The sequence below is a fragment of the Lacticaseibacillus hulanensis genome, from assembly GCF_004010095.1.
Classification (GTDB): domain Bacteria; phylum Bacillota; class Bacilli; order Lactobacillales; family Lactobacillaceae; genus Lacticaseibacillus; species Lacticaseibacillus hulanensis.
Genome location: NZ_RRYD01000009.1, coordinates 1 through 57,105, shown reverse-complemented (window position 1 = coordinate 57,105; position 57,105 = coordinate 1). Strand labels below are relative to the sequence as shown.

Below are 57,105 nucleotides of genomic sequence, written 5' to 3'. Positions count from 1 at the left end.
ATGACGTCGAAGTAGTCGTTCAGGCCAAACCAGGTAAACTCGTTTTCAAGTTCCCGGTTATTCTTGGACGTGATGATACCGAGCTGCACTCCGCGGTGTTGCAAGTGGGCGAGCGTGCGACGCATGGTGGCAAAAACAGTCACTTGCTTCTGGCGCGTTGCCAGAATCTCGGGCCAAAGCTTCTTGACTGCGGCCGTTTGGTCCTCAGGCAAGTTTAACTTGGCCAGAGCCTCAGCGCTTGGAATTCCCAGAATGAAACGCAGCTCGTCGTGTGAATACTCGCGACCAGTAGTCTGGGACAGCGCCTCCTGCAAAGATGAAACAATGACAGATTCCGTATCGATGATGGTGCCATCGATATCAAATAAAATTGTGGAAAACATAGGCGTACCTCCCAGTCTCGGCTATCTTGTAACCGTTTACTTAATGTTACCCCATTGGCCTTGTGAAAGAAAGTGCTTCTTAAAAACTATTTTTATGAGGCGGGCTAATGATTTTCTGCAAACACTCCGGAAATGTGCAATAACATGGTATACTTGGCGAGGTATGGTATTTGGTGGTAATTGTCGGCCAAATTATCTATAATAGTACGGATAAAAGACACGCTAGGAGGTGCCAGTTTGGCACTAGTGACACCAACGTGGATGGTTAAGGCTATCTACAACATTGAACCAAGTACATTAAAAAAACGGGGCATTGCCGCCGTGCTCACCGATTTGGATAACACGCTCATTGCCTGGAATAATCCTGATGGCACACCGCAATTACGCCGGTGGCTTGAACGGATGAACGATGCGGGCATCACGGTCATGGTGGTTTCCAACAATAATCATGAGCGTGTGCAGCGGGCGGTCGGCGCAATGGACCTGCCGTTTACGGCGCGGGCCTTAAAGCCGCTGCCGGTCGGAATCAACCGTGCAGTCAAACAACTTGGCCTGCGCAAGGACGAATGCATCATGGTCGGCGATCAACTGCTGACCGACGTCATTGCCGGCCACCTGGCGGGCGTGCGAACCGTATTAGTCAAGCCACTAATTAAAACTGATCAATGGAACACATTACCTAATCGCTTCATCGAGGGCTTCATCAAGGCCGACATGAAACGCAAAGGAACATTCAAATATCGGGAGGATATTGATGACTGAAGCAACAGCTGATTTGTACTGCATCGGGTGTGGTGCGCGTCTGCAAACTGAAGATGACCAGGCGGCCGGGTTCTTACCCGCAGCCAGGCTTGCAAAAGCGGCGGATGGCGAGGCGGAACTATACTGCCAGCGCTGTTTCCGTTTGCGGCATTACAACGAAATCCAGCCGGTGGGGCTCACGGACGATGACTTTTTACGCTTGCTCAACCTCATTGGGGATGCAGATGCACTCATTGTGAACGTCGTGGATATTTTTGACTTCAACGGGAGCCTCATCCCCGGACTGCATCGCTTCGTTGGGGACAACCCCGTGCTCTTAGTCGGCAACAAGGCGGACGTTTTGCCTAAGTCCCTGAAGCGGCCCCGGCTGCGCAACTGGCTCACCCAGCAGGCGCACGCCAATGGACTGCGCCCAGTTGACACGATTTTGATGAGCGCCAAGAACCGCGATGACGTGGCCGAGCTGCTCGCCAAGATTGAGGAACTGCGTGGCGGCCGCGATGTCTACTTCGTTGGGGTGACCAACACGGGTAAGTCCACGCTGATTAACGCGATTTTGAAGCAGACCAGCGGCATCGAGGACCTCATCACGACTTCCCGGTTCCCGGGGACCACGCTTGACCGGATTCGCCTGGAACTCGACGACGGTGCCGGCATCATCGACACGCCCGGGATTATTCACCGCAACCAGATGGCGCACTACCTTGACGCCAAGGACCTGAAGCTCGCTTCGCCAACGCACGTGATTCGCCCGAAGACCTACCAGCTCAACCCGGGTCAGACCCTGTTTCTGGCGGGCCTTGCGCGGTTTGACTTCATCTCCGGCACGCGCGCTGGCTTCACGGCCTACGTGGACAACCAGCTGCTCGTGCACCGCACGAAGCTGGAGAACGCGGATGAATTTTACGACCGGCAAAAGGGCGATTTACTCCAGCCACCGCGTCCGGATAGCCCAGAGCCACTGCCAGAACTGGCACGGTTTGAGTTTACGACCAAGCAGGACAGCGACCTAGTTTTTGCCGGCCTCGGCTGGATTAACGTGCCGGCTGGCGAAACAATCGCCGGTTACGCACCCAAAGGCGTTGACGTGATCTTGCGCAAGGCCATGATTTAACTTAACGATTGCAGGTAATTAACAAACAGTGTTCACGAGGCGTTTTGCCGAGTTGGGACCGAAAGGAAATAATATGTTAACTGGTAAACAGAAGCGGCTATTGCGGAGCATCGCAATGACGCAAAAAGCACTGATTAATTTTGGCAAGAACGGCCTGTCCGACACGTTTGTGCGTGGCGTGGCCGATGCCCTTGAGGCGCGGGAAATGGTTAAGATTAGCCTGCTGCCAAGTGCCGAAGAAACGGCTAAGGAAGTTGGTGCCTACCTTGAAGACGCAATTCCTGGTCTTGAGGTTGCGCAAACCATCGGCCATTCCCTGGTGGTCTACAAGGAAGCAAGTAACGAGGATAACCGTAAGCTGTCCAAGCAGGTTGCGGCACTGGCTAAGGACTAATGCAGAAGAAGGCGGTACTGACCCATCCGGTGCTGTCGACGGAGCTGCGTACCAAGATTTTGGGCAACAAGCAGCGGCGCCAGCTGGGGATTTTTGGCGGGACCTTTAACCCTGTGCACACGGGGCATTTAGTGATGGCAGATCAGGTGGGCAATCAGCTTGGCTTGGACAAAGTGTGCTTCATGCCTGACGCCACCCCGCCGCACGTTGACAAAAAGGGTGCAATCGATGCGAAATACCGCGTGGAGATGCTGGCCGCAGCCATTGCGGGCAACCCGATGTTCGACCTTGAGCTGTGTGAGATTCAGCGGGGCGGCATCAGCTACAGCTACGACACGATGGTGTACCTGAAAAACAAGCACCCGGACACCGATTATTACTTCATCATCGGGGCCGACATGGTCAATTACCTGCCCAAGTGGCACCGCATCGATGACCTGGTGAAGCTAGTCCAGTTCGTCGGCGTCAAGCGTCCCGGTTACACGCCACGGACCACGTACCCAGTTCTGTGGGTCGACGCGCCAATGCTGGAAATCACCTCGACGGCAATTCGCAAGCGCGTGGCTGCTGGAGAGAGCATTCGGTACCTGGTCCCCGATAGCGTGGCTGCATACATTGAGAAAGAGGGCTTGTACCGTGAATGATTACGAATACCCACTGACAATGACGGGCGGGCACACGCGCCAGCAGATTCTGGCCAAGATGCACGAACGGCTCAGCGACGGGCGGCTGAATCACTGCCTGCGCGTTGAGGAAACCAGCCGCGTCCTGGCTAAGCGCTTCAACGTCAATGTTGACGAGGCCGGACTGACGGGCTTGCTGCACGATTACGCTAAGGAAATTCCGGTACCTGAGTACCAGCAGGTCATTGTCCGTGAAGGTTACGGGCAGGATTTGCTTCAGTACGGCCGCGGCGTTTGGCACGGCATGGTCGGCACGTGGTTCCTGCAGCAGGATTTGGGCATCAGTGACCCAAACGTGATTCGGGCAATTAACCGGCACACAACGGGCCACCCAGACATGACCGATCTGGACATGATTACCTTCGTGGCCGATTTCATTGAGCCGGACCGGACATTGCCGGGCGAAATTGCCGCGCGTAAGGCCGCCGAAACCAGTCTCACCAAGGCGACGATGATTGAGCTGCAAAACACGCTCACGTACCTGGTTGACCGCGGGGCACTGATTCACCCGCTCACGTTCAGCACCTTTAACGCGTTTACCAAGCGGGTTCAAGATTAACCAATATTGATGACAAACACACAGACCGGTGCGGCAAACGCCCGGTTGCACAGGAGGATTATTTAATGACTGTAGCACCAATTGCATTGCTCGAAACGGTGGTTCGCGCCGGAGACGACAAGCGTGCCGAGGACATTGTGGCACTGAACATGGAGGGCGTCAGCCTGCTCGCGGACTACTTTGTGGTGATGAGTGGGAACACCGAACGTCAGGTTCAGGCCATTATTGACGAAATTCACGACAAGGTTGAAGAAGCCGGTGGCACCGTGAAGTCGATTGAAGGCAAGAAGGGCTCCAAGTGGATGCTCATGGACCTCGGCGATGTTGTTGTGCACGTCTTCACCCCTGAAGAACGCGCCAACTACAAGCTGGAACAGTTCTGGCAGGATGCACCAGAAGTCAACGTTAGCGAGTGGATTAACGAATGATTTATTCAACCTTTGCGCAAGTTTATGACCAGTTAATGGATCAGGACTTGTACACCGATTGGCGGGATTACGTATTGCAGCAGGTGCCGGCTAAGGGTCAGCGCCTGCTTGAACTTGCCGCGGGGTCGGGCACGCTTGCCGTGCAGCTGCAGCAGGCCGGCTTTGACGTTACGGCGCTTGATTTGAGTGCCGAAATGCTGTCACTGGCGGCGGCCAAGATTAACAAGGCGGACCTGGATATTCCCCTCGTGCAGGCGGACATGCGGGACTTTGCCCAGCTGGGCCAGTTCGACATCGTCACTTGTTTCGATGATTCCATCTGCTACATGCCCGATCTTGATAACGTGACTGAGGTGTTCAAGGAAGTAAGCACCAGCCTCAAAGCCGGTGGGCGCTTCATGTTTGACGCGCACTCGTTGCACCAAATGGATGATATTTTCCCTGGTTACATGTACAACTACCAGACCGAGGATTACGCCTTCATCTGGAGTAGCTACGAGGGTGAGGTGCCACATTCTGCCGAGCACGACCTGACCTTCTTCGTTTACCACGAGGACATTGATGCCTACAAGCCGCTGATTGAGCAGCACAAGGAGCGCACGTACCCGATTCAAGACTACGTGGACGCACTCACCAAGGCTGGCTTCACGGACATTCAGGTTAGTGCCGACTTTGGGCGCGGCCCGGTCCAGGATGACAGCACGCGGTGGTTCTTCAGCTGCAGCAAGAGTGCGGTAAAACTGTAACGGTTGGCGGGAGGAAAAATGATGCGCAGTGTCGGAATAATTGCAGAATTTAACCCCCTGCACAATGGTCACGTGTACGCCCTCACGCGGGCCCGGCAAAAGGCGCAGGCGGACGTGGTCATCGCGGTCATGTCTGGCAATTACGTCCAGCGCGGCGAACCGGCCATTGTGGATAAATGGGCACGCGCCCAAATGGCCCTATCAGCCGGCGCCGACGTGGTGGTTGAACTGCCAATCAGTGTGGCGCTGCAGTCCAGCGAGCAGTTCGCTGAAGGCGGGGTGGCGGTGCTTGCGGGTCTGCACGTTGACGCCATTGCGTTTGGCACTGAGGACGCCAGCCTCGATTACGCGGCCCTGGCCGCCAAGCGCATGCAGGCGTCAGATACCGAAGTCTTCCGTGATTACACACGCCCCTATGCCAGCCAGCTGGCGGATTTTTACGCCAGTGAGGTGGGGAAAAAGCTGACGGCGCCCAACCAGATGCTGGCTCTAGCGTACGCCGAGGCCAATCTGCGCCTGCACTCGCCGCTGACACTCGTGCCGCTGCAACGCACGGGTGTCCAGCACGACGCGGTTAATCGAGCGGCGGGCTTTTTGTCCGCCAGCGCGATTCGGCAGGCAGTATTTGCCGGTGAGGACGTGACGCAGTATGTGCCCGCGATGACGCGCCAGTTACTGGCCCAGCAAGAGCACGCCTCGTGGGCCGACTTGTGGCCGCTGCTGCGGTACCGCCTGCTGACAGCGACGCTACCGGAATTGCGGCAGGTTGACCAGATGAGTGAGGGACTTGAGTACCGCATGGTGGCGTGTGCACGGACCAGCGAAGACTTTGCCGATTTTTTGCACCAAGTTAAGTCCAAGCGGTACACCTACGCACGGCTAAGACGACTGGCACTGGCCACCGTGCTCAACCTGACGCGCGATGATGTCCGCTTTGACCGGGAACACGTCTTGGCCCACGTTTTGGGCTTTACCGCTGCGGGCCGCGAATTTTTGCACAGTGTTAAAAAGACCGCAACGATTCCGCTGATAACCAAGGTCAGCAGCGATATGCTCGCGCCGGGAGCGCCACTTTACATGACGCACCGCGCTGATAGTCTGTACACGAATATTAACGGTCAGGTACAAAACTTTGGCCGCAAACCCCTAATGCAAGATTCAGAGTTTGGAGGGAAAACATGCTGAACTGGTCGATTAGTAATTTGACCCAATACAATCACGAACCGTTCACGTTCGATGAAGAAGTCGACGTGAAGAAGGAATTGATGGACCGCAACCCAGACATTATTGACATGGGGCGGGTCCGCGCACACGGCAACATCTTGTATTCGCGCGGTGACTTCACCGTGAATGGCGTTGTTTCCGCGCACGTGACGCTGCCGTCCACGCGCAGTTTGGTCCCGGTCGAGGTGCCCGTTCACTTCGAGTTTACCGAAACCTACCTGACGCGCGCCGACCACGTCGATCAATATGAGGAGGACGCGCTGCTCATTCTGCTGAAGGATGACCGGCTCGACCTGATGCCGGCCGTGAAGGACAACTTGCTGCTTGGCCTGCCACTGCGCGTTTTGACGCCCGAAGAGGCGGAGGCAACTGAGCTGCCGCATGGGGATGACTGGGCGCTGATTTCGGAAGAAGAAGCCGCACCGCTGCCACCAGAAGAGCGGAAGGACAATCCGTTTGCCGGGCTTAAGAATCTTTTTCCCGAAAACGGGGACGAAGAGGACAAAAACTAGTGTTCGTCTTTGGCATCGCGGCCTATTTCTGCTAGGATAAAGGGGAATGAGCGGATATAACCGCGCGTCCCACATGAATAGTTATGGAGGAATCACAATAATGGACAAACCAACAATTGGGGTCATCGGGATGGCCGTCATGGGTAAGAACCTGGCCCTCAACATTGAGAGCCGGGGCTACACCGTGGCGATTTACAACCGGACCGGCTCGAAGACCGAAACCGTGGTCAAGGAACACGCTGACAAGAAGCTCGTTCCTAGCTACAAGATTGAGGACTTCGTGAACTCCCTTGAAAAGCCTCGCCGTATCATCATGATGGTTAAGGCTGGTGCCGGGACCGACGCGGTCATTGCACAGCTTCTGCCTCTTCTTGATAAGGGTGATGTGCTCATTGACGGTGGGAACACCTTCTTTGAAGACACCATGCGCCGGAACGCTGAACTGGACAAGTCCGGGATCAACTTCATCGGCATGGGTGTTTCTGGTGGTGAACTTGGTGCCCTCGAAGGCCCATCCATGATGCCAGGTGGTCAGAAGGAAGCGTACGATTTGGTCGCACCAATCCTGAAGCAGATGGCGGCTAAGGCTGAAGACGGCGAACCATGTGTTACCTACATCGGCCCGAACGGTGCAGGTCACTACGTCAAGATGGTCCACAACGGGATCGAATACGGCGACATGGAACTGATTTCCGAAAGCTACAACTTGCTGCGGAACCTCGTTGGCCTGTCCGTCGACGAAATCGCGGGTATCTTTAACGACTGGAAGCAGGGCGAACTTAGCTCTTACCTCATCGACATTACGGCTGATATTTTGACCCGTAAGGACGACCTGGGTTCCGGCAAGCCAATGGTCGACATGATCTTGGATGCTGCCGGCAACAAGGGTACCGGTAAGTGGAGTTCCCAGTCCGCGCTTGAACTGGGTGTGCCTCAGTCCGTAATCACCGAATCCGTCTACGCACGTTACATCAGTGCCATGAAGGACGAACGTGTGGCTGCAAGCAAGGTTCTGCCTAAGCCAGTTGGCAAGGTTGGCTTCGACAAGGACACCGTCGTTGAAATGATTCGCAAGGCACTCTACTTCTCCAAGCTGATGAGTTACGCTCAGGGCTTCGAGCAGATGCGTGTTGCTAGTGAACACTACGACTGGAACCTGCAGTACGGCGAACTGGCTAAGATTTGGCGTGAAGGTTGCATCATCCGCGCTAAGTTCCTCCAGAACATCACCGACGCATTCGAAAAGCAGCCAGATTTGTCCAACCTGCTGCTCGACGACTACTTCAAGGACATCGCCCGCAACTACCAGGAAGCTGTCCGCGACCTGGTTGGCCTGGCAGTTAAGGCTGGTGTGCCAGTTACTGGCTTCTCCGCTGCGATTTCTTACTACGACAGCTACCGCAGCGAAGTTCTGCCCGCTAACCTGATTCAGGCCCAGCGCGACTACTTCGGTGCCCACACCTACGCACGGACGGACCGGGAAGGTATTTTCCACTACAGCTGGTACGACGAACAATAATAAATCAGTTACAAATAAATAGCGCCAATCCGCATAAAACCAGTAATGGTAGTGTGCGGATTGGCGCTATTTTTGTGCTTAAACATGACTAAACATGATGCGGAGTCGGTACATTTGTCGGTACAGAATTATCGGTACCATTTATTGAATCGTTTTGTACCGATTGTGTACCGACTATTTCACTAGTGACCTGCTGGAAACCTTGTGATACTGCCAAGGATGCAGCATCCGTTCCTCTAGTATAGTCGGCCGTCATTTGCAGACTGGTATGGCCAAGATATGCCGAGCACTAGAATTTGCAACTATTTCTAACCAATTGAAAAAGGCTTCAACTCGCAACCAGTAAAAGGGGTTGAGTTGAATCCTTTTAAATCTGTGTAAAGTGATATTAATCAACAGTATGTCGGCACGTTATTCTTGGTTCTTGTTTTGTGTCGATAGCTCGCAATTGTTCTTATAACATTGTGATAACGGCGCTGGATTTAACTATCAGTCCATCCAGTGCTATCAGAAACATTCTTCAGTGATTGTTCTCAACCCTTTTTCAGGTTAGCTTAAGCGAGTGTTTTCAAAGCCAGGTAAAAGACGCATCGATAAAATTAGACCCAGACTTATAACCAATCCGCCTCTGATCGAGAAGGGAATCCTTGCCGGTTGATAACTTGACTTTGAGTGGAAAATGCATTGACTTGAAGGAAGCTATGCATTCATAAGAAATCTGTCTTAGTAATGCAAAAGATATTTCGTCGACGGGCACATTTTTCACGTTTTCATCAGAAACCGTTGCTGAATAAAGCCCACTTAATAGATTGTAGTATCGTTCGGATAAAGCAGTATCAACATGTGCTCCACCATCTTGATTGGTGATGTAGGCAACAATATCTTTTCTAGAAAAAATCTCACCGCCTTGAGCCAAGATTTCTCCATGCCACCAGTCTTCGAAACTTATGAATTTGTAAACACTCGAGTTGATATAGCAGCCAGGATAGTAAGTATAACTTCCCTTATTGGCCGCTGTGTTATCTATAATTAATGGCCCTGTATATATAAAGCTGCTTTTATCAGGCATGGTTGTGTCTACGAATTTATTCCTATCTACTACACTGATTTTGTCAATTAGCGGGTGGCTCGTTTGAGATTTATAAAATAATGATCGTAAATGTGGTGCTGCCATTTTAATACGACTTGTATGGCCTTCATCATAGTTATCTGCTGCCACACTAATGTAATCAAGTTGCTCGACAAAGTCGTTGAATAGTTGTGCTTGTTCTTTGGGGATTCTATTTTCCTTATGCTTAGACAAAATGTTAGGCCTCCATAGAAACCAATCAACCCAGATTTAAAGTTAGTGGTCTGTCTGAATAGTATATTGACGAATGCGTTGTGACTATATTCTTCTAGAGCCCAAGTAATTCTTTTTTCTTGGCATTGAACTCTTCTTCGGTAATGATGCCGTCATCTAGAAGGGACTTAAACTGGCGAATTTCATTTGCAGTTTCATTTTGTGCAACAGACACCGTGTCTGTTGACTCCTGTTCCTGTAGTGCCAATATATTGTCAATAAATGCAGAAATTTGCGCAGCTGTTGTTCGTGCGTTAGTTAAAACTAGTCCCGGTTTGGTCTGTGTTGAGATAATTGATATGGTGTAGCTGTTTTTTGGCCGGTCAGATACGACAACATCAATGTGTAGGTCCGTTACAATTTTTTTAGATTTTTTCTTGCCAGTGACGCCACCAACGATTGCCCCAACTGGGCCAAATAATAGTCCTCCGCCAATTGCTCGGCCGACACCACTTTTAGCAATGATTTGATCACCATCTTCAACGACGTGATAAGAGACAATATTCTTATAGCCAACCTGAACCTGTGGCTTAAATTTAAATAGGCCGGCTCCACCAATTTGAATTTGTTTTGTAGTAGGACTAACGTGAATATAATTGCCAATGCTTGCCTGTTTGTCATACTCGAAAGTGGTATCGAAACCTGACAGACTTGCCACGTACCTGTCACCGTCTAGGCCTTCGTCAATTATTTTTGCAACGTCGTGTTTGTTTAGCAAACTGGAGTATGCACCGGTAAAACCGCTAAAGCCAAGCCTGTCCCAGTGCTTATTACACAGAACACTACCATCTGCAAGTGTGACGCTTCCTACCATCATTCCTATTTTTTCGTTATCATACGCACAATATCTTGCCATTGTAATCCCCCTAATAATATAGTAAATACCGACTTTCAAAACTACGGTACACCATCAGTCATAGCCCAGTCACGATTTAATAATGTTTGTCTATACAGCTCCAGATAAATCTGGAATCGATATAGTTAGCATTATGCTCTATGCTGATTGAGCATGTGGCTAGATAGAATAATTGTTACTCAAGCTACGACTGTACAATAAATTATATTATGACTTGTTTAATTTTACCGTAAAATCAGTTTATTTGAACCAATATATTGAACTAGTGTTAACATTTTGCAAAGCCCCCCTGTAACTTCCAGCCAGTTGGTGAAAACGGCGAGGAAGTTAGAACCCAATGGGGCGGGGATAAGGAAGGTTAAATTGGCAGTTTGGGTTCATAATTGGCAGATTGTCCGTGGACTTTCTCATTCTCATAAAGCGATTGTGGTGCGGGTTAAGTTGGCTAATTATGAGAAAATGTGATATTCTTTTCTGGAACGACTTAGTGCGCGGAATTTAGTGTGCTGAGAGTATGATTAAACGGAAAATTAAAACGGGTACTAAAGGAGAGTAAAACGGCAATGAGTAAGATTTTGATTATTGAAGACGAAAAGAACTTGGCACGTTTTGTTGAATTGGAACTGAAGCATGAAGGCGACGAAACTGCAGTTTACATGAACGGTCGTGCCGGGCTCGATGCCGCACTGAACGAAGACTGGGACGCAATTCTGCTTGACCTGATGCTCCCAGATTTGAACGGTCTTGAAATCTGCCGGCGGGTCCGTCAGGTGAAGAACACGCCAATCATCATGATGACCGCGCGTGATTCCGTCATCGACCGTGTCTCTGGGCTCGACCACGGTGCAGATGACTACATCGTTAAGCCATTTGCCATTGAAGAACTCCTCGCCCGTCTGCGCGCATTGCTCCGGCGTGTGCACTCCATGGACGAAACCAACAAGGCCAAGCAGACAACCATCAAGTACCGTGACCTGGTTATCGAAAAGGAAAACCGGATTGTGCGCCGTGGTGACGACATCATCGAACTCACCAAGCGTGAATACGAACTGTTGCTCACGCTGATGGAAAACATCAACGTTGTTCTGGCCCGCGACGTCCTCCTCAGCAAGGTTTGGGGTTACAATTCTGACGTTGAAACTAACGTCGTTGATGTTTACGTGCGTTATATCCGGAACAAGATTGACCGTCCTGGTGAACAGAGTTACATCCAGACCGTTCGGGGTACGGGCTACGTAATGCGGTCCTAATGGCGGATTCGCAAGAAGAAGTAGCACAACCCAAACCGAAGCGGTTCATTTCGCTTCGGTGGAAGTGGGCGGCAACGGTGGGGGTCGGGATTTTCCTGACCTTTATCGTTTTTTCGCTCGTTATCTATGGCGTGATGCGGCAGACGTTAGCGGAGCGTGAGCGTACCACGGTCGTCGATACCGTGAACGCCGTTGAGTCCCGGCTCACCCCAGTCGCGGACAACCTAACGCCGTCATCCGTTCGGCCACGCCTAGATGCTTCATTAGGCAACACGATTACCCAAGAGAATGCACCCGCGGAGAGCGGCAAGGATTCTATTTTTGCGGATTCGATGATTGAGAAAATTTCGCGTGAGGACATCACCGTGACGGTGTTCAACCGTTCCGGCGAGGTGGTCTTCAACTCGCGCGGCAACCACCAACCACTGCACCGAACCACCCCGATGACCATTAAGAATGAGCGCCGGGGGAAGTTCGACGGCATGGTCGGGCGGGTCGCGGTCATCTCTGACCACACCGGCCGGCGCATTGGCTACATTCAGGTTGCCAACGCCATGACTGATTTCCACGCCACGATGAACCGCATTACGCGGACCATTTACATTGTGGCCCTCGTCGCGTTTGTTATCTCGTTTGCGGTTGGGTTCTGGCTCGCCAGCCGGTTCCTGAAGCCCATCAAGCGGATTACGACAACCATTGACCTGGTCAACAGCGAGCCGCAAAGTGACGTGCGGATTGAACAAATCAACGCGAATGACGAAATGAGTCACTTGATTAATGAGTTCAACGCCATGCTCGACCGAATTCAGCGCTTCATGGATCAGCAGAGCGATTTTGTTGGTGACGTTTCGCACGAATTGCGGACCCCAGTCGCCGTGCTTGAAGGGCACCTGAAGCTGCTCAGTCGGTGGGGGAAGGATGATCCAGAGGTTCTGGATGAATCACTGGCCGCGTCGCTGCAGGAGACTGCGCGGATGAAGAGCCTGATTCAGGAAATGCTTGATCTGACACGTGCCGACCAGGTTGACCTGATGTACGCCGATTCCGTGGTTGAGGTGCAGCAACTCGCCCACCAGGTGGTCAGCGACATGAGCATGATTCACCCCGATTTCAACATTACGCTTGAGGATGAATTCGATGGGCCTTCGTGGGTCCAGATGTACCGCAATCACCTAGAACAAGTGCTGATTATTCTGGTGGACAACGCCGTTAAGTACTCGAAGGACCGCAAAGAAATTCACGTGTCAATCGGTAACAGCGACGCCGAGGTGAACATCGCCGTGCAGGACTTCGGGGAAGGGATTAGCCCCGAGAACATGCACCGCGTGTTCGGCCGGTTCTACCGGGTCGACAAGGCGCGGAGCCGGGAAAAGGGTGGTAATGGGCTCGGTTTAGCCATTGCCAAACAGCTGATTGACGGCTACCACGGTGAAATCAGCGTTGATTCCTCGCTTGGTTACGGTTCGGTCTTCCGCATCAACCTGCCGCGGATTACGGCGGAGCGAGCAGAAGAGCTTGCCGCCAGCCACGGCGATGGTGATGCGGAAGCACTCATTGCGGACGACATTAAGAATTCAAATCTGTAACACCAAATAAAGCTGAATTGTTCAGACCCGCAGTGAAGAGCAGCCGCCTTTCACTGTGGGCCTTTTTTTGCGGTCGCGGCCGTCTGGGACTCAACGTGCGTATTTGCAATTATTACGTTTTTCTTTCATTTAGTAAGGGGATGGGCAAAGCCCCGGATACCTGTTACAATAGTGGCAAATATATGTTTGCGGCACGTGATTGGTTTTGGCCAAGTCGCCGCAGACTTTCCAGGAGGGTAATGAATGGAACTATATCGGCAGTGGGAAGAAGACACGGAATACCGCGCGTTAATTGATGATTTGCTCGCAACCCCAGAAGTGCAACACCTTGCGGACTTCAAGCAGCACCACCACAGTAACCGCTTGGAGCACTCTCTGCGTGTGTCTTACACCAGCTACCTGATTGCCAAGAAGATGCACCTAGATGTGCGTTCAACTGCACGGGCAGGGTTACTTCACGACTTGTTCTATTATGACTGGCGCACAACCAAGTTTGACCTCGGGACGCACGCATACGTGCACCCACGCATCGCTTTGCACAACGCTGAGCACTTGACGGACTTGAACAAGGTCGAACGCGATATCATTATCAAACACATGTGGGGCGCAACGCTCGCGTTCCCACGCTACATCGAAAGCTACATTGTTTCGCTGGTGGATGATTACGCGGCGGTGGCCGAGTTCTCGCACCCATACAAACAGAAGATTCTTGCTGCGATTGAAGCGTAGCAAAAAAGCCAGGCATTTACGCCTGGCTTTTTTTGTGTGCGGGAGCCGTATGTACAATAATGGCCCGCACGCATTTGTGCAGGCCATTGTTTGGTTTCGCTTATTAGCCGAGAAGGTGGAACAAGACAACCCCGGCAGCAACCCCGACGTTCAGGGATTCTGCGCGCCCACGCATGGGGATGTAGACGTTGACGTCAGTCTTGGCCAGCAGTTCTGGCCGCAAGCCGTTACCTTCGTTGCCCATGATGAGGGCGAAACGGTCGGTCTTGGCGATGGCGCCGTATGACTTAGCCCGGTCGTTAAGTTCCGTCCCGTAGACGGGAATGCCCGCGCGCTGGAGCTGGCCGGTGAGTTTAATCAAGTCGCCGCTAACCACGTTGATGTGGAACTGGCTGCCCTGCATTGCCCGCAATACCTTTGGTGAAAAGGCATCAGCGGTCTGCTTGCCCAGCACAACCGTCCCGACACCCGCAGCGTCCGCCGTCCGGACCAGGGTGCCGACGTTGCCGGGATCCTGGATACCATCGAGCAGCAGGAAACTACCACTGAGAGGCTTAGGCAGTTCGTTGTGGGGCAGTGGCAAAACCGCGAACATCCCCTGAGGTGTTGGTGTTGCGCTCAGGTGTTCAGCGACATCTTCAGACACGAGGACGAGCTTGTTGTAGAAAGGCCGCAATTCACGGTCATTCTCGTACTTGTCGGTGATGTAGATGACGTCGGGTTCAACGCCGGCCTTCAGTGCTTCGTGAACCAAGTGTGGCCCTTCGAGCAGGTAGCAGTCGTAGTCTTTTTGGTATTTTTTAACCGTCAACTTTTTGGCCAACTTAATGTGGTCGTTCTTTGGTGACATAATTTTTTCCATAGTTATTGTGTGGGGACGCATCCCCGCCTCCTAATCTGTTTGCGCAACTAATTCCGCACTCAAGTATAGCATACGGGGCGGGCAGAAAGAATTAGTCAGGGCCGCCAGTCGTGAAAACCTTGAGGAATTTTGCGTTATCTAATCGATTGCGCGCCGGCGGTTCTGAAAAAGTAACTGGAAAAGTCGCCGGTTAGGGATTATGGGCGGCCAGTCGACCAGAAATACCCGCCGAAACTGGTCAGTAATTGGCCAATTGCGTTAAGATAGAAGTATTGAGAAAACGCTGACGGGGAAGTGGCACCGCTAGCTGGTAAGGAGTGGCAGAAGATGGCAGAACAAGCATTAACAATTCGCGTCGCTGGCCGGGTCCAGGGCGTTGGTTTTCGCTGGGCAACGAAGATGGTGGCGGATCGGCTGCAGATTCGCGGCGATGTTGCCAATCAGGCTGACGGTTCGGTGATTATTCACGCGGTTGGACAGCGGCCGGCGATGATTGCGTTTGTGCAGGAAATTAAGCAGAGTCCCACTAAGTTCGGGCAGGTATCAACCTACGAGGCCAAGGACCTAGACCCCGTGCCGGCCTATGACGGTTTTGCAGTTGTGGGTTGAAAGCAACCGGCACGTATCGTATAGTTAGAAGCAATCAACTCCAGGGCGTTACGCCAATAATGGGGACTACAGAGGGACGATTTTTTTCATGAAGAAAACGAAACGGCTTCTTACGTTTGGTGGGCTTGGCCTGATGGCAATGCTGCTCACTGCCTGCACGAACAAGAACACATACAAGATTCCACCCCACGGTTTTCCGTTTGGGACAATCTACAAGTACATCGGGGTGCCAATTCAGCACCTGCTGGAATGGATTTCAACCCAGATTGGCGGCAATGGTTACGGTTTTGCCATCCTGCTGATCACGTTGTTCGTCCGGATTGTGCTGATGCCAAGCATGCTCAAGCAGCAGCGCGGTTCCGCAATGCAGCAGGAAAAAGCCAAGGTGCTGAAGCCCCAGCTTGATTTGCTCCAAAAAGCGGCGAAGGTGTCTAGCGGCCAGCAAGAAACCATGCGCATCAACGGGCTGATGCAGGACGTCTACAAGAAGAACGGCAGCAGCATGATGCCATCAACCTCGGGGTGCTTGGTCCTGTTGCTGCAACTGCCAATCTTCTCCGGGTTGTACTACGCTGTCGCGTACTCGCCTGAAATTTCCAAGAGCACGTTCTTCGGCTTTCAGCTGGGGGACCCAAGCTTCTGGCTGACCATCATCGCCTCTGCGCTGTACGCGGTTCAGAGCCTGATGATGTTGTACACGGCTCCTGCCGAACAACGCAAGACGATGAGTACGATGGTTATCTTCTCGCCAATGATGACCTTCTTCATTAGTGTCTCGGCTCCTGCCGGGCTGACCCTCTACTTCTTCGGTACTGGGCTGATTATGGTAATTCAGCAGGCCATCTTGAGTTTCATCATCACACCGGGAATTCGCAAGCGACTGGACGAAGAGTTCACCAAGAAGCCGGTTGTTGAGGTGGTTAAACCAGACATGTTTGACGCGGATGGCAGAATTAATGATCGCGCGCCAATGCCAGACAGCCTTGCCGCAATGGGCATGGCCGCTGGTGCACAACCTGATGGCAATCAGAGCAGCGCCTCCAGCACGGAAACAACCGTGGGGGACGCCGAGGAAGACCTGCGTGCACGTAACGCGGGCAAGCAAAAGCGCGAATAACGCGATAGCCTCGCTTTTAGGCCGAATGGGTGCGGAAATTAACCATTTTCTGCACCCGTTTTGCTTGCAAAGGCGTCAAGTTGCGTTATACTTATATAAAGTAACTATCAAAACGTAAGCAAACGTTGGGGGATATTAGAATGCAAACCGTAGCTAAACCGTGTACGCAGACGAATGATAGGGTGATTTGCCCGCATTTTCAGAAGACATTCACCATTTTGGGTAAGAAGTGGAACGGACTGATTCTGGATGTTCTCCTAGGCGGCCCACGTCGCTTCAAGGACATTGCTAGTGCAGTAACCAAGTGCTCCGACCGTGTGCTGGTTGAACGCCTCAAGGAACTTGAAGGCGAAGGGCTGGTTGAACGTTTGACCCACTCCGATTCTGCGCTCATTGAATACCGCTTGACACCAAAGGGTGAGGCTTTGTCTGACGTACTCGCCAGCGCCCACGCCTGGGGTGATGTTTGGCTTTCCGATGAGGAATGTGTTGACTAGTTGGCCTGACGCGACTATGCTGTTTAGAGTAATGATTTAACAGCGTTGAAGAAAACGCAGGTATTGCGGCACTTTCAGGAAATGGGACCCACCGACTGTAAGGTTCCCAAGTGCTTCGTACCCGTATTCATTTTCTGAGCTGATTCCGTTAGCTAGCGCGGCGGAGTCCGGTTGCGGCCGTTATTCGCCTAATGAAGTGTGCTTTTGCAAACTAGGGTGGTACCGCGGCTATCAGTTCGTCCCTAATCGTCATGTAGATGACGGTTAGGGATTTTTTTGTGTCCAAAAATATTTTGCGGATATCGCGAAGCTGTACGCGCCAAATGGTGCAGAAAGGAATAGCAATGAGTTTACAAGATCGCCTGCTTGCGCTAAAGCAGGAAAATCAAAAGCGCATTGAAGAGTCAAAAGAACTGGGGGACCTCGATAAGATTCGGGTCAACCTGCTCGGTAAGAAGGGCCCCATCACCGAAGTACTGCGCGGGATGCGTGACCTTGAAGCCAGTGAGCGGCCTAAGGTTGGGGCCTTCGCCAATGCGGTGCGCGATGAACTGAAGGAAGCAATTGAGCAGCAGAAAAAAGTGCTCGAGCAGCAGGAGATTGCCGCAAAGTTGGCCAAGGAAACTGTCGACGTTACCTTACCCGGTAGTCCAGTCCGCACGGGGACGCCACACATTCTGCAGCAGACCATTGATGATCTCGAAGACTTCTTCATGGGCATGGGTTACCAGGTGGTTGACGGCTACGAAGTTGAAGAAGACCACTACAACTTCGAAATGCTGAACATTCCGGCTGACCACCCAGCACGGGACATGCAGGACACGTTCTACATCGACCAGCAGTTGCTCATGCGGACCCAAACCTCCGCTAGCCAGGCGCGGACGCTGGAACACCACGACTTCGCCAAGGGCCCACTCAAGATGGTCAGCCCCGGGCGCGTTTACCGGCGCGACACCGATGACGCGACGCACAGTCACCAGTTCCACCAGATGGAAGGCCTTGTGATTGACAAGCACATCACCATGGCGGACCTCAAGGGGACGCTGCTGGCAATGGCCAAGCACGTCTTGGGGGCAGAGCGCAAGATTCGCCTGCGTCCATCGTACTTCCCATTCACGGAACCAAGCGTTGAAGTTGATATTTCCTGCTTCAAGTGCGGTGGCGCTGGTTGCAGCGTCTGCAAGTACAGCGGCTGGATTGAAGTGCTTGGTGCCGGCATGGTGCACCCGAACGTGCTCACGGCAGCGGGCGTTGACCCCGAAGTATACGGCGGGTTCGCCTTTGGGGTTGGTCCCGACCGACTGGCAATGCTGAAGTACGGGGTGGATGACATCCGTGCATTCTACACCAATGACGTACGTTTCCTCGAACAATTCCAAACGGAGGGCTAACACACAATGGATGTTTCATATAATTGGTTAAAAGAATTAGTTGATGTGCCGGTTTCCCCAGAGGAATTGGCCGACAAGGTTTCGGTGACCGGGATTGAAGTGCCCGGAATTGTGCGTCCCGATGCTGGACTCAAGAACATCGTGATTGGCCACGTCGAGAGCGTTAAGGCGCACCCCGACTCCGACCACCTGCGTATCTGCCAGGTTGACGTTGGCGAAGAAGAATTGCGCCAGATTATCTGCGGTGCTCCGAACGTGGCTGCCGGCCAGACGGTCATTGTCGCGATGCCAGGTGCCCGGATTAAGGACAACGTCAAGATTAAGAAGGGCAAGATTCGCGGCGAAATCAGTAACGGGATGTTGTGTGCCCTCCAGGAAATTGGTTTCAGTGACAGCATTGCCCCGAAGAAGTACAGTGACGGGATTTATGTCTTCAGTGAAGCCCTGAAGCCCGGTTCCGACGCACTCGAGGCACTTGGGATGCACGACGCCATTCTCGACTTTGACATCACGCCTAACCGTGCCGACACGCTCGGGATGCGCGGTGCCGCTTGGGAAGTCGGTGCTACTTACGGCAACAAGCCGCATTTTGACGATGCCCCAGTTGTTGAGGGCGCAACGCCTGCTGACAGTTTGCTGAGCGTGAGTGTTGACGATGCAAAGGATGCACCAAGTTACAACCTGCGCATTGTGCGCAACGTCAAGATTGGTGACAGTCCCCTCTGGCTGCAAAAGCGCCTCTGGAATGCCGGCATTCGCCCGCTGAACAACATCGTGGACATCACCAACTACATCATGATTTACTTCGGCCAGCCAATGCACGCCTTTGATTACGACAAGGTTGCTGGACACAAGGTGCAGGTGCGCCGTGCGCGCGCCGGCGAGAGCTTGACGACGCTGGATGGCAACGACCACGAATTGGTGCGTGACGACATCGTGATTGCCGATGCAGACAAGGCGATTGGTCTCGCCGGGGTCATGGGCGGACTGAACTCCGAGATTACGAAGGACACGACGACGGTTGTGTTCGAATCTGCACTGTTCAACCACGCGAACGTCCGCAAGACCGCGCAGCGTTACAACCTGCGCAGCCAGGCATCGTCCCGTTTCGAAAAGGGTATTGACCAGTCAAACATTGGCCTGGCCCTCGACACGGCGTCCCGGTTGGCAAGTGAACTTGCTGGTGGGGATGTGGCCAAGGGTGTACTCACGGCCACGAGTGTTAGTGGGGCACCAGTGGTCATCGACATCAAACTTAGCCGCATTAACCACGTGCTGGGTACGGAATTGTCCGCAAAGGCAGTTGCTGATATCTTCGACCGTCTTGGTTTTGGCGTTACGACCAAGGATGAAGATGGCGACACCATTTACACCGTCTCCGTGCCTGCTCGCCGCTGGGACATTAGCATCGTGCCCGACCTGATTGAGGAAGTGGCACGGCTTTACGGCTACGACAAGCTGCCAAGCACATTGCCAGAATCAACACTGACGGTCGGCGTGCTGAACCCAACCCAGTCACGCATTCGGCGCAGTCGCAAGTTGCTCGAAGCAGCCGGTCTGGATCAGGCAATCACCTACGCATTACGCGGCGGCAACGACAACGAGCACTTTGCCCTCGAGACTAGCTCCCGCACCGCACTGGCTTGGCCCATGACCGTTGACCACCAGGACTTGCGCGAAAACCTCGTGATGGGGCTGCTCGATGCGGTTCGCTACAACGGCAAGCGCGGTGAAACCGACGTTGCTCTGTACGAACAGGGCCGCGTCTTCATTCGCAGCACCGACCAGAAGCGGCCAGCGGAGCACGAATACCTTGCCGGCGTTTTGACCGGCAACCTGGTGCCAAGCAACTGGCAGCACGGCGCCAAGAAGGTTGATTTCTTCGTGGCTAAGGGTATTGTTGAACACCTCCTCGAAGACTTTAACCTTGCCGGCACGGTGACGTACGCGGCAAAAGACTTGGATGGGGCAATGCACCCAGGTCAGAGCGCTTCGATTTACCTTGATGGGCAGCGGATTGGTCTTGTCGGCCGGCTGCACCCAGCATACGAGGCGCAAAACGATTTGCCAGAGACGTTCATCTTCGAACTCAATCTTGAACCACTGTTTGTTGCCGCACGCGGCGACAAGACGGCTATTCCGGCACCGAAGTTCCCAAGCATGACGCGCGATATCGCGATTCTGATTTCCGACAAGGTGTCAAACGCTGAAATCCTGGACGTCATCAATTCCGTTGGTGGCAAGTACCTGCAGAACGTCCAGCTCTTCGACGTGTACACCGGCAACAAGCTGCCCGCCCACACGAAGAGTCTTGCGTACACGTTGACGTACCTGAACCCTGAAGCAACACTGACTGAAGAGACGGTTGAGAATGCATTCGGCGAAGTTAAGTCAGCCCTGCAGGCCCAGCTCGACGCGCAGATTCGGTAACTAGTAATTCGCTGAGGTAGGATTAGTGAGGGGGCTCCGCGCTGCGGGGTTTGGCCTCCGGGTCCGGGCTGGGCCTCGGGTGTGCTTCGCCGTGGTCGCTGTGGCGGTCGTCTGGAGCCGGAAAAGCGCCGTCTCCAGACTAAAAATTTAGCTTTGCATCGTCGCGGCTTAAACCTGACTCGTACGATGCTTGGTATGTGATTGAAGCCTCTATCTCGTGCCTAAATCCTCAATGCTCCTCACACAAATCTAAATTTTTCCCTCAAGAAAACACGATGTGCCAACCGCAAAAACCGCGGTCGTCACATCGTGTTTTCTTGTTGCCACAGCTGGGCGGCACACCCGAGACCCCGCCCAGTCGCGGCCCCTAGACCACTACATGCCCAGAACTTCACCAAGGACTCACGCTGCCGGACAGCGAGGGTGTGGGGGAGACCAGGGCGGAGAGAGAGTTGCCCCGTATTTGTTACCTATACTTAACCAAGCGTGCAGCTGATACTATGGTCATTCTCAATGCTGCATGGTAAAATATTAAGGATATGTGACGCAATGGGGGTTTAACGGTGGCAGATAATAAAAATGATGCAAGCGGGCAGGATAAACGGTCCGTACGCGAACTCCAGAGTGCGGTGACTAAGCGCATTGTGTGGTGGATTGTTGGGATAATTTTGACGCTCATTGTCGTGATCGTCTTCATGGGTTTCCGTTACGTGAAGTCCGCGATGGGTCCGGCTAATCCTGACTCCAAGGCGCAGGTGACTGTGACGATTCCGGTTGGTTCAACCAACAAGCAGATTGCCGCAATTTTGGCTGACAAGAAGGTCATTAAGAGTGCGATGGTGTTTAACTACTACATCAAATCGCACAACCTGACCGGGTTCCAGGCTGGTGAATACACGCTCAAGCCGTCCATGACGCTGGCTGCGGTCATTGACACAATGCGGACGGATACGGTGAACGCCAAACCGGTCGCGCACGTGCTCGTGCGTGAAGGGGTGACGATTTCTGACATCGCGAAGTCGATGAAGGATTACACCAAAAAGGATCCGAACCTGACCAGAAAGTCCTTCATGAAGGCAATCAAGAGTGAGAAACTGTTCAAGCAGTTGCTCAAGAAATACCCGAAGTTGTTAACCGATACGTCCAAGGCTAAGGGCGTGCGGTACCGACTTGAAGGTTATTTGTTCCCCGCAACGTACGACGTTTCGAAGAACATGAGTGCTGAGCAGTTGGTCTCCGAAATGGTTGCCAAGACGGACACCACGCTCAGCCCGTACTACAAGACGATGGACGACAAGAACCTGAGCGTTCAGGAAACAATGACGCTTGCGTCGCTTGTTGAACGTGAAGGGGTGACCGCCACCAGTCGGCGCAAGATTGCTGGGGTGTTCTACAACCGAATCGCCATCAACATGCCGCTTCAGTCTGACGTCGCAATTATGTACGCGCTCAACACGCACAAAACGCATTTGACGCTTGACGACCTTAAAGTTAAATCGCCGTACAACCTGTACAAACACCCTGGATTTGGTCCAGGACCGTTTAACCAGCCTAGTTTGGCATCAGTTCAGGCCACGCTCAATCCAGCAGACCGAGACAAGGATTACTTGTACTTCGTTGCAAACCTGAAGACCGGGAAGATTCGCTTCGCCCGGACCTTGTCTGAACACAATGTTAACAAAGCCGCAATCGGCTCTGACAACCAATAGAAAGAGTAACAATCGTGACTGAACTTCAGAAACCAATCGTAATTGGTATTACCGGTGGGTCTGCCTCCGGAAAAACAACGGTTGCACACGCCATCTTCGAACACTTCTCTAAGAACAGTTCCATCATGCTTTTGGAGCAAGATTCCTACTACAAGGCAAGTACGCTGCCATTTGCGGAGCGCAAGTTAATCAACTACGACCACCCACTGGCCTTTGACACCGAGCTACTGGTGAGCGACCTCAAGAAGTTGCTCGCCCGCAAGCCGATTGACAAGCCCGTTTATGATTACACCATTCATAACCGCAGCGAGGAAACGGTGCACGTTGAACCAAAGGACGTCATCATTCTGGAGGGCATCCTCATTCTTGCTGACGAGGAACTGCGGAATTTGATGGACATCAAGGTCTTCGTTGATACGGATGACGACATTCGTGTCATTCGGCGGATTCAGCGGGACATGGTCGAACGTGGCCGGTCGCTGGATAACATTATTCAGCAGTACCGCAGCACCGTTAAACCGATGTACCATGAATTCATTGAACCAACCAAGCGTTACGCAGATCTGATTGTGCCCGAGGGCGGTGAGAATCAGGTTGCGATTGATTTGCTAGCAACAAAGATTCAGGCCATCTTGAACGACCGCGGATTGGCCTAGCATACGGAAGAGCAAACCTGCTGGGTTTGCTCTTCCTGTATTAAATGAACTAAAATCAAATTGTGGGGATTTCCCCGATGAAAGGATTTTTAACAATGGCAGATAAGACGTACCCAATGACTGCAGAAGGCAAAGCAAAGCTTGAAAAGGAACTCGAGGACATGAAGCTCGTTAAGCGTCCTCAGGTAATCGAACGCATTAAGATTGCGCGTTCTTTCGGTGACCTGTCCGAAAACTCCGAATACGAGAGTGCCAAGGATGAACAGTCCACACTCGAAACCCGGATTGGCCAGGTAGAGACCATGCTGCGTTACGCCGAAATCATCGACAGTGATGCTGTGGCTCCCGACGAAATCGCTGTGGGTCGCACCGTTACCTTCCTTGAAGACGGTGAAGACGAACCAGAATCCTACCAGATTGTTGGTGCTGCGGAAGCAGATCCATTTGAGGGTAAGATTAGCAACGAATCACCTATCGCCGCTGGACTGATTGGTAAGCACGTGGGCGACCACGTTTCCATTCAGACCCCAGGTGGCACGATGGACGTGAAGATTACTGAAGTTAAGTAAACAACCAAGGCAATTGCGCAAAATGGGCTGATTGGAAGCTGACCACACGTCAGTTTCTGGCGGTCTTTTTTGTTTTGGCCAGTTAATTTGTGTTTCGGGTAAAAAATCGGCCCCAAGCCCTAAGTAATTTTGCGAAAATCAGGTATGATGTGATGAGGAAGGATGGTGCAACATGTCTGCTAAAGCACGGGTTTTTGTCCTCATCGAAGCTGCACTGGCTTTGCTGTTAGGCTACCAAATCATCAGTAATCCACCAACGCTCGCGTTCAGTATTCTCGGAGCGCTTAGTGTGTGCTGGGCGAATTCGCTGCGGCGTAAGAATTGGCTGCGGACACCACTGTTTGTCTTCGGCATTATTGCGCTGGTTGTGACCATCTTCATCAACCCGACCGTTTGGTGGATGATTTTGATTGGCATCATTGCCGTCCTATCCACCGGGCGGCAGGGCTTCGGCGCCTTAGGGGTGTTCCCCTGGTTCAAGAAACAATTCATCAGCATTCGCAGCGCGGAGGAAAATGCGGACCACAGCACACAGCGCCGCCCTTGGTTTGGCGATTTTGTGGTTGGCCAATCCGTCTACGAGTGGGACGACGTGAACCTGACGCTCATTGCCGGGGACACAATTGTTGACCTTGGTAACACGATTTTGCCCAAGCGGGACAACGTCGTCATGATTCGCAAGGGCTTCGGGAAGACCCGGTTGCTGGTCCCAATCGGGATTGGCATCGAGCTGAACCACTCGGCGCTCATTGGGAACGTTACGTTTGCGGGCCAAACGCACCCGCTGCGCAACGAGACCATTCGGCTATTTTCCGATGATTACGAAAGTGCACCGCGCCACATCCGAATTGTCACCAGTGCCTTCATTGGGGATTTGGAGGTCGTGCCGGTATGAGGAAACGCAGCTTACTCGGAATTTTTAGTTCCGTCATGATTATTACCCTCGGGTTTGAGGCCATCCTGGTGTGGATGACCCAACGGACGCGGGGTTTTGACAGTTTTATCAGCTCCATGACCAACAACATGATTGGCCTCTACGCGTTGCTCGGGGCAATGACCACTGGGCTTCTTGCCGCCATTATCACGTACATCGCGGTGCACCGGGTAGAACGAAACGTGGCGAACCGGCTGTCGGTCATGCTCACGAACCAGCTGGACGTGCCCACATTGACTAACACCCGGCGCAACTCGGTTGAGTTTGGCCGCGAAAGTGCGGTTATGCTTGAGCAATTACGGCGCAAGATGGAGCGGCTGCAGGCCGAAATCGCGCGCTACAGTGCCCAGCCCGTCATGATTGGCGGCGAGGCGAAAGAGGACATCCTGATTCAGGAACGCCACCGCATTGCGCGGGAGCTGCACGACTCGGTTTCCCAGCAGCTTTTTGCCGCAATGATGATGTTGTCCGCGATGCGTAGTACACTTAAGAAAGCGGACGATGACGACCCACTGCTCAAGCAGGTCAAAACCATCGAGCGCGTGGTCAACTCGGCGCAGTCGGAGATGCGGGCGCTGCTTTTGCACTTGCGGCCGACGAGTTTGGCCGGCAAACACCTGCGTGAGGGGATTATTGGTCTACTGAAGGAATTGCAGACCAAGATTAAGATTCGCATCACGTGGGAACTGGAAGACGTGACGTTGGCCCCGGCGGTCGAAGACAATTTGTTCCGCATTGTTCAGGAACTGCTCAGTAACACCCTGCGCCACGCGGAGGCCGAGGAGCTGGAAGTGTACCTGGACGAATCAGCGGGCACCGTTATTCTGCGCGTGGTTGACGATGGGGTTGGTTTTGACACCAGCAAGAGTGAATCCGCGGGCAGTTATGGCTTGGGCAACATCCAGGAACGCGCTGCCGCAATTGGCGGGACCGCGCGGGTTATCAGCTTCCCTAACCAGGGAACTAGTGTTGAGATTCGGGTCCCAATTGCGAAGGAAGGACAAGACGATGATTAAAGTATTGATTGTTGATGATCACGAAATGGTACGTTTGGGGATTTCCTCGTACCTCAACGTGCAGGACGACTTAACGGTGGTTGCCGAAGCGGAAGACGGAGAGCAGGGGCTGGAAAAAGCCCTGGCAATTCGCCCGGACGTGATTTTGATGGACCTCATTATGCCCAACATGAACGGGGTGGATGCGACCAAGAAAATCCTCAAGGCCTGGCCCGAAGCGCGCGTGATCATTCTGACGAGTTTTATCGACGACGAACTGGTTTACCCCGCAATTGAGGCCGGCGCGGCCAGTTACATACTGAAGACCAGCACGGCGGAAGAAATCGCCGACGCCATCCGGCAGACAGCTAAGGGGCAGACGGTGCTTGAACCGGAAGTCACCACCAAAATCATGAACCGCAGCAAGGTCGCCGCCGACATGGCACTGTACGACGATTTGACGACGCGCGAACGCGAGGTCCTGAAGCTCATTGCGCAAGGCAAGAGCAACCAGGAAATCGCCGACGAACTGTTCATCACCCTCAAGACCGTGAAGACGCACGTGTCTAACATTCTGGCCAAGCTGGAAGTCGATGACCGGACCAAGGCTGCAATCTACGCGTTCAAGCACGGCATCGTCAAACCCGCTGGTGGCGAGGCCGACCACATTCCCGCAGTCTAGGGGAAACCTTTTTTTCTGTAAAACGCTGGTGGGTACACAAAAAGGCTCATTGAGGATTTTTCCTCAATGAGCCTTTTTGTGTGCGGTAATGTTGCCTTCGTTGTTAGTTACGCCCTCTGCGCATTTGCAGCCTGAGCCGCCGCGACATGGGGGCCGCGTGGCGGTATTCTCGCCGTTTGTGCAGCCACAGCCAGGCCAGTGCCGCGGCGACCAGTGAGATTGCAAGGCCGACGCCAAGGTACGGCGGGTAGTAGACCATGCTGATGGTGTGCTTGCCCCGACTGAGTTTAAAGGCCATGAAGAGGCCGAGCGTCTTCTTCGGGGTGGCCGTCTTCCCGTCGATTTTGACGTGCCAGCCCTTGGCCCAGGGAATGGTCGTGAACAGAACCTGGCCCGGCTGGTTGATGTTAATTGTGCCGTTCAGCGAATTGCTGTGAAAACTCGTGACGTGCAACTTGCTCTTTGCCAGCTGTTTGATGCTGCGCAGTGCGCTTTGTTCGTTCAATTGGTACAGCGTTACCTGGCCGAAATCAATCTGCTTGCTGAACGTGAACTTCAGTGTCTGAACCGTCTTGGTGTCGGTTGGCGTGACGTTCAGCATCACCTGGTTGCGGAAGGTGTCGTACGTCTTAATCTGCTTGCCGTTTTGCGTGATGGTGACCGCATTATCGGTGAAGTCCCCGCCAACGGTCAAGTATAGCGGCTCGCTGGTTGGCACCGTGAATTGGTATTCGACGCTACCGACCTTGTGTTTGCCGCGCATCTTATAGACCATTGAGCTGCCCTTCACCTCCTGCAGATTAGTGAGGGTGGTGTGGGTGAACGGCACAACGGAGAACATCGATTTGTACCCAGTGCCCTCGAGTCCGGCCAGCATGAGCTCCTGGTTGGCAATCGGGCTACCCGAGTTCAGTTTGGTTTTCAAAATCTGGTCGCTGGCCGCAAAGCCGAAGCCCAGCGCGTTTTGGTTGCGCCGAATCGCCAGCAGGTCGGTGTGGCCGAAGCTGTGGTAGGTGGCCAGGTCGGGCCGGGGACTGAGGGTTGGCAGCAGCTTGCCCTTTAGATCATTGTTGTTTTGCGGCTGCAGGTTAAGCCAGTACTTCGTGTTCAGGATTGCATCGAGCAGGATGGTACCGTTCGCGTATGTGACGAAGCCATCCCCCTCGGGTTGCCCGATTTCACTGAAGAATTTCGGCAGCGCGGGTGGCATCATGGACGTGAATTGGTCCTCGCCGACGTAGCCAACCTGCATGGCGTCGTTTTTGGTCCGCAAAATGGTTTTGCCAATGCGGTAGAAGCCGGTGTCCTGCTTTTGAATCTTGCTGACGCCCGCAGACAGCGTCGTGGTGTAGGAGTGGTAGTCGCTGTGGCTGACGTAGCTAATCTGGTTGAGCGCCAAAACGGAACTGGCGGTTGCATCGATAATTGTGAATGCGAGCACCAGAGCGCGGAATTCGCGCCGCCGCGGCAGGCTGAGCAGAACGACCGCCATGAGCCCAAGCACGATGCTGAAAATGATGGTGCGGCTGGTGAGAAAACTAAACGATTTCTTGTGCAGCCACACGTACGCGCCCGCGCTGGCCACAATGGCGAGCAGTAGTGCCAGCTGGATTAGGTTTGCACCCCGCGGCTCTGCCTGAATGTAGCGCGCCGCCAGCAGGATGAGCCAGAAGCAGACGATAAAGGAGAAGCGGTACGGGTACCAGACCGGGAACTGCATGCCGTGCCACAGCAAATCCAGCGGTTCGAACATCAGGGACATGCCCAGGAACACGGTCCAGATGAGGGCGGCGAGGCGTTCCTGCCAGCGAATTTTGCGGGACGTAAAGTACAGCACCGCCGCCAGCACCGCGATGGCGCCGACGAAAACGTTCGGCAAACCGGATGGCATCTGGTCGAAGTTGAATGTGCCACTGAAGAATTTGCTCAGCAGGTGCAGCGGGTTGTACTCGAACTTCGCGGTGATGTGGGTCACCGTGTACGTCCCCTTGCTCTGGGTCAGCTGAAAGAAGGTGGGTAGCAGGACAACCGCGGCGAGCGCGCCGGCAAGCAGGCTCCCGCCGGCAAAGCGCAGCAGGCTGGTGCGCAGTAAGCGCCAAGTTTGCGTTTGCTCGCACAAGGTGAAGCCGAAGTACCCGATGACAAACAGGCAGAGCATGTAGCCGGTGTAGTAGTTTGTGATGAGGGCAATAGCGAGCCACAGGACGTACGTCTTCGGCCGGGCACCGTGCAGCTGATCGATGCCGAGGCAAATGAGGGGCAGGATAATGGCGCCGTCAAACCAAATTAGGTTGAGCTGGTTGGCAATCATCCAGCCGCTCAGTGCGTACGCCAGCCCGAATGTTGGCAGCAGGCCGCCGTTAACGTTGTGGTGCTTCAGGTAGTAGGCCATCGTCCAGCTGGCACTGCCGTACTTGAGAAGCGTGATGATGGTGATGCCGAGATCCAGTTGCGCTTTTGGCAGGAGGCACAGCACCAGGTTGAAGGGACTAATTAAGTAGTAGGCCCAGGTACCGAACGCATCCCCACCAAGCGCGTTATTCCACGCGTAAAAGAGCTGCCCGGGGTGGCCGAGCAGGGTTTGTCGAAAGTATGCGTAAAAATCTATGTATTGTTGCCCCAAATCAACGGTGAGTAAACTGCCATTGCCGAACGGGTACACGTGCCGCACCGCGAAAAAATAAATGGCCATGATGATGATTGGTAGCAAAAAAGCCACGAGCAAGGGGTGCTTTCGAATTGCTTTGACCAGACGCATATTGGTCTCCTAACCTTTATTTGTTCTTTTTAGCATAACACGCGCCTCGGCCTTGCTCCATGAAAAAAGGTTGAATTTAATGTAGTTTTGCGCAATTGGCCGGGCCGAGTTGATTGACCGGTTGGGCAGGCTGCGGTGACCGCCTCAAAAATACCGCCAGGCCGCCAATTTCGTTAATTCTGGGCGACCAGAAAGCGAATGTATCTTAAAAAAGTGTAAGTTAAGTGGCATGACGCCCGTGTTTGCCACGCGGAGTTTGCGCACTCATGGTATCATGGGGTACATAAGTATGTAAGGAGAATGCCCAATTGAAGTACATTCGTACACCACGGCCTAAGCGCCCAAAATCTGCAATTCCATTTCGGCTGAATTTTTTACTCTTCGTGGCGTTTCTGCTGTTTGCAGGACTAGTGACGCAGCTGGCCTACCTGCAAATCGCAAACGGGGATAGTTTTGCCGCAGAAGTTAACCGTACCGGGACCACCGACGTTTCTGGTAACGTGCCCCGTGGTGAAATCTATGACTCACAGGGCCGGGTCATGGTCGACAATAAGGCCGAACCTGCCATCACGTACACCAAGAACGTCTCTACGCCCGCTAAACAGATGTACCAGGTGGCCAACCGGCTGACCAACTACATCACGGTCGATGCGGGGAAGCTGCAAAAGCGGGATATCCTGGACTACTGGCTCGCCAAGCCGGCCAACACCAAGGCCGTCAACAAGCAGCTCACGAAGAAGCAGCGCGGGTACAAGGACGACAAGCTGTACAAGCTGCAGTTGAAGGTCGCGCGCACCAAGCACGTGACGCTGAATGCGCAGGAGAAACAGGCCGCGGCAATCTACAAGATCATGAACGGTGCCACGCAGCTTTCGACCGTTAACATCAAGGACCAAAACGTTAGCGAAAAGGAAATTGCGGTTGTCAGCGAGCACCTGACCACGCTGCCTGGGGTTAACCTCGGGACGAACTGGGAACGTGAATATCCGAACGGGAAGTCAATGACGACCGTGATCGGGCACGTTAGTTCGGAAAAGGCGGGGCTGCCAAGTGAATCCCTGATGTCATACCTTGAGGCTGGTTACGCGCGGAACGACCGGGTCGGGACCTCGTACCTGGAGAAGCAATACGAAACCGCCCTGCGCGGGAGCAAGTCCCAGACCGAGGTTTCGCTCAGCAGTACCAACCAGATTGCCAAGCAGGTTGAAAAGTACAAGGGGAAGAAGGGGTCCAACCTAACCCTGACCATCGACTCCAAGTTCCAGGCCAAGGTTGAAAACATCGTGAAGACCCAGTTCAACAAGGCACTGGGCGCCGGTAACGCCAGTCTTTCCGATGGGGCCTATGCCGTGGTCATGAACCCGAACACCGGGGCAGTGTTGTCCATGGTTGGGTTTAAGCACAACTTCAAGACTGGCAAGCTTGATGAAGATTCACTTGGGGTGATTAACCGGTCCTTCGTTATGGGGTCGGCGGTTAAGCCCGGCATGGTGCTCGGGGCGCTGCAGGACGGTGTGATTACCCGCACGAACAACACCCAGTCCGAAGATCCTATCTACCTGAAGGGGACCAAGGTGAAGAGTTCTGACTACCCAGTTGGGACTTACAGCTCAATGACCGCGCAACACGCGATTGAAGTTTCCAGTAACATCTACATGATGCGACTGGTCATGAAGGAAGCTGGGGTATCCGGAAACGACTACATTCCAAAGGTCCGGATGCGCATGAACAGTAACATCTTTGACAAGGTCCGGGGGTACTTCAACCAGTTCGGGTTGGGCCTCAAGACCGGAATTGACATGCCGGGGGAAGTCGCGGGGAAGCCCGGGGACATCCTGAACGAATACGGGGTCCTGAACACCGGGGCCGCGCTGAGTATGGGTTTTGGGAACTACGACCCGTACACGTTAATGGAAATGGGCCAGTACGTCTCGACCATCGCCAATGGTGGTTACCGGATGCAGCCATACCTGGTGCAGTCCATTGCGCAAAAGAACAGTGATGACTCGACGCAGGTGGAATCAACCACTCAGCCGAATATTCTGGGCAAGATTGGTAACTCCGCGGCGGACATTGATTTCGTCAAGCAGGGGATGTGGCTGGTTGGTCACGGGACCGACCCGTGGGCAACGGCGAAGGTGCTTGGCACGCTCAATCCTGGGGTTGCGGCCAAGACCGGGACGGCGCAGAGTTTTGCGCACACCGATCCGGAGAACTTGAAGTCGCCAGTGGTCAGCACGCTGAACATCTCACTGGTGGCGATGGCTCCGGCGAAGAACCCGCAGATTACGGTGGCCGTGGTCATGCCGAACGTTTCCCTTAGTTCACACGGGTACACCAAGGACATGACGCACGACATTATTCAGGCGTACTACGACATGTACCACGTCAAGAAGCAATCGGGTTACAGCTCGACTGCCCAAACCTTGCAGTAGTATCCTGGCGAAAATCCGTGCACGGTTAGTTGCGCGGATTTTTTCGACGCGTGGGAAAGGCCACTGGGTTGAACTGAGACATTTTGGTTGAAATGACCCGATTATTGTTGCGTTATTAATTTTAGGGACATTATTGTTGTTTACGATTACGCATTCAAAAATTGGTTAACCAGTGTTATCAAATGGCTGGAAACCGGTAAAGATAGCGTTTTACGTGGCTAATTTTAGCGAAACATGCTAAAATTGTTTATTGGTCTTAGCAATTCGGTGCAGTTAGCGCCGGAAGATTGCGGGGAAGTTGAGGTAATCAATGCGTAGACAAAACTTCTTTGCGGGGCAGTGGGTCACCACGGTGTTGCTCGGCATTTCAGTTTTCATGTTTGTCGTGGAGACGCTCATGGGCGGATCCACCAGTACGGCCGTGCTCTATGATTTGGGCGCGCGGTTTGCACCGTCCGTTGTGCTTGCACACGAGTGGTGGCGGCTGCTCACGCCAATCTTTCTGCACATCGGTATTACCCACCTGGTCGTCAACATGGTTACTTTGTGGATTTTGGGCCGCGTCACAGAGCAAGCATTTGGCCACTGGCGTTTTCTCGTGATATACCTTGTCAGCGGGATTACGGGGAATTTCGCTGGACTCCTGTTTGGTAGTACCAGTGCGGTTGCTGCGGGGGCGTCAACGTCACTATTCGGCTTGTTCGGTGCGTTCCTCATGATTGGGGACTCGTTCCGGGATCGGCCGCAGATTGCGGCGATGACGCGTTCCGTGCTCGCGGTGGTTGCCGTAAACTTGGTGTTTGACCTGTTTGCGGGCAACATCGATATTGCCGGACACTTGGGCGGCCTGATTGGTGGGTTCCTCATCGCTGGCGTCGTCGGGGTGCCCCTGATTGGGGAGCTGAGCAAGACGCGCCGGATTATCATGGGGGTACTGTTAGTCGTAGCGCCCGTGTTACTGGGTGCCATCTACGGAGGCAATTTGTTGTAATGGAAACCTACAATGATGTGCTCAAGCTCCTCAAACGCTACGGGACTTTCGTTCACTTGGGCAAACGACTATACGACATGGAACTAGTTGCCATCGAGCTTGACCGCCTGCACAAAACGGGGCTGCTCGATAATGCAGATTATGCTAGGGCCAAAATCATTTTGAATCACGCGCACGAGGAAGAAGTGCGTAACCCCCTTAAATTAACTAGTCGGAGGAAAAAAACAGATGACAGATAAGAAGCTGATTGGGGTCGACCTTGGTGGTACGACCTGCAAGTTCGCCATTTTAACTACAGAAGGCGAAATCCAGCAGAAATGGGCAATTGATACCAACATTTTGGATGAAGGTAGTCACATTGTGCCGGACATTATCGCAAGCATCAATGAACACCTTGCCCTTTACAACATGAAGCCATCAGACTTTGTTGGAATTGGGATGGGGACACCTGGTTCTGTTGATATTAAAGAGGGGACCGTTACCGGTGCCTACAACCTTAACTGGAAGACCAAGCAGCCAGTTAAGCGCGACATCGAAGCAGGCACCGGCATTGCCTTTTCCGTTGACAACGACGCTAACTGTGCCGCACTCGGCGAACGCTGGCAGGGTGCCGGCCAAAACGAACCAAACGTCATTCTGGTCCCACTTGGCACCGGGATTGGCGGCGGCATCATCATGGACAACAAGTTGCTCCATGGGACTGCCGGTTCCGCTGGTGAAATTGGCCACGTGGTTGTTGAGCCACACAACGGTTACCTGTGCACATGCGGGAACCACGGCTGTTTGGAAACCGTTGCGTCCGCAACCGGGATTGTCCGGGTTGCGCGCGACATGGCGGAAGAATACGCTGGTGACTCCAAGCTGAAGGAAACCTTGGACAACGGGGATGACATCTCCTCCAAGATGGTCTTTGACTTGGCCAAGGCTGGCGACAAGCTGGCTCTTGCGGTTGCCGACAAGGTTTCTTACTACCTTGGTTTTGCACTGGCCAACTTGGGGAACACGCTGAACCCAGAATACATCGTCATTGGTGGCGGTGTGAGCGCAGCAGGGGACTTCCTGCTCAAACGGGTGCAGAAGAACTTTGAGAAGTACACGTTCAAGAACGTGCGCGACACAACGAAGGTTGTCCTGGCAACACTGGGTAACACTGCTGGGGTCATCGGGGCTGCACGGCTGGCACTCGATTAAATAATATTTGCAGGAGGCTGGAACATGTTTTTTGGGGCAGGATCATCATTTTTCACTGCCATTTGGGTAATCATCGCGTTGATGGTGCTCTTTTGGGCAGGTAGTTGGCTATATCGGTACGTAATGACACGTCGTTACAAGAAGTTCGGCGGGGAATTGACCGGCGCGGAGTTTGAAGAAACCATGCGGAAGGCCCAGATCATTGATTTGCGCGAAAGCAATCAGTTTGATTCAAACCACATTCTTGGGGCGCGTAACATCCCGCTAGCACTGCTTAGTCAGAAAATGAGTGGTCTGCGCAAGGACTTGCCAGTCTACCTTTACGACGCCACCGGTTCAATGTCACTGCGGGCAGTACGGATGTTCAGCAAGGACGGGTTTGAAAAAATCTACTGGCTGAAAGATGGCTTCGCAGAATGGTCCGGTAAAACAAAGAAAAACTAGGACCACAAAGGCTGTCCAGGGTTACCTTGGGCAGTTTTTTTGTGGCCGCAGTCTTCCGCGCAGTGCCAGTGGTTGCGGTATAATGTCGGTATTGCGGTTCTGCAGTACGCGATTTTGGCTGAAAAAAACAAGCACATCCGCTTCTGGCGGTCGTGCTTGTTCTGGTTCAATCTATTGGTTTAATTGCGTTAGAATGTTGCCCGCAAGTTAGCCCTGGTGTGCACCCAGTGACTTGCGAATTGCGCGGCGACGGTTTTCGTTGATTTCGTCAACCTTGGTCTCAACGGGGTCGATGTAACTCTTCTTAAATGCGAGAACGCTGAGGGCAGCGGTCGCGATAGTTGCAAGAGTACCAAAAGCAAAACCGGTAATAAACTTGTGTTTCATAGTGATTCCTCCATTCTGGATTGCGCTTTCTTTTTATATCTTCAGTATATAACATTCAGTTTGTGAAAACGAGCGCATTTAGTAATAACAGTAAACAATTAAGCAATCGCGCGGAAAGGTGGCCTGCACATGACGGTCAAACCAAAAATAATCATGGTCGGGGGCCCGACCGCAGTGGGGAAAACCGCACTAGCCATTGAGCTTGCCCAAAAGTTTAACGGTATCATCGTGAACGCGGACGCCTTCCAGGTGTACCAGGGCATGGACATCGGTACGGCCAAGCCCACTGCCGCTGAACAGAGGGCCGCTGAGCACCGGCTGATTGATATTCTGCCGCCAACGGAGAGCTTCTCGGTGGCTCAGTTCATGGCGCGAGCGGAAACGGAGATTACGGCGATTCGGGCGGACGGCAAGTTACCGATTCTGGTCGGGGGCACGGGCTTTTACCTCAACGCCCTGCGTCTCGGGCTGCCGCTCGGTCAGGATGGCGCCTCACCGCTGCGGCAAAAGTGGCAGGAGTTCGCTGCACAAAGTGGTCAGGACGCACTCTGGGATCTGCTGCGGCAAAGAGATCCGGACGCGGCGGCGAAGATTCCGGCCGCAAACGTGCGTCGCGTAGTCCGCGCACTCGAGGTGATTGAGCAGACCGGCGCGCTTTTTTCCAAGCAGAAGGCGCCTGAGCCGAAGTATGACGCGCTGGTCATTGGGCTGACGACGGACCGGGAGTTGCTGTATGAACGGATTAACGCGCGCGTTGACGCCATGATTGATGCTGGTCTGGTTGACGAGGTGCGGCGCGTTGTCCAGGTAGCGGGAAGTGACGCGCAGGCACTGGCGGCAATTGGCTACAAGGAGTTACTGCCGTACCTGCAGGGTGCGGTCGCGCTTGACGAGGCGGTGGCGTTAATCAAGCGGAATTCGCGGCGGTATGCCAAGCGCCAGTTGACCTACTTCAAGAACCAGATGCACCCACACTGGTTTGACCTAGTTACTGGGCGTGATAATTTTGCTGACGTTACAGAATTGGTATACACGTGGCTTGAGCCGTGAATCGTGTGACAATCTTATTTGAGTATTAGTTATTATTATATTTGATGACCGGAAACGCCGAACGTTCGGCGTTTTTTTAGTACTCAAAAAAATATTTTGCGGATGTCAGATAATCTAACATATTGAGTTGACCGGCTTTGGTATGCTTGCTATACTTACACCATTGTTTGGTTGAACAACAAAGATTCGTGTTAATTAGGAGGTACAGTCGTGGCAGATGATGATTTATTGCGGCGTAGAGCTGTATTGCCGATTGGCACAGTGATGAACCTCACAACTTTGACCGCCCGCCAGATTCGCTACTTTGAAGAGCAGGGATTGGTGAAGCCGCTGCGCAATGCCGGCAACCACCGTATGTATTCGCTAAACGACGTGGATTCACTAATTGGGATCGTCAATGAACGGCGCTCGGGGATGAGCCTAGCTGACATTAAGCGGGTTCGGCAGCACCAGCGCCAGCAAACTAGTGATGCGGCGGCGCGGCGTGCGTTGCGTGATGAATTGTTCAATCAGCGTTTTGGCCAGTCAGGAAGCAGCCCGTACGGTCAGAATTTCCACTAGCACCACAAAAATATTCGGACAATGTCCACAAAGGGGATACACATGGCTCGCAAAGTGTTTACCGCCGATGAAATTCGGCAAAGCGTTCAGGAAGAAAATGTTCAGTTCTTACGGTTGATGTTCACGGATATCAACGGCATGATTAAGAACGTTGAGGTTCCCGTCTCCCAACTTGAGAAGGTTCTCAGCAACAAGATGGCGATGGACGGCTCCAGTATTGACGGCTTTGTCCGCATTGAAGAAAGTGACATGCTGCTCTACCCGGATCTGTCCACTTACCTGATTTTCCCATGGGGCAATGAACACGGCCGGGTTGCCCGGTTCATTTGTTCTGTTCACCGCTCTGATGGCGAACCGTTTGCGGGTGACCCCCGCAATAACCTGACCCGGGTTGTCGGCGAGATGAAGAAGGCTGGGTTTACGAGCTTCAACATCGGCCCTGAACCTGAATTCTTCCTGTTCAAGCTCGATGAGAATGGTCAGCCAACCACGAAGCTCAACGATAAGGGTTCTTACTTCGACTTTGCGCCGCTTGACATGGGTGAAAACTGCCGGCGTGATATCGTTCTTGAACTGGAAAAGATGGGCTTTGAAGTTGAAGCTTCCCACCACGAAGTTGCACCTGGTCAGCACGAAATTGACTTTAAGTATGCTGACGCCCTCGAAGCGGCTGATAACATTCAGACCTTCAAGCTGGTCGTGAAGACGATTGCCCGCAAGCACGGGTTGTACGCAACCTTCATGCCCAAGCCGCTCCACGGGATTAACGGTAGCGGGATGCACATAAACATGTCCCTGTTCAACGAGGACGGCAACACGTTCTACGATCCAGATGGTGAAGAAAAGCTATCCGACACGGCGCTGCACTTCCTGGCTGGTCTGCTCGACCACGCCCGCGCCCTGACGGCAATTAACAACCCAATTGTTAACTCCTACAAGCGGCTTGTGCCCGGTTTTGAAGCACCCGTCTACATTGCTTGGTCCGGTCACAACCGTTCACCACTGGTTCGGGTTCCAAGTGCGCGCGGGCTGTCCACGCGTCTTGAACTGCGCAGTGTTGACCCAGCGGCTAACCCATACCTCGCCATCGCGTCAATTCTTGCGGCTGGTCTCGATGGGATTCACGAGAAGCTGCAGCCGGAAGAGGCCGTCGACCGCAACATTTACCGGATGCGCCCAAGCGAACGTCAGGCCAACCACATCCAGGACCTGCCAAGCACCTTGCACAACGCGCTGAAGGCTCTTGAAGCAGACGACGTGGTTAAGGCATCACTTGGTGACCACCTGTACCAGAGCTTCATGGATTCCAAGAACATGGAATGGATGGCCTACCGTCAGCAGGTTGGTGACTGGGAACGCGATCAGTACCTGGAATTGTACTAGGCACTCCGCGGCGGTCATCTGGATGCGTAGTCGGCAGATGATTTGTGGCCAAACTTAGTAGGTAATATCGAGATCCATGGTGGGCATTGATGCTGGCCGTGGGTCTCTTTTTTGATTGTGGTCGCGGTGTAAGCCCGCTTGTGGATGCGATTGTAATGTGCCCATACCAGCGAAAGGATCTATTACGCTCGGGTTCATGACCACGGCGAGCACACCCGGGACCAGGCACGCAACCGGAAGTCAAAACCTGTCCCAGCTGCCAATTCCTTACCAAATGATAAAACCGTCTAGCCTTTTGTAAATGGCGGAAATCATCGTGGTATACTAAGGCGATGATAAAATGAACAAAGTTAGGGGCGACAACATGCAAGAGCCACGCCGAAGCCGGCCGCGACACCCTGTTGGCCATTTTCTGGTTATTTCTCTGCTCGGGTTATTCCTCGTGCTTGGGGCGTACGCGTTTCGGATGTATGCCGACACGCGGTCCGCGATTGGTGGTACCTTTCAGCAGCTTCAAGGGCGCAACGCAACTGAAAAAATTAAAGACGAAAAGCCGATTTCATTTCTGCTCATTGGGACAGATACCGGCGCGCTCGGGCGGACGCAGAAGGGTAACGCTGACACGCTGATTGTGGTCACCGTGAACCCGAAGAAGAAAAAGACCACGATGGTCAGCATCCCCCGCGATACGCTTGCTGACATTCAAAACGGTAGCCAGACGCCTAATTTCCACAAGATTAACGCGTCGTATCTGATTGGCGGGTCCGAAACCACGGTGAAGACCGTTGAGACTTTGTTGAATATTCCGATTGATTATTACGTCACCGTGAACATGGGCGGGCTGTCCGACATTGTGGACGCTGTCGGCGGCATTGACGTGAACGTCCCGTTTGCCTGGAATGACACCAAAAACGGTGCGGGGATTTTCACCAAAGGTCCGGCACATCTTGACGGCCAGCGTGCGCTACAGTTTGCTCGCATGCGGCACGAAGACCCCGAGGGTGACTATGGCCGGCAGAAACGGCAACAGACTGTCATCAAGGCCATCATGAAGAAGGTCCTGAACGCCAGCACGTTAACCAATTACAAGCCGCTGCTCCAAACGCTCAAGGGTAACATGCAGATGAACCTGTCCTTTGATGACTTGATGGGCATTGGTACCAACAGCAACTACCGCGCGGCTTTGCAGCACCTGAAGCGTGATCAGCTGAAGGGTGTCGGTGCGTACATTGACGGGGCGAGCTATCAGGTCACGAAGACCAGTGAGCTGCAGCGGGTCAGTGACCTCATCAACACGCAGCTGGGCAAGGAAACCGAGACGGTCGACAACCAGGTGACCCACCAGAACGACCTCAACACAACGTTCGATTGGTCCTCAGGTTATAACCCAGTCTTCCACATTTACGCATATTAACTAAAAATAGCTCCAACCAGTTCGGAATCGTTCCGAATTGGTTGGGGCTATTATTTTGCGTAATAATGGTCAACTAGATTGCAATTTGGCCGCGTTCAATTTCCTGCAGCGTCCCGTCTTTGGTCAAAATCGCGCCAAAAGACTTGGCGTTCACGCTAAATGCGGTTTCCGCGACGGTTAACTGGGTGTTAATCTGGGCGTCAAGGTAGTGCTGCGGCCCCAACTGGTGGAGGTTGCGCACCAGTAGCTGCTGGGCGTTTGGGTATTCGGGCGGGGGACAGGCGATGACCGTCACCTTGCCCGGATCGGGCTCTAAGAACTGCTTATCGTACATGCCGTACCCATCGTTTGTGAACGCGTGCGCGGCGATCTTACCATCGTCATTAATCCCGGCAAGAACGATTGTCGCCACGGGCCCGGCGCCGGCGTCCCCGTGATTCAGCACGTAATAACGCACGGTTTTGGTCATGTACGTGCGCAGGTATTCCTCGATTGTCCGCCAACTAAGCGGGAGCGTCGTGTTCTCCAGGTTGTGCCAGAACTCAATCAGCGGGTCCTGATAGCCGCCGCCGAGGATGATGAACCGGTCGTCAAAAACGCGGAACTTCTTGAACGCTTCGTAGTAGATTGCCCCGTCCGGCGACGAGATGCGCCCGTCGGAGACAACCGAGCACTCGTTTTGCGTTAGAACTGCGGTGACTAAGCTCATGTCCAACACCTCGGAATTAATTGGAAAAAAACCGACAAGAAATGATTTCTTGCCGGTTTTAGACGCTTCAACGTGCAAAGCGCAGCCATAGTGCTGACTGCTGAAAGTGCAATAGGCGGGATTTGAACCCGCGACCGATGGTTTAGAAGACCATTGCTCTATCCAACTGAGCTACTATTGCGAACGCATACTAGTATATGGAAAAATCATGCTGATTGTCAATGCAGAAAACGGCGCGGGGCCCAAATTTGCGGGAATGGGCGCTTGCGAATCGGGTGCGCCGAAATCTCGGCCTTTTTTCACGCCGATTTGCCCCTGATACTTGCCCAAAGGTACCGCGGGGCATACACTAAAATTAATCTACATTAGAATCTGAAAAGAGGAACATTATGCATCTTAATCAATTTGCTCGTTTGAACCCAGATTATGCCACCAAAAAGGCTGAATTAAGCGCACTCGGCCTGCCAGTGACGGCTGACGACTTGGCCGCATTGGCGCAGGCCTACTATGAAGCTTTTGAACCAGCCGCATTCAGTGACACCGCCAAGTTCGAGGCACTTAGCGAGCGTGCCGCCAGCAAGACTGCGGATTTGGCTAGCTTCCTTGAGACCAAGCCTGAACGCATCGACCGCGAAACCTTCTACACCATCGGGTTGCAGTACCTCGGTTTTGAGGCTGGCATCGATTTTGATTACGGGAGCGCGATTAGCTTCATGACCAAGACCGGCCTGCCGGTTGTCGCCGAAGACATTGCCACCCAGGACGAATTACTCGCGGCCTTTTACCTGCTGCTGAACACGCGGACCAAGCACCTGGTTGTGCTCATTGATGCACTGGCGGCCAAGGGTTTCTTGCGCGAGCAGCAAGGCGATTTCAAGTTCTTCAACGGCAAGACGCTGCCGACGTTCGACACGCACAAGGTGATTCGCGAGCGGGTGTGGATTGAGTCCGACCTGGACACGGATGGCGACGGTAAGCGCGACATGTTGGAAACGACGATATTCCGTCCGGGTGAAACGAATTCGGGTGTGACAGTGCCGGCACTGTTGACGGCGAACCCGTATTTTCGCGGTACCAACGACGTCACGGCGGTCACGCACACGCCGGAGCCAGAGCTGGCCGTTAAGCCGGCCCGCACCCAGGCCAAAGCACCGGCCGACCAGCCGCTTGATTTACCCCGGCGCACTGCAACCGGCACTGCAACTCAGGCCGCGGCGTACGGCGACGAGGACGGGATTTATTCGCTGAACGATTACTTCCTGGCGCGCGGTTTCGCAACGGTTTATTCTGCCGGTGTCGGCACGCGCGGATCGGACGGTCTGCGGAGCACTGGTGGCCCGGACGAGACCGCAAGTGCGGTGGCCGTGATTGAGTGGCTCGGCGGCAGTCGGCGCGCATTCACCACGCGCACCGGTACAACCGAAATCAAGGCGTGGTGGTGCAACGGCAGTGTTGCCATGACCGGCAAATCCTACCTCGGGACGCTCGCAATTGCGGCGGCCACGAGTGGGACCCCGGCGCTCAAGACCGCCATTTCTGAGGCCGCAATCTCCAGCTGGTACGATTACTACCGGGAAAACGGACTGGTGGTTGCACCAGGCGGCTTTCAGGGCGAGGACACGGACGTACTGGCGGTGGACACGTACTCCCGGCTGAAGGCAGCGGGGGATGCGAACAAGGTGGACGCCAAGTGGCAGCAGCGCCTCGCGGATTTGGCCGCGGGACAGGACCGCAAGTACGGGGACTACACCCCATTTTGGGATGCCCGCAATTACCGGAACAACGCGGCGAACATCAAGTGTGACATCATTAGTGTGCACGGCCTCAATGACTGGAACGTTAAGCCGCGCAACGTGATTGAGTTCCACAAGGCGGTGGCGAACCTGCCAATCCGCCACAAGCTGTACCTGCACCAGGGGCAGCACGTTTACCTGAACAACATTTTGTCGCTTGATTTTACCGACCAGATGAACTTGTGGCTGAGCAATAAGCTGCTCGGCGTTGACAACCACGCCGTCGACACGCTGCCCGACGTGACAATTCAAGATAACGTGGAACCAGAGACCTGGATCATCGAACCTGACTTTGGTACCGGCGCCGGCATTGGCAGCAAGACCATCAAGCTGGGTGCGGGTGAAACAACCTTCACGGACCACAGCACCGCTGAGTTCAAGGCCAACGAGGATACGAGTGACGGATTTGAGGACAAAATCATTGAGCCAGAATCCATCTACGCTGATTCGCGGGTGGTATTGCCACTTGCAAAGCTCGACCACGATTTGGTGCTGGAGGGCACGCCGCACCTGCGCCTTACCCTCAGCATTGACGCGCTGTCAGCAATCACCAGTGTGCGGCTGGTTGATCTGGGGACGGCCAAGCGGTTCACCAAAACGGCCAGCACCGTTGAGATGAGCGGTTACCCGCTCGGCTATGACTTTAAAACCAGCAGCATTCTTGAGTTTAAGCCGGCGACAACCGCCACGAATGCGAAGCTGATTACCTTTGCCCACGCCAACACGCAGAACCCAAAGAGCCCGGCGGTGTCAATCACGACCGAACCGGGGCAGCCAATCACGCTGGAGCTGGATCTGCAGCCAACGCGGTACCACTTACCGGCGGGCCGCACCCTGGCGCTCATCGTTCACGGCGCGGATCAGGCGCAGACAATTCGCCCAGTGCGTGAGGTGACGTACACAATCAACCTGGCGGACAGTGAGTTAACCCTCCCTGTTCGCGAAGGCAAATAACGCGCCGCCGAAATTTCAATTATCTAGTTGACTTTCAGAAAGCACTTGGTCTACACTAGCCCTATCAAATCTTCCGGTCATAGTAGTGCGGTCCAGGGAGGACGGTCACCGATTGCAAGCCGTCCCAGGTCACGAATCCAAGCCGGAATCAGCGCGCAGGCGCAAACAAGATTAATATTCTAGGAAAAGTGTGGAGCGCTGCTTCAAACGAGGATGGTACCGCCCAGCGATGGGTGCCTCGGTTGAAGTGGCGCTTTTTTTAAAGCAAATGCCAGATGTAGCAGGAGGGTAACCATGAGCAGCAAACGTTTAATTCATTATGGCCGGGTGGTCGTTAAAATAGGCACAAGCAGCCTGATTCACCCAAAGACGGGCAAGGTCAACCTGCTAACGATTGACCGGCTTGCCTACACGCTGTCTGCGCTGAACAACCAGGGCGTGCAAGTGCTGCTAGTGTCCTCTGGCGCAATTGGCGTCGGGCTCGACCGCATGCACATGCAAAAGCGGCCGGCCGCCATCGCCGAGCAGCAGGCACTGGCGGCGATTGGCCAGCTGGAGCTGATGAACCTGTACTCCCAGCGCTTTAGTGATTACGGCACCCAGATTGGCCAACTGCTGCTGACACACGACACGTTCGATTATCCGGTGAGCCGCCAGCACGTGTTCGACACGATTGATGCACTGCTCGCTAAGAACGTGATTCCGGTAATCAACGAAAACGACTCGGTGGCCACGGACGAGATGGACCACCACACGACTTTTGGGGATAACGACCAGCTGGCGGCGATTGTGGCCACCCAGGTGGGGGCAGACACGTTGATTGTTCTCTCCGACATCGACGGCCTGTACGACCGCGACCCCAATAAGTTCAGCAACGCCCACCTGATGACTGAAGTCGAGCACCTGTCGGACAAGGTCCTGATGGGCGCGGGTGGCAGTTCCACCCGGTTTGGCACGGGCGGCATGGTAACGAAGCTGCGCGCTGCGGAGCGGATGATTAACAGCGGCGGGCAAATGGTTTTGGCCAGTGGTGCGGATCCGCGCGTGATTCTGCGCATTCTGGCTGGCGAACGCATTGGCACTTGGTTTGGCGAAAACGTATTGGAGGCGGTTATCAGTGGCAACTAACGGTAATAATTTGCAGGTGATGGGTCAGGCAGCTAAGGACGCGGCGTACACAATCGCGCAGCTTAGTGCGGCCCAGAAGAATTCTGTGCTCGAACTGATGGCGGACAAACTGGTGGCGGCAACTGACGACATTCTTGCGGCCAACAAGGAAGACTTAGCCGGCGACCTGGTGGCGGCAAAATTCGTTGACCGCCTGCAGCTGACGGCAACCCGGGTGGCCGACATGGCCCAAGGCTTGCGGGATGTGGCCCAGCTGGCTGACCCCACCGCCAAAATTGACCGCGGCTGGACCACCGATGCTGGACTGCAGATTCTGCAGCAGCGCGTGCCCCTGGGCGTGGTGGGGATGATTTATGAAGCCCGGCCCAACGTGACCGTGGATGCGGCTGGCCTCTGCTTCAAGAGCGGCAATGCCGTGATCTTGCGTGGCGGCAAGGAGGCCATGCACAGCAATCAGGCGCTCGTTGCGGTCTTGCGGGCGGCACTGGCAGAATCCAGCCTGCCCGTCGATGCGGTTCAACTAATCACGAATCCAAGCCACGAACTGGCCGGTGAGTTCATGCACTTGAACGAATACCTCGACGTGCTGATTCCGCGCGGTGGTGCCGGCCTCATCAAGGCCGTGGTTAACCAGGCCACGGTGCCGGTGATTGAAACTGGTGCCGGCAATTGCCACATTTATGTCGATGCCACTGCGGACCTCGGCATGGCGCGTGCAATCACGATTAACGCCAAGGTGCAGCGTCCGTCTGTCTGCAACGCCGCCGAAAAACTGCTGGTGCACCGCGACGTTGCGGCCAGTTACGTGCCGGCGTTGGTCCAGGACCTGCGCGACCACGGGGTGGAAGTGCGCGGGGATGCCCGGGTCCAGGAATTGGTACCGGACGTGGTGCCAGCAACGGCGGATGATTGGGACACGGAGTACAATGACCTAATTATGGCCGTGAAGGTGGTTGATTCTGAGGACGAGGCGATTGCCCACATCAACGCCCACAACACGCACCACTCCGAAACAATCATCACCCAAAACATCAACGCGGGCCGTTATTTCCAGCAGCGCGTTGATGCGGCGTGTGTCTACGTCAACGCCTCCACCCGCTTTACTGACGGGATGGAATTTGGCTTCGGCGCTGAAATCGGCATCAGCACCCAAAAGCTCCACGCCCGCGGGCCGATGGGGCTGAGCGCGCTGACGACCATCAAGTACGTCATCACCGGTGACGGGCAGATTCGCCAGTAACGCAAAATATGGTTAATGCAACTACGATAATTGCATGATTGACTCCAGCAACAATTAATCCCCGCAAGTAAAATGCCGCAAAATCGGGCTTTTACTTGTGGGGATTTCATTTTTGGGCGGGTTGCCTGTTAAACTGGTTGCGTTGAGTAAACAGGGGGTGTCCGTGTGGAATTTGTGTTGCGCACAGTCATTGACGGCCAAAGAGTGTGGTTCTGGTGGACGCACAACCGGCTGCACGCGTCCAAGGAGACGGTCTTGCCGATTGTGGCCCGGGCCGCGCAGGCGGTGGATGCTGATCTTAGTTATGGAAGTGATGCGTACTGGTTATTACTTGCGACCTATGCCTGCGAGGTGACCCTTATGCCAACCGCGGAATTTCTTGGTCCGCTATCCGCGCTTGACGAATTGAGTCAGTGACTTGTTAGCCGAAAAAAGCTGTGGTAACCTTGAGTTCCTTGGCAGGGGCACCCAATCGGTCGGGCGAATTGCTTGAATCAGCGAATTTCCCGTGCTTGCAGCCGGCAACTTTGTTTGTCGCCGGCAAGTGCCAGTGTTCGCAAGTTCGATTGGGACCGTCCGTGACAGTTGTTACGGACGAAAAAGGACCGCAAGTTTTTACTTGCGGTCCTTTTTTAACTTATTGTTGTTGCTAGATGCGGCCGCTGCGAACGTACGCGCGCAGTATGTACAACCCGGCGATGATGGCAATCATCCAGACGGTCAGTAGCAGGCTGAAAACGCTGAAACCGAACAGTTTGAACGCGATAATCATGATGCTGAGGACAATGATGCCCGCAACTATCAGGTTCAACGGTTCAGCGAGGCGCGCAATGACAACTGCCAGCAGGCCGGTCACAACTAGAAAAATGAGCAAATCAATTAACATACTGTCCTCCCGTATGCGCTGCTTCGCGCGAAAAAACACTCTGCGTGCAGTATATACGAACTTGTCAAAACGGACAAGTCAGAACTAGACACTTAAAGGTCGGATTGGTATACTTTTACATGGTAGTTTAGGAGGTGAACCATCATGTTATCAAATCATCCACACCGCGTTGACCCGCGGATTAAGAAGACCGAATTACGGCTTCGACGCGCATTGTTCCAAAACCTTGCGCAGGCGCCCATCAACCGCTTGAGTGTTGCGACGATCACTGAGACGGCAGGAATAACGCGCGGGACTTTTTATCAGCATTATGCAGACAAGGACGATTTCATTGATGCGGTTCGCCACGACACGGTCACAGACTTCATCGCCGCAAGTGTGTATAGTCAAAGAGATGATCATACACAGATTCCCCGATTGCACGTGCGCCGGGCGCTAGAGTATTTGCGGCGTGAAGACAATGGTTTTGCCGTCCTGTTCCAAAATGACACGGAACCATTCATCGACGTGCTGACGCAGGAACTCACGGACGCGATTATGCGCTTTGCGGTCAGTCACAAGCGCCCCGCAACTGCCACGCTGAACCTGCGCGACCTTGCCGCTGTTGCCAGTGTGATCGACGTTGCTATTTTTAAGAATTGGGTGGATAAGAGTAGCAACTGGCAAGCTGATTACGTAGCGCACCTCATTCAGGAAGCAAGTGATTTTGCACCCGAAGAGGGGATGGGACTGCGTGAGTTCTACTGTTAGTAAGATTGTTAGCTGAACAAAGTTGGGTAAGTAATCGGGTAAGTATTCGGGCGCAGCGCTGCGAGTGGACTTGGCCGATTTTTTTGTTGCTCTGCGTTAATTAAACTGGCATAGTTGAACCAACGCAAACCAAACTTTTCCTATCAGTATAGTGCAGGTGATCAGCTGAGCCGGTCGCCGGCAGGGGATGAGTAATGGAAATTTTCAGGAAAAGCTTGCTTAATGGGCTGGTTATGGTAAAATATCAACGTTGTATTTGTCACCCTACATCTGCAACCGCTCGTAGATAGGCATTAAGCGCAAGCACCTATCGCGGCGAGTAATCAGGGAATCAGCCCATTGGGCACGTAGGAGGTGTACACATGTACGCTATTATCAAGACTGGCGGCAAGCAGTACAAGGCAGAGGCCGGTAAGGCTATCTACGTCGAAAAGCTCGACGCAGAAGAAGGCGCAACCGTAACCTTTGACCAGGTCATCCTTGTCGGCGGCGACGAAACCAAGATTGGCACGCCCGTTGTTGAAGGTGCTACCGTAACCGGTAAAGTTGAAAAACAGGGCCGGGAAAAGAAGGTTGTTACTTACAAGTACAAGCCTAAGAAGCACCAGCACCAGAAGAAGGGTCACCGTCAGCCATACACGAAAGTTACGATTGACGCAATTAACCTTTAATTCTATCTCACGGAGTAATCCGTAATCATCCTAAACATGGAGGTGTACAACATCATGGAAATGCAGAATCTTGAATTCCTCTCCCACCACAAAGGGGGCGGTTCTACTTCTAACGGCCGTAACTCAGCAGGTCGGCGTCTTGGCAGCAAGCGCGCTGATGGTCAGTTCGTTAAGGCTGGTAACATCCTCTACCGTCAGCGCGGTACGAAGATTCACCCAGGGACGAACGTTAAGATCGGTGGCGACGACACGCTCTTTGCAGTTGCAGACGGTATCGTTAAGTTCGAACGTCTCGGCCGCGACAAGAAGCAGGTTTCCGTTTACCCAGTGGAAGCTTAATTAGCTGATAAAACGCTCCCCTCGTGGAGCGTTTTTTTATTGGCGGGGCATTGCGGCGTTGTTGCCGTGCCCGTTTAGGCGTATTATTTTACGTAAAGATGCATCTTGCTCAACTGGCAGTACCAGTTGACTTAATTCCCGCAATTTTGCGGTTACCGAAGTAGTTGGCCCCGGCCAATTATTTCCATGGAGAATGCTATGAACCGAGTTAATGTTTTCGCTAAAGAACTAGACAGGTTAAGTGCACGAAGCACCCAGATGGCCCCGCCCGTTAAGTAGGTTTATTGCCTGCATGATGGTGCGTGACTCCGGTGTTTTTGTGTGCGTGCCGTGCGTAACCCGCTGCCCCCTGGGCGTCGGTATTGCTTGCGCGTGGTAGTTGCTTTTGTTACCATAAAAACAGAATGTAATCTTGGAGGATTCGCATGATTTCAGTAAATGATTTTAAGAACGGATTGACCATTGAAGTCGACAATGACCTTTGGCGCATTGTCGAATTCCAGCACGTTAAGCCAGGTAAGGGTAGCGCCTTTGTGCGTTCGACCCTGAAGAACTTACGTACCGGTGCCGTTCAGGAAAAGACCTTCCGTTCTACCGAAAAGGTTGAGAAGGCGCAGATTGACACCAAGAAGATGCAGTACCTTTACGCAGATGGCGACCAGTACAACTTCATGGATAATGAAACGTACGAACAGATTGCCCTCGAAAAGGATCAGCTTGGCGATGCGCTGAAGTACCTGAAGGAAGAAATGGTGGTCACCATCATCATGCACGGCAATGAAACCCTTGGGATTGAAATGCCTAAGACAGTTGACTTGACCGTTACCGCAACCGAACCTGGGATTCGCGGGAACACCAGTTCAGGCGGTTCCAAACCAGCAACGCTCGAAACCGGGCTTGTGGTTAACGTTCCGTTCTTCATCAACGAAGGCGACGTGCTCACCATTAACACGTCTGACGGTTCATACATTTCCCGCGCCTAATTAGTTTGGTACCGGGTATTTAGTAGAAAAAGCACAACGAGCATTGCACCAGTTGCAGTGCCAATCATGAGGAGGTTGCGTTATGGCTGAAGATACAAACATCATTTTGACCGGACGTGACGACGAAGGCACAATTGAGATTGCGCCAGAAGTTGTCGAAGTCATTCTTGGCATTGCAGCTGTCGGGGTCGACGGTGTGTACCAGATGCGTGGAACGCTTGCGTCTAGTATTAACCAGTTGTTCGGACGGGAAAATCGGGGTAAGGGTGTCACCTTGCACCTTGAAGACGGTCGTCTGAGCGCCGATGTGTACGTATACCTTAATTACGGCGTGTCCGTGCCTAAGGTGGCCCTCGAGATGCAGGAAACATTGCGCGAACAACTCCTGTACATGACTGACCTGGAACTGGCTGAAGTCAACGTTCACGTTGTCGGGGTCGTACCCGAAAAAATTGCCAAAATTGACCCTAAAGACCTATTTGAAGATACCGAAGATACCGAGGATGACGAATAATGCTCACTCGACATGCAATCCGCGAAGCAGCTTTCCAGACGCTCTTCGCCATTGACGCTAATCCCGATGCTGATCGGGAAATGACTTACACGGCAGTTCTGCCGGAAGATGAACCAATTCCTAGTTACCTAATCAGTCTGGTTGATGGGGTGCTTGCCCACAAGGACGAATTGGATCAAGAGCTTAGCGGCCACCTGAAAAAGGGTTGGAGTCTTGGGCGTCTGTCCAAAACCAGCTTGGTTATCATGCGGCTAGGTCTTTACGAAATTCAGTTTGAGAGCGACCTGCCAGACAAGGCGGCGCTGAACGAAGCCATTGAGCTCGGGAAGAAATTCGCCGATACTCAGACTGCCGGGTTTATCAACGGTATACTGGCCAACTTCATCCGCCCAGCGGAAGCTCAAGCGTAACGGCCCAAGACCGGGGGTGGGGGTGAACCCCGCCCCCGGTTTTTTACATATTATTGATTCAGTCAGCACCATTTGTGGCATTTTTTGCGTAATCTAAACACGTCGACTACTGGGACCAAGCCACAGTTTGCCCGGTCGGCTACGTTAAGGGGGAGCAACATGCAGCCAAGTGACTATTTAACCGTAACGGCGCTCACGACCTACATCGCCCGCAAGTTCAGCGCGGACCCGTACATGCGGCAGGTCTACGTCGCCGGTGAAGTGTCCAATTTTCGCAAGCGCGCGGGGCATCAGTATTTCTCGCTGAAGGACGACGGCGCCAAAATCAACGTGGCCATGTTCAAGAGCGCCTTTGCGAAGGTGAAATTCGAGCTGGAAGACGGCATGCGCGTCCTTGCCGTGGGGCGCATCGGCGTTTATCCGCCCAGCGGTAATTACCAGATGACCATCGAACGCCTGGAACCCGACGGCATTGGTGCGCTCTACGCTGCTTTCCAGCAATTGAACACTAACCTGCAAAAAGAAGGACTATACGATATTCACAACGCGTGGCCGCTACGGCAATATCCACGTCGCGTGGCGGTTGTGACTAGCCCCAGTGGTGCGGTTATTCAGGACATCATGACGACGGTCAAACGGCGGTACCCGCAACTGGAAATCGTCCTGTTCCCGGCCTTGGTCCAGGGGGATGCGGCGGCCGATGACATTGTCGCCCAGCTACAAAACGTTGACCGGGTCGGGAAGTTCGATGCCGTCATCGTGGGCCGTGGTGGTGGTTCAATTGAAGACTTGTGGCCATTCAACGAGGAGCGGGTCGCCCGCGCGATTGCGGCGATGCACATCCCCGTCGTGTCGTCTGTTGGTCACGAAACGGACGTGACCATCGCCGATTACGTCGCCGATTACCGAGCAGCAACCCCGACGGCCGCGGCCGAGTACGTTACGCCGGTGACCAAGGTGCAGGCTGCACTTAACCTGCAGAAGTTAACCGACCGCCTAATCCGGGCGCAGAATGCCATCTTACAACAAGATCGCGCGCGGCTGGACCGGGCCCGGGGAAGCGTCATGTTGACGCAGCCGGACCGCCTGTACGATAACTACCTGCAGCGCGTCGATCAGTTGCGTACGCGTCTTGGCGCCACGGTGCCCCGCGGGCTAACGCAAAGTGCCAGTCAGTTGGAGTATCTGCAAAAGCGCCTGGCGCACACCAACCTGGTGCCGCGCATTGCCCAAGCCCAGTTGCACACGCAGGATTTGCAGCGGCGCAGTGAGCAGGCAATGGTCAAGATGCTCACCCAGCTGCGACAGAAGATTCAGGCGGATGTCGATGGCCTCGACCACCTGAGTCCCCTGAAGACGATGGCGCGCGGATACGCATTCGTGACCGATAAGCAGGGTGAATTAGCCCAAGCAACTAAGGACTTTGCGGTTGGCGCCGACGTCACAATTCACGTGGCGGATGGGACAATCGGTGCGCGGGTGCAGAGCGTTCAGGAAGAAAAGAGTGTCCACTAAGGACTGGAGGAAGACCATGGCAGATCAGAAACCAACTTTTGAAGAGAACTTGCAGCAGCTGGAAGACATCGTCAATCAGCTCGAAAAGGGTGACGTGCCGCTGGAACAGGCAATGAGTCAGTTCCAGGCCGGTGTCAGTTTGGCCAAGGAACTCGACAAGACCTTGAAGGAAGCTGAAGCAGCCGTTGCCAAGGTGATGACTGAAGACGGGGAGCTGAAGACATTTGACCCAAACGCAGACGCTAAGTAACTTTGCGCAGGCAAACTTGCCGGCGCTGACGCGTTACATGGACGCAGAGCTGCGCGCCAGCCACGATGCCCGCCTTGCAAACGCGATGGCGTACTCACTTGATGCGGGGGGCAAACGCTTGCGGCCGCTGCTGGTGCTGGCCACCGCGGCGGCGTTTGGCGCGCCGGTGGTTGCCGCCTATCCCGCAGCCGCCGCAATCGAGTTTGTCCACACGTACTCGCTCATTCACGATGACTTGCCCGCAATGGACAATGCCGATTTGCGCCGCGGCCGGGCAACCAGTCACGTACAGTTCGACGAAGCCACGGCGATATTGGCCGGGGATGCGCTCCTAACCGATGCATTTCGGCTGGCCAGTTCGGGTAGTCTGCCCGCTGCCACGCGACTTGCACTCGTGAATGAGCTGGCGACTGCCGCTGGTTCGCCCGGGATGGTTGCTGGCCAGATGATGGACATGGAGGGCAGCCACCGGGATCTGGACGCTGCAGCGCTAAGTGCGTTGCACCGGCACAAGACGGGAGCGCTGCTGCGGGCGGCGGTGGCCATGGGTGCCGCTGTGGCGGGCGTTGACCAGGCGGACCGGGTGCAACTTGATGCCTTTGCCGCCGCGTTTGGGCTGGGTTTCCAGATTAAGGACGACATTGAGGACGTGACCGAGACCGCCGCGCAACTGGGCAAGAGCAACAGCCAGGACGCGGCGAACGCCAAGACGACGTACGTAACGTTGTACGGACTGACCGGTGCACGGCAGCAATTAAGGGCGCAATACGAGCAAGCACGGTCAGCCCTGACCAAACTGGATGCGGACACGAGCGTGCTTGCGGCGATTGCGGATTACCTCGCGTAAGAAAGGAATTCTTGTGAAAGAACGAGTAGATGTACTGGCGGTTGGCCAGGGACTGTTTGAATCCCGTGAACAAGCAAAACGGGCAATTATGGCCGGTGAAGTGTACGACCAGAATAACGAGCGCCTGGATAAGCCGGGCGTGAAAATCGCCGCGGATAGTGAATTGCACGTTAAGGGGAAGAAACTGCCTTACGTGAGCCGCGGGGGCCTCAAGTTGGCCAAGGCGCTCACTAGCTTCGGGATCGACGTGAGCGGCGAAACGGTGCTGGACATTGGCTCCAGCACTGGCGGCTTCACCGATGTTTGCCTCCAAAACGGGGCCAAGCAGGTTTATGCGCTCGACGTTGGGACGAACCAACTGGTCTGGAAACTGCGCAGTGACGAGCGCGTCCACGTGATGGAACAGACCAACTTCCGCTACGCCAAGCCGGAAGACTTCACCTTTGGCCAGGTTGAGTTCGCCGTGACCGATGTTTCCTTCATCTCCCTCAAGCTGATTTTGCCACCACTGCGTCCGATTCTGAAGCAGGACGGTTACGCCGTGGCCCTGATCAAGCCGCAATTCGAGGCGGGGCCCGACAAGGTTGGTAAGCACGGGATTGTGAAGGATGAAGAGGTGCACCGCGAAGTGCTGGAGACCATCGTCAATTTTGCCGTCGAAACGGGCTACACTGTCCGCGGGCTGGATTTCTCCCCAATCAAGGGGGGCGAAGGGAACATTGAGTTCCTGATTTGGCTCCAGAACACGCCAGAAGGGGCAATCGCCAAGGAAGTGGACATCGATGCGGTGCTGGACGCCGCGCACGGGACGCTTGATTAAATGCGACTTTACCCAAGTCATCTTGGCAACCAATTGACGAGTGGCCACGCATAATATACATGCATATTATGCGCTAATCTGTTATTCTTATGCATAGATAATAACTGTGCTTGGCCCCACTTCTGGCCTGACTTTGGTCGGTTCAGAAATGGGAGTGTCCAAGCACTGGGAGGTAAGTTTTATGCCAAAGCAAACGCGCCAAGAAATTATTCGCTCAATTCTGACTACCAACGTGGTGGAAACCCAAGATCAATTGGTTAAGCTCCTTCTCGATGCCGGTGTTGCGGTGACTCAGGCCACCGTGTCGCGGGACATCAAGGACATGGCGCTCGTTAAAGTGCCGATTGAAGCTGGCCGCTACCGTTACAGCATGCCCATCGCCCGCACCGAAACCGCGGGGAAGGGTGACCGCGTGATTGTCTCCGCACTCCGCAACGTTGAGGTGCAGGACTACTTCGTTAACCTTGAACTCACTCCCGGGAGCGGGCCGGCCGTTGCGAGCTTGATTGCCTCACACAACGATGACCGCATTTTTGCCACCATTCCCACCGATGCCAGCATTCTGGTTATTGCCCGGTCCGCCAGTGCGGCCCAGGAATTAGCGGCTGAATTGCGCATGGTGCTTGATTAGACAATCTGACAGGAGGGCTGACCTTGCTACAGGAATTAGTCATTCATGATTTTGCTATCATTGAATCACTCGATTTGAGTTTTGAGCGGGGGATGACTGCACTAACCGGGGAAACTGGGGCCGGGAAGTCAATCATCATCGATGCCGTATCGCTGCTTGCGGGTGCCCGTGGTTCCAGCGAGTTCATCCGGACCGGGGCCAAGAAGGCGACGCTGCAGGGGATGTTCTTCGCGGCGGATAACGATCACACCAAGGCAGAACTGGCCAAGTACGACCTGGAACTCGATGGTGGGCAGGTCCTGCTGGAACGGGACCTGTACGCCAGTGGCCGCAACGTTTGCCGTGTGAACGGCCAGCTCGTCAACACGAGCACGCTGCGGGCAATTGGGGAAACCCTGGTGGATATTCACGGCCAAAATGAGCACCAGGAGTTAACCAAGCCAGAAAGTCACGTGCACTTACTGGACCAATTCGGTGGTGCCGGCGTGCAAAACTTGCTGAGCCAGTACACCCAGGTCTTTGCCACGTTCCAGAAACGGGCCGCGGCGCTGCGCAAGAAGAACGCTAATGAGCAGGAATGGGCGCAGCGGCTGGACATGCTGCGGTTTCAGGTTGACGAAATCAGTGCGGCCAACTTAACGCCAACGATTGAGGATGAATTGGAAGTTGAACATGAACGTTTAGCCAACTTCCAGCGAATTCAGGACAGTCTGGCCGAGGCTTACGGTGCGTTAAGCGGCGATGAGTTCAACCCACTCGACGCGGTGGGCACGGCTCAGTCAACGATGGCCGATATCGGCAACTTGGATCCGGCGTACGCGGAAATCGCGGAGAACATCGCCAGCGCCTACTACACGTTGCAGGATGCCCAGAATGATATTTCCCGCCAGATTGATGGTCTTGAGTGGGACGAGGGCCGCCTGCAAGAAGTCGAAGAGCAGCTCGATACCCTGCAGCAACTGCGCCGCAAGTACGGTGACACGATTGAGGACGTCATCGCGTACGGTAAGAGTGCCCAGAAGGAACTTGCCAGCATGGAAGCCACGGAAGCCGACGCAACTGGGCTTGAAGAGCAGGTTGAAGCGCTGCGGGGGCAGGTCGTCGATTTGGGCGCTCAGCTCACGGCGGCGCGGCACAAGGCGGCGGAAAAGCTGGAGGCGGCGGTTCACGAGCAGCTCAAGGCCCTGTACATGGCCAAGACCGTGTTCACCGTCCACTTTGCCCCAATGCCCGAGGATGAGTATTCTGCATTCGGCCACGACAGCATCGAGTTCTACATTCAGCCCAACCCAGGTGAACGCTCACAGCCACTGGCCAAGATTGCAAGTGGTGGGGAATTGTCCCGAATCATGCTGGCGCTGAAGACGATTTTCGCCGAATCTGACGGGGTCACCAGTATTATTTTCGATGAAGTAGATACGGGTGTGTCTGGGCGCGTGGCGCAAGCAATTGCCAACAAGATTGTGACCATCGCGGCCCAGTCACAGGTATTGTGCATCACGCACCTGCCGCAAGTGGCGGCGATGGCGAACCATGAGTACAAGATTGGCAAGCGCGTTGTGAACGGCCGCACCCAGAGCACGGTGACGCCACTGTCTGAAACTGCGCGGGTTGACGAACTGGCCCGCATGCTTGCGGGTGAAGAGATCACCGACCTGACGCGGCAGCACGCACAGGAATTGCTCAGGATGGCGGATCAGACCCGCGCTAAACTTGTTCATAAGTAGTAAAAAAATCCCCGATGTTGCAGCAAGAGCTGTGACATCGGGGACTTTTAATGAACTGTGCTGATACCGGCGGCGCGGGGAACTAGGCGAGCCGCTGGATGAAGGTGCATGAAGCAAGGGGAACGATGTGGTCGACCTTCCCGTTTTGATCCCGCAGCAGCAGGGTTCCTTCGCTGAGGGTATGGCTGAAGTGGCCGATGATGGAGACCGGCTGATTATTGAGGGTGACAGCAACAATCATGTGTTTGCGCAGAGCCTGCTTGGCAAACAGCTCAATCTGGGATTGGGGCATGGTTATTTCCGGTTCATCGATGGCGAATAACTGTCTGTATGAGGAGCGAATGGTTGCTTCAACTCGTGACAAAGTGCTGCGCTGCATATCCATGATTGTTTTCCTCCGAACATCTGTTTGATAAATACAGTATACGAACAGGCGTTCTAAAATGCAACCCCAAAGGCGAAAAAATGTTCGCTATTTTTTGTGTGAATAAATCAACTGGGGGAGGGACGGCAAGCAACTCTGGTCGCAATCAGTGACTTTCTGAATCACCGTCAATATCGTGGACCATTATTTGAAAACCAGCGGCCTTATTTTACTGGTAAATACGTTAAATACTTGCGTTTAGGGCCAAATTGGCGCAAAATGGACGGATACGTAGACAGATTGGGAGGACTAAAAATGCCAGAACGGGGAATGCTAATCGTTCTGTCCGGACCATCAGGCGTCGGTAAAGGAACCGTACGCCAGGCAATGATGCAGTCTGGATTCCGCGACTTCAAATATTCCGTTTCAATGACGACCCGCAAAATGCGGCCAGGTGAAGTTGACGGGGTTGATTACTACTTCCGCACCAAGGAGCAGTTTGAACAAGAAATCGCTGACGGGCAGATGTTGGAATACGCGCAGTACGTGGGTAACTACTACGGCACGCCACTGCGGTACGTTAACGAAACACTCGATCAGGGACGCGATGTCCTACTCGAAATCGAAGTGAATGGTGCGATGCAGGTCCGGGCCAAGTGCCCAGATGCCGCCTTCATTTTTCTCACTCCCCCAGATTTGGGCGAACTGAAGCACCGCTTGGAAGGCCGGGGTACTGACGACAGTGCCACGATTGAAAAGCGCGTCCAAAAGGCTGTGGGTGAATTAAAGATGATGTCCAATTACGATTACGCGGTGGTCAACGATAAGGTTGATTTGGCCGTCGAACGCATCGAATCCATCATCAAGAGCGAACACCTTCGCGTTCAGCGGGTGCTCGACCACTACACAGAGATGCTGACGCACGCTAACTAAGTGTGCGCTGGTCCTAAGTTCTGCGTTATAATAACAGAGTATGATTTGTTTGGGGCGATTGCCCCGTTAAAAGGAGAATGCGACTATGATTGTTTACCCATCTATCGATAAGCTGCTGGCACACGTGCCATCCCGTTACTCACTTGCTGTGCTTGCAGCTAAGCGGGCACACCAGCTCGAGGCCGGTGAAATTCGCACCCTGTCAGAATACAAGTCGCCACGGACTGTTGGCCAGGCGCTTGAAGAAGTAGCAGCCGGCGACGTCATCATTGACCCAGCATCCAAGTTGCTCGAACGCGATGCTGAACGTCTCGACCGTGAAGAAGACGTGGAACGTGCACGTGAAGAAGACGGCGAATAAATAATTAGTGAGGGCGGGACGAAGGTCTCGCCCTCATTTTGTCTTGGTGGGTAGGGGCCGCGCCTGGGCGGGGCCGGTGCGCGTTCCGTGCGGCTGGGATTTTCCGTGCGGCCGGTTGAAGCCCCAAA

The 57,105-nt window shown here is 53.8% G+C and carries 60 protein-coding genes and 1 tRNA gene (1 of these 61 only partly in view); 51 read left to right on the top strand and 10 right to left on the bottom strand.

Translation table 11 applies throughout. The features are described 5' to 3' along the window. A protein-coding gene (locus EKN00_RS03290; protein WP_127848725.1) for an HAD family hydrolase crosses the window boundary here: on the bottom strand, window positions 1-383 show its 5' portion. It extends 253 nt beyond the left edge of the window; 383 of the gene's 636 nt are visible here — the first part of the coding sequence; it begins with the start codon at window positions 381-383; its stop codon lies beyond the left edge, outside the window. A gap of 237 nt (window positions 384-620) precedes the next feature. On the opposite strand from EKN00_RS03290, the gene EKN00_RS03285 reads away from it, so the two are divergent. From EKN00_RS03285 to gndA, 10 genes are all read left to right on the top strand, one after another. Beyond that, the gene (locus tag EKN00_RS03285; protein WP_127848724.1) at window positions 621-1,145 is read left to right on the top strand and encodes a YqeG family HAD IIIA-type phosphatase; all 525 of its coding nucleotides are present in this window, start codon (window positions 621-623) and stop codon (window positions 1,143-1,145) included. Beyond that, on the top strand, window positions 1,138-2,259 hold the full coding sequence (gene yqeH, locus EKN00_RS03280) for a ribosome biogenesis GTPase YqeH (protein ID WP_127848723.1): 1,122 nt from the start codon (window positions 1,138-1,140) through the stop codon (window positions 2,257-2,259). Before EKN00_RS03285 ends, yqeH begins: the two co-directional genes overlap by 8 nt. Window positions 2,260-2,332: 73 nt before the next feature. Next, on the top strand, window positions 2,333-2,653 hold the full coding sequence (locus tag EKN00_RS03275; RefSeq protein ID WP_127848722.1) for a YhbY family RNA-binding protein: 321 nt from the start codon (window positions 2,333-2,335) through the stop codon (window positions 2,651-2,653). After that, the gene (locus EKN00_RS03270) at window positions 2,653-3,297 is read left to right on the top strand and encodes a nicotinate-nucleotide adenylyltransferase (RefSeq protein WP_127848721.1); all 645 of its coding nucleotides are present in this window, start codon (window positions 2,653-2,655) and stop codon (window positions 3,295-3,297) included. Before EKN00_RS03275 ends, EKN00_RS03270 begins: the two co-directional genes overlap by 1 nt. Further along, the gene (gene yqeK, locus EKN00_RS03265) at window positions 3,290-3,895 is read left to right on the top strand and encodes a bis(5'-nucleosyl)-tetraphosphatase (symmetrical) YqeK (RefSeq protein WP_127848720.1); all 606 of its coding nucleotides are present in this window, start codon (window positions 3,290-3,292) and stop codon (window positions 3,893-3,895) included. The genes EKN00_RS03270 and yqeK overlap by 8 nt, the downstream gene beginning before the upstream one ends. A gap of 65 nt (window positions 3,896-3,960) precedes the next feature. After that, the gene (gene rsfS, locus EKN00_RS03260) at window positions 3,961-4,323 is read left to right on the top strand and encodes a ribosome silencing factor (RefSeq protein WP_127848719.1); all 363 of its coding nucleotides are present in this window, start codon (window positions 3,961-3,963) and stop codon (window positions 4,321-4,323) included. Beyond that, window positions 4,320-5,069 carry a class I SAM-dependent DNA methyltransferase gene (locus tag EKN00_RS03255; RefSeq protein WP_127848718.1) on the top strand — a complete coding sequence of 250 codons (750 nt, stop codon included), beginning with the start codon at window positions 4,320-4,322 and terminating at the stop codon, window positions 5,067-5,069. The genes rsfS and EKN00_RS03255 overlap by 4 nt, the downstream gene beginning before the upstream one ends. 21 nt (window positions 5,070-5,090) lie before the next feature. After that, entirely contained in the window at window positions 5,091-6,254 is a 1,164-nt protein-coding gene (locus EKN00_RS03250) for a nucleotidyltransferase (RefSeq protein WP_127848753.1), read from the top strand. Further along, a complete protein-coding gene (locus EKN00_RS03245; protein WP_127848717.1) occupies window positions 6,248-6,805 on the top strand; it encodes a YceD family protein in 558 nt (185 codons plus the stop codon). Before EKN00_RS03250 ends, EKN00_RS03245 begins: the two co-directional genes overlap by 7 nt. 100 nt (window positions 6,806-6,905) lie before the next feature. Beyond that, window positions 6,906-8,324: an NADP-dependent phosphogluconate dehydrogenase gene (gndA, locus tag EKN00_RS03240; RefSeq protein WP_127848716.1), complete on the top strand. Its 1,419-nt coding sequence runs from the start codon at window positions 6,906-6,908 to the stop codon at window positions 8,322-8,324. A gap of 568 nt (window positions 8,325-8,892) precedes the next feature. On the opposite strand, the gene EKN00_RS03235 is transcribed toward gndA, so the two are convergent. Then, the gene (locus EKN00_RS03235) at window positions 8,893-9,627 is read right to left on the bottom strand and encodes a hypothetical protein (protein WP_127848715.1); all 735 of its coding nucleotides are present in this window, start codon (window positions 9,625-9,627) and stop codon (window positions 8,893-8,895) included. Window positions 9,628-9,721: 94 nt separating this feature from the next. Continuing rightward, window positions 9,722-10,522, bottom strand: a complete 801-nt coding sequence (locus tag EKN00_RS03230; protein WP_127848714.1) for an SHOCT domain-containing protein — start codon at window positions 10,520-10,522, stop codon at window positions 9,722-9,724. A 563-nt stretch (window positions 10,523-11,085) separates the two neighbouring features. Here EKN00_RS03230 and EKN00_RS03225 point away from each other — a divergent pair. The 3 genes from EKN00_RS03225 (at window position 11,086) to EKN00_RS03215 (ending at window position 14,087) form a co-directional block, all read left to right on the top strand. Further along, complete coding sequence (locus tag EKN00_RS03225) at window positions 11,086-11,772, top strand: response regulator transcription factor (protein ID WP_127848713.1); 687 nt, start codon at window positions 11,086-11,088, stop codon at window positions 11,770-11,772. Further along, window positions 11,772-13,358, top strand: coding sequence for a HAMP domain-containing sensor histidine kinase (locus tag EKN00_RS03220; RefSeq protein ID WP_127848712.1), 1,587 nt, complete (start codon window positions 11,772-11,774; stop codon window positions 13,356-13,358). Before EKN00_RS03225 ends, EKN00_RS03220 begins: the two co-directional genes overlap by 1 nt. A gap of 243 nt (window positions 13,359-13,601) precedes the next feature. Next, window positions 13,602-14,087 (top strand): HD domain-containing protein, encoded by a 486-nt coding sequence (locus EKN00_RS03215; RefSeq protein WP_127848711.1) that lies wholly within the window; start codon window positions 13,602-13,604, stop codon window positions 14,085-14,087. A gap of 103 nt (window positions 14,088-14,190) precedes the next feature. On the opposite strand, the gene EKN00_RS03210 is transcribed toward EKN00_RS03215, so the two are convergent. Continuing rightward, on the bottom strand, window positions 14,191-14,949 hold the full coding sequence (locus EKN00_RS03210) for a TrmH family RNA methyltransferase (protein ID WP_127848752.1): 759 nt from the start codon (window positions 14,947-14,949) through the stop codon (window positions 14,191-14,193). A 327-nt stretch (window positions 14,950-15,276) separates the two neighbouring features. On the opposite strand from EKN00_RS03210, the gene EKN00_RS03205 reads away from it, so the two are divergent. From EKN00_RS03205 to EKN00_RS03155, 11 genes are all read left to right on the top strand, one after another. Beyond that, on the top strand, window positions 15,277-15,558 hold the full coding sequence (locus EKN00_RS03205; RefSeq protein ID WP_127848710.1) for an acylphosphatase: 282 nt from the start codon (window positions 15,277-15,279) through the stop codon (window positions 15,556-15,558). Window positions 15,559-15,646: 88 nt separating this feature from the next. Further along, window positions 15,647-16,675: a membrane protein insertase YidC gene (gene yidC / locus EKN00_RS03200; protein ID WP_127848709.1), complete on the top strand. Its 1,029-nt coding sequence runs from the start codon at window positions 15,647-15,649 to the stop codon at window positions 16,673-16,675. A 140-nt stretch (window positions 16,676-16,815) separates the two neighbouring features. Next, complete coding sequence (locus EKN00_RS03195; protein ID WP_127848708.1) at window positions 16,816-17,172, top strand: winged helix-turn-helix transcriptional regulator; 357 nt, start codon at window positions 16,816-16,818, stop codon at window positions 17,170-17,172. 344 nt (window positions 17,173-17,516) lie between these two features. Then, entirely contained in the window at window positions 17,517-18,563 is a 1,047-nt protein-coding gene (gene pheS, locus EKN00_RS03190; protein ID WP_127848707.1) for a phenylalanine--tRNA ligase subunit alpha, read from the top strand. A 6-nt stretch (window positions 18,564-18,569) separates the two neighbouring features. After that, entirely contained in the window at window positions 18,570-20,993 is a 2,424-nt protein-coding gene (gene pheT, locus EKN00_RS03185; protein ID WP_127848706.1) for a phenylalanine--tRNA ligase subunit beta, read from the top strand. 563 nt (window positions 20,994-21,556) lie between these two features. Continuing rightward, complete coding sequence (gene mltG / locus EKN00_RS03180) at window positions 21,557-22,702, top strand: endolytic transglycosylase MltG (RefSeq protein ID WP_127848705.1); 1,146 nt, start codon at window positions 21,557-21,559, stop codon at window positions 22,700-22,702. Between the two features lie 14 nt (window positions 22,703-22,716). Next, a complete protein-coding gene (gene udk, locus EKN00_RS03175; RefSeq protein ID WP_127848704.1) occupies window positions 22,717-23,358 on the top strand; it encodes a uridine kinase in 642 nt (213 codons plus the stop codon). Window positions 23,359-23,453: 95 nt separating this feature from the next. Next, entirely contained in the window at window positions 23,454-23,927 is a 474-nt protein-coding gene (greA, locus tag EKN00_RS03170; RefSeq protein ID WP_127848703.1) for a transcription elongation factor GreA, read from the top strand. A gap of 172 nt (window positions 23,928-24,099) precedes the next feature. Continuing rightward, on the top strand, window positions 24,100-24,822 hold the full coding sequence (gene liaF / locus EKN00_RS03165) for a cell wall-active antibiotics response protein LiaF (protein ID WP_127848702.1): 723 nt from the start codon (window positions 24,100-24,102) through the stop codon (window positions 24,820-24,822). After that, window positions 24,819-25,877: a sensor histidine kinase gene (locus EKN00_RS03160; RefSeq protein WP_127848701.1), complete on the top strand. Its 1,059-nt coding sequence runs from the start codon at window positions 24,819-24,821 to the stop codon at window positions 25,875-25,877. The genes liaF and EKN00_RS03160 overlap by 4 nt, the downstream gene beginning before the upstream one ends. After that, window positions 25,870-26,538: a response regulator gene (locus tag EKN00_RS03155; RefSeq protein ID WP_127848700.1), complete on the top strand. Its 669-nt coding sequence runs from the start codon at window positions 25,870-25,872 to the stop codon at window positions 26,536-26,538. Before EKN00_RS03160 ends, EKN00_RS03155 begins: the two co-directional genes overlap by 8 nt. Before the next feature lie 103 nt (window positions 26,539-26,641). Here EKN00_RS03155 and EKN00_RS03150 read toward each other — a convergent pair whose 3' ends face one another. Beyond that, on the bottom strand, window positions 26,642-29,296 hold the full coding sequence (locus EKN00_RS03150; protein WP_127848699.1) for a YfhO family protein: 2,655 nt from the start codon (window positions 29,294-29,296) through the stop codon (window positions 26,642-26,644). A gap of 308 nt (window positions 29,297-29,604) precedes the next feature. Here EKN00_RS03150 and EKN00_RS03145 point away from each other — a divergent pair, with 308 nt between their 5' ends. From EKN00_RS03145 to EKN00_RS03125, 5 genes are all read left to right on the top strand, one after another. Beyond that, window positions 29,605-31,731, top strand: a complete 2,127-nt coding sequence (locus tag EKN00_RS03145) for a peptidoglycan D,D-transpeptidase FtsI family protein (protein ID WP_127848698.1) — start codon at window positions 29,605-29,607, stop codon at window positions 31,729-31,731. Window positions 31,732-32,041: 310 nt separating this feature from the next. Then, entirely contained in the window at window positions 32,042-32,722 is a 681-nt protein-coding gene (locus EKN00_RS03140) for a rhomboid family intramembrane serine protease (protein WP_127848697.1), read from the top strand. Continuing rightward, the gene (locus EKN00_RS03135) at window positions 32,722-32,961 is read left to right on the top strand and encodes a YqgQ family protein (protein ID WP_127848696.1); all 240 of its coding nucleotides are present in this window, start codon (window positions 32,722-32,724) and stop codon (window positions 32,959-32,961) included. Before EKN00_RS03140 ends, EKN00_RS03135 begins: the two co-directional genes overlap by 1 nt. Continuing rightward, the gene (locus tag EKN00_RS03130) at window positions 32,951-33,913 is read left to right on the top strand and encodes an ROK family glucokinase (protein WP_127848695.1); all 963 of its coding nucleotides are present in this window, start codon (window positions 32,951-32,953) and stop codon (window positions 33,911-33,913) included. The genes EKN00_RS03135 and EKN00_RS03130 overlap by 11 nt, the downstream gene beginning before the upstream one ends. Before the next feature lie 24 nt (window positions 33,914-33,937). Continuing rightward, window positions 33,938-34,357 carry a rhodanese-like domain-containing protein gene (locus EKN00_RS03125; protein WP_127848694.1) on the top strand — a complete coding sequence of 140 codons (420 nt, stop codon included), beginning with the start codon at window positions 33,938-33,940 and terminating at the stop codon, window positions 34,355-34,357. Window positions 34,358-34,564: 207 nt separating this feature from the next. Here the strand turns inward: EKN00_RS03125 and EKN00_RS03120 are convergent, their stop codons facing one another. Beyond that, on the bottom strand, window positions 34,565-34,744 hold the full coding sequence (locus EKN00_RS03120; RefSeq protein WP_127848693.1) for a DUF3042 family protein: 180 nt from the start codon (window positions 34,742-34,744) through the stop codon (window positions 34,565-34,567). A 129-nt stretch (window positions 34,745-34,873) separates the two neighbouring features. On the opposite strand from EKN00_RS03120, the gene miaA reads away from it, so the two are divergent. The 4 genes from miaA (at window position 34,874) to EKN00_RS03100 (ending at window position 39,152) form a co-directional block, all read left to right on the top strand. Then, window positions 34,874-35,794, top strand: coding sequence for a tRNA (adenosine(37)-N6)-dimethylallyltransferase MiaA (gene miaA, locus EKN00_RS03115; protein ID WP_127848692.1), 921 nt, complete (start codon window positions 34,874-34,876; stop codon window positions 35,792-35,794). A gap of 210 nt (window positions 35,795-36,004) precedes the next feature. Further along, window positions 36,005-36,355, top strand: a complete 351-nt coding sequence (locus EKN00_RS03110) for a MerR family transcriptional regulator (RefSeq protein ID WP_127848691.1) — start codon at window positions 36,005-36,007, stop codon at window positions 36,353-36,355. A 42-nt stretch (window positions 36,356-36,397) separates the two neighbouring features. Next, a complete protein-coding gene (gene glnA, locus EKN00_RS03105) occupies window positions 36,398-37,738 on the top strand; it encodes a type I glutamate--ammonia ligase (protein ID WP_127848690.1) in 1,341 nt (446 codons plus the stop codon). A 340-nt stretch (window positions 37,739-38,078) separates the two neighbouring features. Continuing rightward, window positions 38,079-39,152, top strand: coding sequence for an LCP family protein (locus EKN00_RS03100; RefSeq protein ID WP_127848689.1), 1,074 nt, complete (start codon window positions 38,079-38,081; stop codon window positions 39,150-39,152). 73 nt (window positions 39,153-39,225) lie between these two features. Here the strand turns inward: EKN00_RS03100 and EKN00_RS03095 are convergent, their stop codons facing one another. Together EKN00_RS03095 and EKN00_RS03090 are read right to left on the bottom strand one after the other, a co-directional pair. Further along, a complete protein-coding gene (locus EKN00_RS03095; protein WP_127848688.1) occupies window positions 39,226-39,861 on the bottom strand; it encodes a hypothetical protein in 636 nt (211 codons plus the stop codon). 107 nt (window positions 39,862-39,968) lie between these two features. After that, window positions 39,969-40,042: transfer RNA gene (locus EKN00_RS03090), tRNA-Arg, on the bottom strand. A 208-nt stretch (window positions 40,043-40,250) separates the two neighbouring features. Between EKN00_RS03090 and EKN00_RS03085 the strand changes: the two genes are divergently transcribed. The 4 genes from EKN00_RS03085 (at window position 40,251) to EKN00_RS03070 (ending at window position 45,393) form a co-directional block, all read left to right on the top strand. After that, a complete protein-coding gene (locus tag EKN00_RS03085) occupies window positions 40,251-42,608 on the top strand; it encodes a Xaa-Pro dipeptidyl-peptidase (RefSeq protein ID WP_127848687.1) in 2,358 nt (785 codons plus the stop codon). A gap of 294 nt (window positions 42,609-42,902) precedes the next feature. Further along, window positions 42,903-43,736 carry a glutamate 5-kinase gene (proB, locus tag EKN00_RS03080; RefSeq protein ID WP_127848686.1) on the top strand — a complete coding sequence of 278 codons (834 nt, stop codon included), beginning with the start codon at window positions 42,903-42,905 and terminating at the stop codon, window positions 43,734-43,736. Further along, window positions 43,726-44,976 (top strand): glutamate-5-semialdehyde dehydrogenase, encoded by a 1,251-nt coding sequence (locus EKN00_RS03075; RefSeq protein ID WP_277749623.1) that lies wholly within the window; start codon window positions 43,726-43,728, stop codon window positions 44,974-44,976. Before proB ends, EKN00_RS03075 begins: the two co-directional genes overlap by 11 nt. A 165-nt stretch (window positions 44,977-45,141) precedes the next feature. Continuing rightward, on the top strand, window positions 45,142-45,393 hold the full coding sequence (locus EKN00_RS03070; protein WP_127848685.1) for a hypothetical protein: 252 nt from the start codon (window positions 45,142-45,144) through the stop codon (window positions 45,391-45,393). 232 nt (window positions 45,394-45,625) lie between these two features. On the opposite strand, the gene EKN00_RS03065 is transcribed toward EKN00_RS03070, so the two are convergent. Next, window positions 45,626-45,862 (bottom strand): hypothetical protein, encoded by a 237-nt coding sequence (locus EKN00_RS03065; protein ID WP_127848684.1) that lies wholly within the window; start codon window positions 45,860-45,862, stop codon window positions 45,626-45,628. Between the two features lie 144 nt (window positions 45,863-46,006). Here EKN00_RS03065 and EKN00_RS03060 point away from each other — a divergent pair, with 144 nt between their 5' ends. The 12 genes from EKN00_RS03060 to recN all read left to right on the top strand — a co-directional run bounded on the left by EKN00_RS03060 (window position 46,007) and on the right by recN (window position 55,319). Further along, window positions 46,007-46,612 (top strand): TetR/AcrR family transcriptional regulator, encoded by a 606-nt coding sequence (locus tag EKN00_RS03060; protein ID WP_127848683.1) that lies wholly within the window; start codon window positions 46,007-46,009, stop codon window positions 46,610-46,612. A gap of 362 nt (window positions 46,613-46,974) precedes the next feature. After that, window positions 46,975-47,283 (top strand): 50S ribosomal protein L21, encoded by a 309-nt coding sequence (gene rplU, locus EKN00_RS03055; RefSeq protein ID WP_127848682.1) that lies wholly within the window; start codon window positions 46,975-46,977, stop codon window positions 47,281-47,283. A 54-nt stretch (window positions 47,284-47,337) separates the two neighbouring features. Continuing rightward, window positions 47,338-47,622 (top strand): 50S ribosomal protein L27, encoded by a 285-nt coding sequence (rpmA, locus tag EKN00_RS03050; protein WP_127848681.1) that lies wholly within the window; start codon window positions 47,338-47,340, stop codon window positions 47,620-47,622. 425 nt (window positions 47,623-48,047) lie between these two features. Then, window positions 48,048-48,605, top strand: coding sequence for an elongation factor P (gene efp, locus EKN00_RS03045; protein WP_127848680.1), 558 nt, complete (start codon window positions 48,048-48,050; stop codon window positions 48,603-48,605). Window positions 48,606-48,687: 82 nt separating this feature from the next. Next, window positions 48,688-49,119 carry an Asp23/Gls24 family envelope stress response protein gene (locus EKN00_RS03040; protein ID WP_127848679.1) on the top strand — a complete coding sequence of 144 codons (432 nt, stop codon included), beginning with the start codon at window positions 48,688-48,690 and terminating at the stop codon, window positions 49,117-49,119. Then, entirely contained in the window at window positions 49,119-49,529 is a 411-nt protein-coding gene (gene nusB / locus EKN00_RS03035) for a transcription antitermination factor NusB (protein WP_127848678.1), read from the top strand. The genes EKN00_RS03040 and nusB overlap by 1 nt, the downstream gene beginning before the upstream one ends. Before the next feature lie 159 nt (window positions 49,530-49,688). After that, entirely contained in the window at window positions 49,689-51,044 is a 1,356-nt protein-coding gene (gene xseA / locus EKN00_RS03030) for an exodeoxyribonuclease VII large subunit (protein WP_127848677.1), read from the top strand. A gap of 16 nt (window positions 51,045-51,060) precedes the next feature. Continuing rightward, complete coding sequence (locus EKN00_RS03025) at window positions 51,061-51,294, top strand: exodeoxyribonuclease VII small subunit (RefSeq protein WP_127848676.1); 234 nt, start codon at window positions 51,061-51,063, stop codon at window positions 51,292-51,294. Between the two features lie 37 nt (window positions 51,295-51,331). After that, window positions 51,332-52,141, top strand: a complete 810-nt coding sequence (locus EKN00_RS03020) for a polyprenyl synthetase family protein (RefSeq protein WP_127848750.1) — start codon at window positions 51,332-51,334, stop codon at window positions 52,139-52,141. Then, complete coding sequence (locus EKN00_RS03015) at window positions 52,095-52,961, top strand: TlyA family RNA methyltransferase (protein WP_127848675.1); 867 nt, start codon at window positions 52,095-52,097, stop codon at window positions 52,959-52,961. Before EKN00_RS03020 ends, EKN00_RS03015 begins: the two co-directional genes overlap by 47 nt. Before the next feature lie 181 nt (window positions 52,962-53,142). Then, the gene (locus EKN00_RS03010) at window positions 53,143-53,592 is read left to right on the top strand and encodes an arginine repressor (protein WP_164848002.1); all 450 of its coding nucleotides are present in this window, start codon (window positions 53,143-53,145) and stop codon (window positions 53,590-53,592) included. A 23-nt stretch (window positions 53,593-53,615) separates the two neighbouring features. Next, window positions 53,616-55,319 carry a DNA repair protein RecN gene (gene recN, locus EKN00_RS03005; protein WP_127848673.1) on the top strand — a complete coding sequence of 568 codons (1,704 nt, stop codon included), beginning with the start codon at window positions 53,616-53,618 and terminating at the stop codon, window positions 55,317-55,319. An 82-nt stretch (window positions 55,320-55,401) separates the two neighbouring features. Here the strand turns inward: recN and EKN00_RS03000 are convergent, their stop codons facing one another. After that, complete coding sequence (locus EKN00_RS03000; RefSeq protein WP_127848672.1) at window positions 55,402-55,704, bottom strand: hypothetical protein; 303 nt, start codon at window positions 55,702-55,704, stop codon at window positions 55,402-55,404. A 294-nt stretch (window positions 55,705-55,998) separates the two neighbouring features. On the opposite strand from EKN00_RS03000, the gene gmk reads away from it, so the two are divergent. Further along, window positions 55,999-56,616, top strand: a complete 618-nt coding sequence (gmk, locus tag EKN00_RS02995) for a guanylate kinase (RefSeq protein WP_127848671.1) — start codon at window positions 55,999-56,001, stop codon at window positions 56,614-56,616. Window positions 56,617-56,701: 85 nt separating this feature from the next. After that, window positions 56,702-56,977 (top strand): DNA-directed RNA polymerase subunit omega, encoded by a 276-nt coding sequence (gene rpoZ / locus EKN00_RS02990; RefSeq protein WP_127848670.1) that lies wholly within the window; start codon window positions 56,702-56,704, stop codon window positions 56,975-56,977. Window positions 56,978-57,105: the final 128 nt, after the last annotated feature.

Coding starts and splice junctions, on each gene's coding strand:
- yqeH (WP_127848723.1), top strand. CDS start 1,138: ATGACTGAAGCAACAGCTGATTTGTACTGCATCGGGTGTGGTGCGCGT.
- EKN00_RS03275 (WP_127848722.1), top strand. CDS start 2,333: ATGTTAACTGGTAAACAGAAGCGGCTATTGCGGAGCATCGCAATGACG.
- EKN00_RS03270 (WP_127848721.1), top strand. CDS start 2,653: ATGCAGAAGAAGGCGGTACTGACCCATCCGGTGCTGTCGACGGAGCTG.
- rsfS (WP_127848719.1), top strand. CDS start 3,961: ATGACTGTAGCACCAATTGCATTGCTCGAAACGGTGGTTCGCGCCGGA.
- EKN00_RS03255 (WP_127848718.1), top strand. CDS start 4,320: ATGATTTATTCAACCTTTGCGCAAGTTTATGACCAGTTAATGGATCAG.
- EKN00_RS03250 (WP_127848753.1), top strand. CDS start 5,091: ATGCGCAGTGTCGGAATAATTGCAGAATTTAACCCCCTGCACAATGGT.
- EKN00_RS03245 (WP_127848717.1), top strand. CDS start 6,248: ATGCTGAACTGGTCGATTAGTAATTTGACCCAATACAATCACGAACCG.
- gndA (WP_127848716.1), top strand. CDS start 6,906: ATGGACAAACCAACAATTGGGGTCATCGGGATGGCCGTCATGGGTAAG.
- EKN00_RS03230 (WP_127848714.1), bottom strand. CDS start 10,522: ATGGCAAGATATTGTGCGTATGATAACGAAAAAATAGGAATGATGGTA.
- EKN00_RS03225 (WP_127848713.1), top strand. CDS start 11,086: ATGAGTAAGATTTTGATTATTGAAGACGAAAAGAACTTGGCACGTTTT.
- EKN00_RS03220 (WP_127848712.1), top strand. CDS start 11,772: ATGGCGGATTCGCAAGAAGAAGTAGCACAACCCAAACCGAAGCGGTTC.
- EKN00_RS03215 (WP_127848711.1), top strand. CDS start 13,602: ATGGAACTATATCGGCAGTGGGAAGAAGACACGGAATACCGCGCGTTA.
- EKN00_RS03210 (WP_127848752.1), bottom strand. CDS start 14,949: ATGGAAAAAATTATGTCACCAAAGAACGACCACATTAAGTTGGCCAAA.
- EKN00_RS03205 (WP_127848710.1), top strand. CDS start 15,277: ATGGCAGAACAAGCATTAACAATTCGCGTCGCTGGCCGGGTCCAGGGC.
- yidC (WP_127848709.1), top strand. CDS start 15,647: ATGAAGAAAACGAAACGGCTTCTTACGTTTGGTGGGCTTGGCCTGATG.
- EKN00_RS03195 (WP_127848708.1), top strand. CDS start 16,816: ATGCAAACCGTAGCTAAACCGTGTACGCAGACGAATGATAGGGTGATT.
- pheS (WP_127848707.1), top strand. CDS start 17,517: ATGAGTTTACAAGATCGCCTGCTTGCGCTAAAGCAGGAAAATCAAAAG.
- pheT (WP_127848706.1), top strand. CDS start 18,570: ATGGATGTTTCATATAATTGGTTAAAAGAATTAGTTGATGTGCCGGTT.
- greA (WP_127848703.1), top strand. CDS start 23,454: ATGGCAGATAAGACGTACCCAATGACTGCAGAAGGCAAAGCAAAGCTT.
- liaF (WP_127848702.1), top strand. CDS start 24,100: ATGTCTGCTAAAGCACGGGTTTTTGTCCTCATCGAAGCTGCACTGGCT.
- EKN00_RS03160 (WP_127848701.1), top strand. CDS start 24,819: ATGAGGAAACGCAGCTTACTCGGAATTTTTAGTTCCGTCATGATTATT.
- EKN00_RS03155 (WP_127848700.1), top strand. CDS start 25,870: ATGATTAAAGTATTGATTGTTGATGATCACGAAATGGTACGTTTGGGG.
- EKN00_RS03150 (WP_127848699.1), bottom strand. CDS start 29,296: ATGCGTCTGGTCAAAGCAATTCGAAAGCACCCCTTGCTCGTGGCTTTT.
- EKN00_RS03140 (WP_127848697.1), top strand. CDS start 32,042: ATGCGTAGACAAAACTTCTTTGCGGGGCAGTGGGTCACCACGGTGTTG.
- EKN00_RS03135 (WP_127848696.1), top strand. CDS start 32,722: ATGGAAACCTACAATGATGTGCTCAAGCTCCTCAAACGCTACGGGACT.
- EKN00_RS03130 (WP_127848695.1), top strand. CDS start 32,951: ATGACAGATAAGAAGCTGATTGGGGTCGACCTTGGTGGTACGACCTGC.
- EKN00_RS03125 (WP_127848694.1), top strand. CDS start 33,938: ATGTTTTTTGGGGCAGGATCATCATTTTTCACTGCCATTTGGGTAATC.
- EKN00_RS03120 (WP_127848693.1), bottom strand. CDS start 34,744: ATGAAACACAAGTTTATTACCGGTTTTGCTTTTGGTACTCTTGCAACT.
- miaA (WP_127848692.1), top strand. CDS start 34,874: ATGACGGTCAAACCAAAAATAATCATGGTCGGGGGCCCGACCGCAGTG.
- glnA (WP_127848690.1), top strand. CDS start 36,398: ATGGCTCGCAAAGTGTTTACCGCCGATGAAATTCGGCAAAGCGTTCAG.
- EKN00_RS03100 (WP_127848689.1), top strand. CDS start 38,079: ATGAACAAAGTTAGGGGCGACAACATGCAAGAGCCACGCCGAAGCCGG.
- EKN00_RS03095 (WP_127848688.1), bottom strand. CDS start 39,861: ATGAGCTTAGTCACCGCAGTTCTAACGCAAAACGAGTGCTCGGTTGTC.
- EKN00_RS03085 (WP_127848687.1), top strand. CDS start 40,251: ATGCATCTTAATCAATTTGCTCGTTTGAACCCAGATTATGCCACCAAA.
- proB (WP_127848686.1), top strand. CDS start 42,903: ATGAGCAGCAAACGTTTAATTCATTATGGCCGGGTGGTCGTTAAAATA.
- EKN00_RS03065 (WP_127848684.1), bottom strand. CDS start 45,862: ATGTTAATTGATTTGCTCATTTTTCTAGTTGTGACCGGCCTGCTGGCA.
- EKN00_RS03060 (WP_127848683.1), top strand. CDS start 46,007: ATGTTATCAAATCATCCACACCGCGTTGACCCGCGGATTAAGAAGACC.
- rplU (WP_127848682.1), top strand. CDS start 46,975: ATGTACGCTATTATCAAGACTGGCGGCAAGCAGTACAAGGCAGAGGCC.
- rpmA (WP_127848681.1), top strand. CDS start 47,338: ATGGAAATGCAGAATCTTGAATTCCTCTCCCACCACAAAGGGGGCGGT.
- efp (WP_127848680.1), top strand. CDS start 48,048: ATGATTTCAGTAAATGATTTTAAGAACGGATTGACCATTGAAGTCGAC.
- EKN00_RS03040 (WP_127848679.1), top strand. CDS start 48,688: ATGGCTGAAGATACAAACATCATTTTGACCGGACGTGACGACGAAGGC.
- nusB (WP_127848678.1), top strand. CDS start 49,119: ATGCTCACTCGACATGCAATCCGCGAAGCAGCTTTCCAGACGCTCTTC.
- xseA (WP_127848677.1), top strand. CDS start 49,689: ATGCAGCCAAGTGACTATTTAACCGTAACGGCGCTCACGACCTACATC.
- EKN00_RS03025 (WP_127848676.1), top strand. CDS start 51,061: ATGGCAGATCAGAAACCAACTTTTGAAGAGAACTTGCAGCAGCTGGAA.
- EKN00_RS03020 (WP_127848750.1), top strand. CDS start 51,332: ATGGACGCAGAGCTGCGCGCCAGCCACGATGCCCGCCTTGCAAACGCG.
- EKN00_RS03015 (WP_127848675.1), top strand. CDS start 52,095: ATGCGGACACGAGCGTGCTTGCGGCGATTGCGGATTACCTCGCGTAAG.
- EKN00_RS03010 (WP_164848002.1), top strand. CDS start 53,143: ATGCCAAAGCAAACGCGCCAAGAAATTATTCGCTCAATTCTGACTACC.
- EKN00_RS03000 (WP_127848672.1), bottom strand. CDS start 55,704: ATGGATATGCAGCGCAGCACTTTGTCACGAGTTGAAGCAACCATTCGC.
- gmk (WP_127848671.1), top strand. CDS start 55,999: ATGCCAGAACGGGGAATGCTAATCGTTCTGTCCGGACCATCAGGCGTC.
- rpoZ (WP_127848670.1), top strand. CDS start 56,702: ATGATTGTTTACCCATCTATCGATAAGCTGCTGGCACACGTGCCATCC.